The sequence below is a fragment of the Caballeronia sp. SL2Y3 genome (assembly GCF_022879575.1).
Lineage (GTDB): Bacteria > Pseudomonadota > Gammaproteobacteria > Burkholderiales > Burkholderiaceae > Caballeronia.
The window spans coordinates 2,111,990-2,167,821 of the sequence record NZ_CP084260.1 but is presented as its reverse complement, the minus strand read 5'-3'; the positions used below and the strand labels follow the sequence as shown (position 1 = coordinate 2,167,821).

The 55,832-nt window shown below is 62.3% G+C and carries 55 protein-coding genes (2 of these 55 running past the window's edge); 32 read left to right on the top strand and 23 right to left on the bottom strand.

Translation table 11 applies throughout. The features are described from left to right. Positions 1–263, top strand: partial view of a xanthine dehydrogenase accessory protein XdhC gene (xdhC, locus tag LDZ26_RS10205; protein ID WP_244847141.1) — the 3' portion only. 244 nt of this gene lie to the left of the window's left edge; the window shows 263 of its 507 coding nt (coding positions 245–507); its start codon lies off the left edge, out of view; its stop codon occupies positions 261–263. Positions 264–270: 7 nt separating this feature from the next. On the opposite strand, the gene LDZ26_RS10200 is transcribed toward xdhC, so the two are convergent. From LDZ26_RS10200 to LDZ26_RS10185, 4 genes are all read right to left on the bottom strand, one after another. Then, positions 271–1,188 (bottom strand): AraC family transcriptional regulator, encoded by a 918-nt coding sequence (locus tag LDZ26_RS10200; RefSeq protein ID WP_244847140.1) that lies wholly within the window; start codon positions 1,186–1,188, stop codon positions 271–273. A 12-nt stretch (positions 1,189–1,200) separates the two neighbouring features. After that, the gene (locus tag LDZ26_RS10195) at positions 1,201–2,169 is read right to left on the bottom strand and encodes a LysR family transcriptional regulator (protein WP_244847139.1); all 969 of its coding nucleotides are present in this window, start codon (positions 2,167–2,169) and stop codon (positions 1,201–1,203) included. Positions 2,170–2,352: 183 nt separating this feature from the next. Further along, a complete protein-coding gene (locus LDZ26_RS10190; protein ID WP_244847138.1) occupies positions 2,353–3,033 on the bottom strand; it encodes a 2-hydroxychromene-2-carboxylate isomerase in 681 nt (226 codons plus the stop codon). Positions 3,034–3,210: 177 nt separating this feature from the next. Continuing rightward, positions 3,211–4,647, bottom strand: coding sequence for a TAXI family TRAP transporter solute-binding subunit (locus tag LDZ26_RS10185; RefSeq protein WP_244847137.1), 1,437 nt, complete (start codon positions 4,645–4,647; stop codon positions 3,211–3,213). A gap of 558 nt (positions 4,648–5,205) precedes the next feature. Here LDZ26_RS10185 and LDZ26_RS10180 point away from each other — a divergent pair. Continuing rightward, positions 5,206–5,580: a BON domain-containing protein gene (locus LDZ26_RS10180; RefSeq protein WP_244847136.1), complete on the top strand. Its 375-nt coding sequence runs from the start codon at positions 5,206–5,208 to the stop codon at positions 5,578–5,580. Between the two features lie 235 nt (positions 5,581–5,815). Here the strand turns inward: LDZ26_RS10180 and LDZ26_RS10175 are convergent, their stop codons facing one another. The 5 genes from LDZ26_RS10175 to LDZ26_RS10155 form a co-directional block, all read right to left on the bottom strand. Beyond that, positions 5,816–6,595, bottom strand: a complete 780-nt coding sequence (locus LDZ26_RS10175) for a DUF2242 domain-containing protein (RefSeq protein ID WP_244847135.1) — start codon at positions 6,593–6,595, stop codon at positions 5,816–5,818. Between the two features lie 220 nt (positions 6,596–6,815). After that, entirely contained in the window at positions 6,816–7,133 is a 318-nt protein-coding gene (locus LDZ26_RS10170; RefSeq protein WP_244847134.1) for a DUF4148 domain-containing protein, read from the bottom strand. A gap of 372 nt (positions 7,134–7,505) precedes the next feature. Then, on the bottom strand, positions 7,506–8,549 hold the full coding sequence (locus LDZ26_RS10165) for a PHB depolymerase family esterase (protein ID WP_244847133.1): 1,044 nt from the start codon (positions 8,547–8,549) through the stop codon (positions 7,506–7,508). A 39-nt stretch (positions 8,550–8,588) separates the two neighbouring features. Next, positions 8,589–9,011 carry a CopG family transcriptional regulator gene (locus LDZ26_RS10160; protein ID WP_244847132.1) on the bottom strand — a complete coding sequence of 141 codons (423 nt, stop codon included), beginning with the start codon at positions 9,009–9,011 and terminating at the stop codon, positions 8,589–8,591. Positions 9,012–9,342: 331 nt separating this feature from the next. Continuing rightward, positions 9,343–10,524 (bottom strand): glycosyltransferase, encoded by a 1,182-nt coding sequence (locus LDZ26_RS10155; RefSeq protein ID WP_370650609.1) that lies wholly within the window; start codon positions 10,522–10,524, stop codon positions 9,343–9,345. Between the two features lie 420 nt (positions 10,525–10,944). On the opposite strand from LDZ26_RS10155, the gene LDZ26_RS10150 reads away from it, so the two are divergent. The 5 genes from LDZ26_RS10150 (at position 10,945) to LDZ26_RS10130 (ending at position 15,224) form a co-directional block, all read left to right on the top strand. After that, a complete protein-coding gene (locus LDZ26_RS10150) occupies positions 10,945–11,535 on the top strand; it encodes a hypothetical protein (RefSeq protein WP_244847131.1) in 591 nt (196 codons plus the stop codon). A gap of 40 nt (positions 11,536–11,575) precedes the next feature. Next, complete coding sequence (locus LDZ26_RS10145) at positions 11,576–12,163, top strand: hypothetical protein (RefSeq protein WP_244847130.1); 588 nt, start codon at positions 11,576–11,578, stop codon at positions 12,161–12,163. 31 nt (positions 12,164–12,194) lie between these two features. Further along, positions 12,195–12,764 carry a hypothetical protein gene (locus LDZ26_RS10140; RefSeq protein WP_244847129.1) on the top strand — a complete coding sequence of 190 codons (570 nt, stop codon included), beginning with the start codon at positions 12,195–12,197 and terminating at the stop codon, positions 12,762–12,764. Positions 12,765–13,093: 329 nt separating this feature from the next. Next, positions 13,094–14,392, top strand: coding sequence for an MFS transporter (locus LDZ26_RS10135; protein ID WP_244847128.1), 1,299 nt, complete (start codon positions 13,094–13,096; stop codon positions 14,390–14,392). Between the two features lie 49 nt (positions 14,393–14,441). Next, the gene (locus LDZ26_RS10130; protein WP_244847127.1) at positions 14,442–15,224 is read left to right on the top strand and encodes a substrate-binding domain-containing protein; all 783 of its coding nucleotides are present in this window, start codon (positions 14,442–14,444) and stop codon (positions 15,222–15,224) included. Positions 15,225–15,237: 13 nt separating this feature from the next. On the opposite strand, the gene dctA is transcribed toward LDZ26_RS10130, so the two are convergent. From dctA to LDZ26_RS10115, 3 genes are all read right to left on the bottom strand, one after another. Further along, complete coding sequence (dctA, locus tag LDZ26_RS10125) at positions 15,238–16,548, bottom strand: C4-dicarboxylate transporter DctA (RefSeq protein WP_244847126.1); 1,311 nt, start codon at positions 16,546–16,548, stop codon at positions 15,238–15,240. Next, complete coding sequence (locus tag LDZ26_RS10120; RefSeq protein WP_244847125.1) at positions 16,545–17,510, bottom strand: LysR family transcriptional regulator; 966 nt, start codon at positions 17,508–17,510, stop codon at positions 16,545–16,547. Before LDZ26_RS10120 ends, dctA begins: the two co-directional genes overlap by 4 nt. Before the next feature lie 187 nt (positions 17,511–17,697). Next, positions 17,698–18,483: an IclR family transcriptional regulator gene (locus tag LDZ26_RS10115; protein WP_244847124.1), complete on the bottom strand. Its 786-nt coding sequence runs from the start codon at positions 18,481–18,483 to the stop codon at positions 17,698–17,700. A 188-nt stretch (positions 18,484–18,671) separates the two neighbouring features. On the opposite strand from LDZ26_RS10115, the gene LDZ26_RS10110 reads away from it, so the two are divergent. From LDZ26_RS10110 to groL, 4 genes are all read left to right on the top strand, one after another. Further along, complete coding sequence (locus LDZ26_RS10110; RefSeq protein ID WP_244849151.1) at positions 18,672–19,955, top strand: MFS transporter; 1,284 nt, start codon at positions 18,672–18,674, stop codon at positions 19,953–19,955. A gap of 4 nt (positions 19,956–19,959) precedes the next feature. Further along, entirely contained in the window at positions 19,960–20,406 is a 447-nt protein-coding gene (locus LDZ26_RS10105; protein ID WP_244847123.1) for a type II 3-dehydroquinate dehydratase, read from the top strand. Between the two features lie 373 nt (positions 20,407–20,779). Further along, positions 20,780–21,073 carry a co-chaperone GroES gene (gene groES, locus LDZ26_RS10100; RefSeq protein ID WP_159836846.1) on the top strand — a complete coding sequence of 98 codons (294 nt, stop codon included), beginning with the start codon at positions 20,780–20,782 and terminating at the stop codon, positions 21,071–21,073. 77 nt (positions 21,074–21,150) lie between these two features. Next, positions 21,151–22,791, top strand: a complete 1,641-nt coding sequence (gene groL, locus LDZ26_RS10095) for a chaperonin GroEL (RefSeq protein WP_244847121.1) — start codon at positions 21,151–21,153, stop codon at positions 22,789–22,791. Between the two features lie 103 nt (positions 22,792–22,894). Here groL and LDZ26_RS10090 read toward each other — a convergent pair whose 3' ends face one another. The 3 genes from LDZ26_RS10090 to LDZ26_RS10080 all read right to left on the bottom strand — a co-directional run bounded on the left by LDZ26_RS10090 (position 22,895) and on the right by LDZ26_RS10080 (position 25,104). Further along, positions 22,895–23,320, bottom strand: coding sequence for a hypothetical protein (locus LDZ26_RS10090; RefSeq protein ID WP_370650608.1), 426 nt, complete (start codon positions 23,318–23,320; stop codon positions 22,895–22,897). 43 nt (positions 23,321–23,363) lie between these two features. Further along, complete coding sequence (locus LDZ26_RS10085) at positions 23,364–24,146, bottom strand: DUF72 domain-containing protein (RefSeq protein ID WP_244847120.1); 783 nt, start codon at positions 24,144–24,146, stop codon at positions 23,364–23,366. Positions 24,147–24,228: 82 nt separating this feature from the next. Next, positions 24,229–25,104: a hydroxymethylpyrimidine/phosphomethylpyrimidine kinase gene (locus tag LDZ26_RS10080; protein WP_244849149.1), complete on the bottom strand. Its 876-nt coding sequence runs from the start codon at positions 25,102–25,104 to the stop codon at positions 24,229–24,231. A 269-nt stretch (positions 25,105–25,373) separates the two neighbouring features. Here LDZ26_RS10080 and LDZ26_RS10075 point away from each other — a divergent pair, with 269 nt between their 5' ends. Together LDZ26_RS10075 and LDZ26_RS10070 are read left to right on the top strand one after the other, a co-directional pair. After that, entirely contained in the window at positions 25,374–25,544 is a 171-nt protein-coding gene (locus LDZ26_RS10075; protein WP_025527884.1) for a rubredoxin, read from the top strand. A gap of 268 nt (positions 25,545–25,812) precedes the next feature. Beyond that, positions 25,813–27,207: a hypothetical protein gene (locus tag LDZ26_RS10070; protein ID WP_244847118.1), complete on the top strand. Its 1,395-nt coding sequence runs from the start codon at positions 25,813–25,815 to the stop codon at positions 27,205–27,207. Here LDZ26_RS10070 and LDZ26_RS10065 read toward each other — a convergent pair. Next, a complete protein-coding gene (locus LDZ26_RS10065; protein ID WP_244847117.1) occupies positions 27,197–28,702 on the bottom strand; it encodes a deoxyribodipyrimidine photo-lyase in 1,506 nt (501 codons plus the stop codon). The genes LDZ26_RS10070 and LDZ26_RS10065 overlap by 11 nt on opposite strands. A gap of 30 nt (positions 28,703–28,732) precedes the next feature. Here LDZ26_RS10065 and LDZ26_RS10060 point away from each other — a divergent pair, with 30 nt between their 5' ends. From LDZ26_RS10060 to LDZ26_RS10035, 6 genes are all read left to right on the top strand, one after another. Then, positions 28,733–29,311, top strand: coding sequence for a YqgE/AlgH family protein (locus LDZ26_RS10060; RefSeq protein ID WP_175944792.1), 579 nt, complete (start codon positions 28,733–28,735; stop codon positions 29,309–29,311). Then, on the top strand, positions 29,308–29,754 hold the full coding sequence (ruvX, locus tag LDZ26_RS10055; protein WP_175944790.1) for a Holliday junction resolvase RuvX: 447 nt from the start codon (positions 29,308–29,310) through the stop codon (positions 29,752–29,754). Before LDZ26_RS10060 ends, ruvX begins: the two co-directional genes overlap by 4 nt. Further along, the gene (gene pyrR / locus LDZ26_RS10050; protein WP_244847116.1) at positions 29,741–30,256 is read left to right on the top strand and encodes a bifunctional pyr operon transcriptional regulator/uracil phosphoribosyltransferase PyrR; all 516 of its coding nucleotides are present in this window, start codon (positions 29,741–29,743) and stop codon (positions 30,254–30,256) included. The genes ruvX and pyrR overlap by 14 nt, the downstream gene beginning before the upstream one ends. A gap of 66 nt (positions 30,257–30,322) precedes the next feature. After that, a complete protein-coding gene (locus tag LDZ26_RS10045) occupies positions 30,323–31,360 on the top strand; it encodes an aspartate carbamoyltransferase catalytic subunit (protein WP_244847115.1) in 1,038 nt (345 codons plus the stop codon). Positions 31,361–31,370: 10 nt separating this feature from the next. Further along, positions 31,371–32,648, top strand: coding sequence for a dihydroorotase (locus tag LDZ26_RS10040; protein ID WP_244847114.1), 1,278 nt, complete (start codon positions 31,371–31,373; stop codon positions 32,646–32,648). Positions 32,649–32,651: 3 nt separating this feature from the next. Then, positions 32,652–33,455: a 1-acyl-sn-glycerol-3-phosphate acyltransferase gene (locus LDZ26_RS10035; protein WP_244847113.1), complete on the top strand. Its 804-nt coding sequence runs from the start codon at positions 32,652–32,654 to the stop codon at positions 33,453–33,455. On the opposite strand, the gene LDZ26_RS10030 is transcribed toward LDZ26_RS10035, so the two are convergent. After that, positions 33,424–34,287, bottom strand: coding sequence for a symmetrical bis(5'-nucleosyl)-tetraphosphatase (locus LDZ26_RS10030; protein ID WP_244847112.1), 864 nt, complete (start codon positions 34,285–34,287; stop codon positions 33,424–33,426). The genes LDZ26_RS10035 and LDZ26_RS10030 overlap by 32 nt on opposite strands. A 218-nt stretch (positions 34,288–34,505) precedes the next feature. Continuing rightward, positions 34,506–34,763 carry a hypothetical protein gene (locus LDZ26_RS10025; protein WP_244849184.1) on the bottom strand — a complete coding sequence of 86 codons (258 nt, stop codon included), beginning with the start codon at positions 34,761–34,763 and terminating at the stop codon, positions 34,506–34,508. Between LDZ26_RS10025 and rfbB the strand changes: the two genes are divergently transcribed. The 9 genes from rfbB to LDZ26_RS09980 all read left to right on the top strand — a co-directional run bounded on the left by rfbB (position 34,659) and on the right by LDZ26_RS09980 (position 44,064). Next, on the top strand, positions 34,659–35,672 hold the full coding sequence (gene rfbB / locus LDZ26_RS10020; protein ID WP_244849148.1) for a dTDP-glucose 4,6-dehydratase: 1,014 nt from the start codon (positions 34,659–34,661) through the stop codon (positions 35,670–35,672). The genes LDZ26_RS10025 and rfbB overlap by 105 nt on opposite strands. Positions 35,673–35,681: 9 nt before the next feature. After that, a complete protein-coding gene (rfbA, locus tag LDZ26_RS10015) occupies positions 35,682–36,563 on the top strand; it encodes a glucose-1-phosphate thymidylyltransferase RfbA (protein WP_244847110.1) in 882 nt (293 codons plus the stop codon). After that, on the top strand, positions 36,560–37,111 hold the full coding sequence (gene rfbC / locus LDZ26_RS10010; protein WP_244794191.1) for a dTDP-4-dehydrorhamnose 3,5-epimerase: 552 nt from the start codon (positions 36,560–36,562) through the stop codon (positions 37,109–37,111). The genes rfbA and rfbC overlap by 4 nt, the downstream gene beginning before the upstream one ends. A gap of 170 nt (positions 37,112–37,281) precedes the next feature. Continuing rightward, positions 37,282–38,223: an NAD-dependent epimerase/dehydratase family protein gene (locus LDZ26_RS10005; RefSeq protein WP_244847107.1), complete on the top strand. Its 942-nt coding sequence runs from the start codon at positions 37,282–37,284 to the stop codon at positions 38,221–38,223. Positions 38,224–38,290: 67 nt separating this feature from the next. Then, positions 38,291–40,147, top strand: a complete 1,857-nt coding sequence (locus LDZ26_RS10000) for a DUF4422 domain-containing protein (RefSeq protein WP_244847105.1) — start codon at positions 38,291–38,293, stop codon at positions 40,145–40,147. A gap of 16 nt (positions 40,148–40,163) precedes the next feature. Next, positions 40,164–41,315 carry a UDP-galactopyranose mutase gene (gene glf, locus LDZ26_RS09995; RefSeq protein ID WP_244847103.1) on the top strand — a complete coding sequence of 384 codons (1,152 nt, stop codon included), beginning with the start codon at positions 40,164–40,166 and terminating at the stop codon, positions 41,313–41,315. An 88-nt stretch (positions 41,316–41,403) separates the two neighbouring features. Next, the gene (rfbD, locus tag LDZ26_RS09990) at positions 41,404–42,285 is read left to right on the top strand and encodes a dTDP-4-dehydrorhamnose reductase (protein ID WP_244847101.1); all 882 of its coding nucleotides are present in this window, start codon (positions 41,404–41,406) and stop codon (positions 42,283–42,285) included. Continuing rightward, positions 42,282–43,205: a glycosyltransferase family 2 protein gene (locus tag LDZ26_RS09985; protein ID WP_244847099.1), complete on the top strand. Its 924-nt coding sequence runs from the start codon at positions 42,282–42,284 to the stop codon at positions 43,203–43,205. Before rfbD ends, LDZ26_RS09985 begins: the two co-directional genes overlap by 4 nt. Before the next feature lie 34 nt (positions 43,206–43,239). Next, the gene (locus LDZ26_RS09980; RefSeq protein ID WP_244847098.1) at positions 43,240–44,064 is read left to right on the top strand and encodes a sulfotransferase family 2 domain-containing protein; all 825 of its coding nucleotides are present in this window, start codon (positions 43,240–43,242) and stop codon (positions 44,062–44,064) included. 7 nt (positions 44,065–44,071) lie between these two features. Here the strand turns inward: LDZ26_RS09980 and cysC are convergent, their stop codons facing one another. Together cysC and LDZ26_RS09970 are read right to left on the bottom strand one after the other, a co-directional pair. Continuing rightward, positions 44,072–44,614: an adenylyl-sulfate kinase gene (cysC, locus tag LDZ26_RS09975; RefSeq protein WP_244847096.1), complete on the bottom strand. Its 543-nt coding sequence runs from the start codon at positions 44,612–44,614 to the stop codon at positions 44,072–44,074. A gap of 114 nt (positions 44,615–44,728) precedes the next feature. Continuing rightward, positions 44,729–46,672, bottom strand: coding sequence for a glycosyltransferase (locus LDZ26_RS09970; protein ID WP_370650673.1), 1,944 nt, complete (start codon positions 46,670–46,672; stop codon positions 44,729–44,731). Positions 46,673–47,186: 514 nt separating this feature from the next. Here LDZ26_RS09970 and LDZ26_RS09965 point away from each other — a divergent pair. Next, positions 47,187–48,002 carry an ABC transporter permease gene (locus tag LDZ26_RS09965; RefSeq protein ID WP_244847093.1) on the top strand — a complete coding sequence of 272 codons (816 nt, stop codon included), beginning with the start codon at positions 47,187–47,189 and terminating at the stop codon, positions 48,000–48,002. Between the two features lie 3 nt (positions 48,003–48,005). Continuing rightward, positions 48,006–48,719, top strand: a complete 714-nt coding sequence (locus LDZ26_RS09960; protein ID WP_244847092.1) for an ABC transporter ATP-binding protein — start codon at positions 48,006–48,008, stop codon at positions 48,717–48,719. Positions 48,720–48,875: 156 nt separating this feature from the next. On the opposite strand, the gene LDZ26_RS09955 is transcribed toward LDZ26_RS09960, so the two are convergent. From LDZ26_RS09955 to LDZ26_RS09945, 3 genes are all read right to left on the bottom strand, one after another. Continuing rightward, entirely contained in the window at positions 48,876–50,501 is a 1,626-nt protein-coding gene (locus LDZ26_RS09955) for a hypothetical protein (protein WP_244847091.1), read from the bottom strand. 69 nt (positions 50,502–50,570) lie between these two features. Next, the gene (locus tag LDZ26_RS09950; protein WP_244847090.1) at positions 50,571–50,963 is read right to left on the bottom strand and encodes a GtrA family protein; all 393 of its coding nucleotides are present in this window, start codon (positions 50,961–50,963) and stop codon (positions 50,571–50,573) included. After that, positions 50,956–51,909, bottom strand: coding sequence for a glycosyltransferase family 2 protein (locus tag LDZ26_RS09945; protein ID WP_244849147.1), 954 nt, complete (start codon positions 51,907–51,909; stop codon positions 50,956–50,958). Before LDZ26_RS09945 ends, LDZ26_RS09950 begins: the two co-directional genes overlap by 8 nt. Before the next feature lie 104 nt (positions 51,910–52,013). Here LDZ26_RS09945 and LDZ26_RS09940 point away from each other — a divergent pair, with 104 nt between their 5' ends. Continuing rightward, a complete protein-coding gene (locus tag LDZ26_RS09940) occupies positions 52,014–53,609 on the top strand; it encodes a DUF2142 domain-containing protein (protein ID WP_244847089.1) in 1,596 nt (531 codons plus the stop codon). A 1,535-nt stretch (positions 53,610–55,144) separates the two neighbouring features. After that, on the top strand, positions 55,145–55,832 hold the 5' portion of the coding sequence (locus tag LDZ26_RS09935) for an integrase domain-containing protein (RefSeq protein WP_244847088.1). 593 nt of this gene lie beyond the right edge of the window; only the first 688 of its 1,281 coding nucleotides appear in the window; its start codon is at positions 55,145–55,147; its stop codon lies off the right edge, out of view.

Genomic DNA, 55,832 nt, shown 5'->3' with positions numbered 1-55,832 from the left:
GCATCATGCGGCGCGACGACTTCGCTTATTTCGGGCTGATCGGTTCGAAGACGAAGCGCGTGAAGTTCGAGCGGCGATTGATGGAGCGCGGGTTGCCGCAGGCGCGGCTCGTCGAGATGACGTGCCCGATCGGCGTTGAAGGAATCGCGGATAAAGCGCCGGCGTCGATCGCGCTGGCGGTCGCGGCGCAGGTGTTGCGGGTGCGGGAAGAACGGGCGCGGTCGAATGCTTCGGTGCCGGGCGCGAAACGCGCAATGGCCTAAGCGCCCCTCACGCCCCGAACCCCCGCTCCGCCCGAAACTTCCCCGGCGCGACGCCGTACACTTCCTTGAACCGCTTGCTGAACGCCGCTTCCGACTGATAGCCGACGTTCGCCGCGACATCCGCGATGCTCTTCTTGGTGTGCGTGAGCATGGTGCTCGCGAGTTGCATGCGCACATGGCCCAACAGCGCGAGCGGCGAGCTTTCCGAATGCGCCGAGAACGCGCGCATGAACGTGGCGCGCGACATCGCTGCTTCCTTCGCGAGCATTTCGAGCGTCCACGGATCGGCGGGGCGTTCGAGCATCGCGATCACGGACGCGCCCAGCCGCCGGTGCGCCAACAGCGCGAGCACGCCCGAAAGCGACGGCTGCTCGGCGAGCCACGCGCGCAGCACCATCGCAAAGAGAGCGGTGGAAAGCGCCGCAACAATCGATGGCGCGCCGAGTTGCGCTTCCTCCGCTTCGCGACGCATCGCCGCAACGAGCGGGCCGAGATACGGCGCGGACGCGCGCGTGAACGACACGTGCACCGCGTCCGGCAACACGTCGATCAGAAGCGCGCGCGGCGCATAGGTGAAGCGTCCGCACAGCAAATCCACCGCCGGCTGCGCTTCGCCGCAATTGCTGCGCACCGTGACCGCGCCGTTGTCGCGCGCCTGCATTTCGCCGGCGCGTGTGTCGCCATCCGTGACGTGAAGCACGTGCGCGTCGCCGCGCGGCAGAAAGACAATATCGCCCGCTTTCAGGCCGATCGGCGCATGGCCCTTGCGCGACACCGTGCACGCGCCGTCCAGGACGACGTGATACGCCGCCTCGCCGGCCGGCGCGGGCGCGTGATCCACTTCGAGCGGACCGCGCAGGAGACAACGCAAATCGAGCGCGCCGGAAAGCTGCGCGAGTTGAATCAAGCGGTCGAGAGCGTCCATGTCGTGAGCACGTTATTTGGCGACGGCCGAAGCGAAGTCATGCACCGGCGCGGTCTTTCGGCCGATGAGCGAGTCCGACACGCGCGACATCAGCGCGCAGAGCCACGCCACATCGGTCGATTGATCGGACTGCGGCTGCGACAGCCGATAGCACTTGATGCGCGGAAACGGCACCGGCGAATCCAGTACCGCGAGCGGCAGCATCGCGGCATAGTGTTGCGCGAAACGGCGCGGCGCGGTGAAGATCAGGTCCGATTGCAGCAGCACCTGCGGCACGAGACCAAAATACGGAATCGTCGTGACGATTCTCCGGCGAATGCCGGCCCGCGCTAGCCCGATGTCGATCGGATGACGCTTCGCGCCGCTGTACGGCGTCGGCGCGAGGTGCGCGGCGCGCGCATAGCGTTCCACCGTCAGCGGCTCGCGCGCGAGCGGATGGTTCGCGCGCATCAGGCAGACGAACACGTCGGAGAAGAGGTCCTGTCGCTCGAAGCGCGGCTCGGGCTTCGTCCAGTTGGCGACCATCAGGTCGATCTCGCCTTCGTCGAGCGCGCGCTCGTGATCGCGCATCGGGTTCAGCGATTCGATTTCGAGGCGCGCATTGGGCGCGGCGTCGCGAAACGCGGCGACGAGCGTCGGCATGAAGAAATCGTTCAGATAATCCGGCGCGGCGAGCCGGAAGGTGCGGCGCGAATGGGCGGGATCGAAATCGCCGTGCGGCGTCGCGACGAATTCCACCTCGCGCAGCGCGCGCTGCGCGGGCGCGAGCAGCGTCTCGCCGTATTCGGTCGGCACCATGCCCTGCTTGCCGCGCACGAGAATCGGATCGTTCAGGATTTCGCGCAGGCGGCGCAGCGCCGTGCTGATGGCCGGCTGCGTCTGGTTCAGGCGCTGCGCGGTCTGCGTGACGCTGCGTTCCAGAAGCAGCGTGCGCAGCACGCGGATCAGCCAGATGTCGAGGGAATCGGCGGGTTCGTTCATGGGCTTTGCGTAAGACCGGAGGCCGAAGCGCCGTGTCGGTGCGGCAACGGTTAAAAACGGACGGCGCGGCGCACGGCCGCAACCGAAGTTAACCCTGTTCCGATTTTTGACGCCATAGCGCATGCCCTATGCGCGGCATAGGCGCGGCATAGGCGAAGATCGCCAACGCGTTCGCCGTCAGATTCAGCCGCCGACTTCCGCCGTGTCGCCCGGATCGGCTTCCGGGCGGGCCATCGGCAACGTGCTGATGCGTTTGACCTCGGCCGCGTCCAGCCAGTTGGGCGAGCGGGCGACGTAGAGCACCATCGGCAGCGTGTCCTCGCCCCAGAAGATCTGATCGTTCACGACGAAGGTCGGCACGCCGAACACGCCCATCGCGACGGCGCGGTCATTGTTGTCGCGCAGCTTCGCCTTCACGTCTTCGTCGTCGATGCGCGATTCCGCCTCCGGCATGCCCACGTATTCGCACAGCGCGCGAAAGCCGTCCGGCGAAGAAGGATCGCGCCCCTCGCGCCAGATGAAGCGAAAAATGTCGCGCACGCGCGTCATGTCGCCGTTTGCGATCACGGCGAGCCGCAGCGCCTTCACCGGATCGAACGGATGCGCCGGCGGCATGCGAAACGGAATGCCGAGCTGTTCGGCCCGAAAGAGCGCGTGGCGGTACGTGAACACGCGCTTGGACGGAATGGTGGCCGCGTGCGGCTGCTTCCAGCGGTCGAGCAGCTTGAGCAGTTGCACGGGCACGAATTCGAACGGCATGTCGGGCCATTTGTCGTGCTGCTCGAGAAGCAGATACGAGAACGGCGAGATGAAGTCGAAAAAAAAGTACGGGCGACCGTCGGCGGTCGAATGCGGGGCACTCATGTCGTTTCTCCTTGCTTTTGGCGCGCTCGCGCTGGCCTCGTCGTTCGCTCAGTTCCTGTTCGGTTGCTGCGGCGCTCGCGCATCGGCATTCGTCGGATCGCGCCGTGTCCTGCATCCGGTGCGGCGAACGCGCGCCGCGTATCTCCCGACCGCTTATCGCGATCGAATCATTCGATATTACGTGCTGCGCTGCTCCGTGTCTTCACGCGACGCGACTTGCCGGCGCGAAGGCGCCTGCGCGTTCGCGCCGGCCTCGGCGGCGAGCCGCTCGCGCACGAAACCGATGTGCTCGCGCAACACATAGAACTGGTCCGCGAACGCGAGCGGCATCTTCATCCGGTTGACCGCCGATTCGATCGCGTCGATGCGGTCGAGGAGGGCGTCGCGCTGCGCGGTGTCGGGGCCGCTGATCGCCTCCCGTTCGATTGCAATCAACGCGCCATACCAGCGATAGATGCGCGACTTCACGCGCCAGCGATACAGCCCCGGCACGAGCCGCAGCGCCGGAATGAGCACGACGACGAGCGGCACGAGGACGACGAGCACGCGATCGGCGAGACTCGCGATCCAGAACGGCAGCACGCGGTACAGAAAACTCTTGCCCGACTTGTAATAACGCTCGGCGTCGTCGCTGATGCGGAATTCGTGCGCGAGCGGCGCGGGAAATTCGTTCGCGCGCTGCATCAGGTTGGCGCGGCTGTGGACTTCGCGCGCCGCCTCGATGAGCAGGTCCGAGAGCGCGGGATGCAGGCTGTCGCGGGCGACGAGCTCGGCGGTCGGCGCGATCATGTGGACCGGGCGCGGCGGCAGATTGTTGGCGAAATCGAACGCGCCCATCGGCAATTCGATCTCGGTGAGGTAAGGGAAGCGGCGCGCGTAGGCGTCCGCCTGCGCGAAGTCCATGAAGCGCACGCCCGGCGTGCGCAACAGCTTCGCCATGGTCGGCGGCTGCGCGGAATCGCCCGTCAGAAGCGCGGCGTCGATCTGGCCGCCTTCGAGCGCCTTGGCCGCGGCGTCCCCGGACAGCGGCAGCAACTGCGTGTCCCCGCCGGGCTCGATGCCGTTCGCCTTCAGGAGCGTCAGCGCAAGCGCGCGCGTGCCGCTGCCCTCCGCGCCGATGCCGAGCCGCTTTCCACGGAATTCCGACAGCCGCGAAACCACCGGTCCGCGATAGAACACGGCGAGCGGCACATACGCGACGCTGCCGAGCGATTCGAGGTCGTCGTGCACCGCGCCCGGCGGCATCATGCCGCCCTGCACGAAACCGACATCGACGCCCGAATCCGGCTTTTCCAGCCGCGTGAGATTGTCGAGCGAGCCTTGCGTCTCCAGCACGTTGAGCGTCACGCGGTTGCGCGCGAGGATCGCCTTGTACTTTTGCGCGCTGTTCCAGAACGAACTGCCCTTCGGCCCCGCCGCAATGGTGAGCGTGTTCGGCGGCGCGGGCTGAATGAGCCGCACAGCGAGGTAAAGCGCGGCGACGGCCACGACGAGAATCGGGCCGAACGTCAGCGCGAGGTCGCGCCACGACACCGCGACGAAACGCGCGACGATTTTCGGTTGCGGCCTGCGTCGCGGGCGTTCCTTTTGGGGGTTGCCGTCTGATTGAATCATCTTGGTGCCAAATCTCGGTGCCAAAGCACGTGCCTACTGTCGACTTCGTGCCCGAGAGCTTACCCGAACGCGCGACGCGAACGCCCCCGCGACCCGGCTGTCGTCGCGGCGGCGGCATGCGTGTGACAAGCGTGTGTCGCGTGCGGGCGCCTCGCGTCGTTAAATGTTTTGCGCTAATGGCCGCGCTGGGCTAAATTGACGTTCGCCGCCGCACGGCAAGGACTTCCGCCCGAAAACCCGTTATTTGGGTCGGGCGGGCGCGCGCCGCAGCATCGGGCGCCTGCAGCGCCGTGCGTCAGGACAACACATAGACGAGCCGACGGGCCATTCGCCCGAATAACGGCCGAGTTCGTTTCTTCGCCAGCCTCTCGCAGCATTGCATGACAGCATCCGCGGCACGTCGCCGCCGGTTCGCCGGTCCACCTGGACCGCCGGCCGCGCGGCCACGGGCATGCGCGGTGCCGTACGCCTTAGGCCGGTCCACGCTGTCCGGCTTGAAGTGCAAACGAGCGAAGCAGCAACTGTGCGAAGTCAACAAGCGAAACAAAAGGAGAAACCATGAAAGTTGTCGATATGTTGAAGGCGCTGGGCGTCGTAGTGTGCGTGGCGGTCGCGTCGAGCGCCTATGCCCAATCCAGCGATGCGGCGGCCACCACCGGCACCGAATCCGCCGCGCCGACCAAGGCGCAGAAGGCCGCGACCAAGAAGACGGATCGCAAGCTCGGCTACGACGTGCGCCGCGCGCTGTCGAAGGCGCAGGGCTTCGATGTGTCGAACGTGTTCGTCCGCGCACGCGGCGGCGCGGTTACGCTGACCGGCACCGTGCCGGAAGGCGCGCAGATCTCTCAGGCCGAAGAAGTGGCGAAGGGCGTGACGGGCGTGCAGTCGGTCTCGAACAAGCTCACGCTGAGCCCGCAAAACGGCGGCAAATAAGCGGCGAGCCTCAGCCGTTCAAGGCGAGGCGCGCGAACGGGCTCCGGCTTCGGCCGGAGCCCGTTTTTGTTTTGTGCGACGGAAACGTCACGGACCGGCTCCGCTTGTTCGCGTGGCCGTGGGGTGCGCATCGGGACCAAGCGCATCGCGCGGGCGTGGGCCGCGACCGCGACTCTGCGGCGAGCGCACCACTGCCGGAGCAGTCCGCCGTCGGTTACGCGCGAACCGGCAATCTTCAACGGGCCGCTGCGGGCATCGCGGACGCCGCAACCGGCGCCGATGCCGTCACCGTACTGGCGGCAGCCTGCGCTTCCTGCTTAGTGACCGCCGCGGCCTCCGGCGTCTGAATCGCGGTCGCGGCTGCGGCGGGCGCCTGCACGACGATCGGCGTCGGCGTCAGCTCCGGCGAACTGACGATCAGCGAGGGCGCGAGCGGCTTGCTCTCGACTTCATCGGACGCAATGGGCGAACTGCGCGGCACCGTCGTCAGATAGTGGCCCATCAAGCCGAAGAAGCGGTCATAGAACTTGCCCGCCGGCACGGTTTCGCTGGAAATCTTGACCATTGCGTCGCTGTTCGAGCGGATCGGCAGCGAAAGCGAGCCGAGCACGCTCAGGCCGACGCTCGCGGACGTGTCGCTCTTTTTAAGCGCGTAGCCGTCCTGCACGGCGTTCACATAGGCGATGCTCTGGTTCGTCGCGTTCTCGCCGGGCGTGCAGACGACATGGAACGACACGACGACATGCGTCTCGGCAGACGGCTGGAAGTTCTTCGTGGCGTCGACGCTGTCGGCCTGCGCCATCGTCGTGAGAAAGCCTTGCGAGAGCAACGCGCGGCGCGCGGCCTCGCAGGTTTCCTTTACGGTGGCGTCGAAGTTATGCGCGTAGGGACTCGCGCCGGTGTTGAACAACTCCTGCTGATAGCTGGGCGTGGTGGCGGTGCGGCCACCGCAGGCAGCGAGCGCGAGAAAACCGAGTGAAACGAAAACGAGGCGCAACGACGACGGGATAGGCATGGCAGGCGGCAGAAACGAAACGTGTGACAAGCAGACACACATTTTAGTGCGGTCTGAGCCTCCGATGAAAAAACCGAATCGAAAAACGTCGAAAAATCCGAGGCTTACAGTGAGATGACCGTCGTAAGGCGCTTGTCTAGGCGCTTACGAGATGCGGACGCGAACGCGAAAAAGCCCGGCGCGGGGCCGGGCTTCGCATCGGTCAATAGGTCAATACGGCTTACGGACGATTGAAGTCGACCGCGTTGACATCGCCAGCCGGGCGATTCGCGCGGCCGGACACCGACGCGCCGTCCGCCGAGCCGCCGAACGACGTCGCTGCGACGCCTTGCGCCGACTGGATGCGGGCTTCCGCCGCCTGGATGGCGGCCGGGTAGGTCGTGCGGTCGCTGGAAGGGTTGTAGCCCGCGCGCTGCAGTTCGACCAGTTGCGCCTTCACTTCCGCGCGGGTCAGGGCGCCGTTTTCGCCTGCGTGCGCGAAAGCAGGAGCAGCCAGCGCGGACGCGATGACGATGGCGGGAACGATTGACTTGAACATGATGAACCTCCGTGTCTCGTTGAGCGGGACCCCGCAGGAGCTTGGGGCTCGCACTGCGTTGTCGTTGAGAAGCAGTGTACGTCTGTCGCTTATAGGTATAAACCCTAATTAAGCGAAGTCTGAATTGACGAAACGGCATTAATCCGCTCAATCGGTAGTGGCAGGGCGATTGACGGTCCTTACAGCGATGAACGACTCGGCGGGGACGGCCATGCTGTGCTGGCCGACATCCGAGCACGCTGCGAGAGCCACTGAATGCAGCGCGGCGGCATGCCGGGCCTCACGACCCGCACAACCGAGCGCGCTTCGTCCGCGTGAGTTGCGATCTCGCGTACAGGCTCTCGGTGATAACTCGCCGCGATCCACAAGCGGCTAGTCCCTCGGATGTGCGAAAAAGAAGCGCAGCATCTCTGCGCTGGCATCGGGGCCGCTGGGGTCGGTGTTGGTGCCGCGCGCGCTGCCGCCGGACCACGCGTGCGGCGCCCCGTGAAGCGTCCACAGTTCCGCGGAGACGCCATCGGGCGATACGAACTGCTGCACCGAATGCTCGCGGGTTCCCGGCGCGCCGGATACGCGGCGCACCGGCCCGCTTGTGCGAAAGCCTTCGACGACTCTGCGCGCGTTGACGTGGTTCACGGTGGCGTCCGCATCGCCGTGAAAGACGATCAGCGGACAACGCACGGCGCTCGACGACGCGCGCTTACCTTCGCCGCCGCGCATGAGCGCGAGTGCCGACGGCAGATCGTGCGCGCGTCCGGCGGGCAGTCCCGAGTGAACGCCGGCCGCCGCATACAGGTCGGGGTAGCGTTGCGCCATGACCGCCGCCATCGCGCCGCCCGCCGACAGTCCGGCGATGTAGACGCGCTTCGCGTCCACGTTGTGACTGGCGATGATCTCGCGCGTGATGCCGGCTATGAGCGCCGGCTCGCCGGCGTCGCGCTGCTGATCCGACGGCTTGAACCAGTTCCAGCACTTGGATGCGTTCGCGGTCTGCGGCTGAATCGGGTACGCAACGATGCACGGCTGCCGTTCCGCGAGCGCGTTCATTTGCGTGCCGGCCGCGAAGTCGTCGGCGTTTTGCGTGCAGCCGTGCAGCATCACGACAAGCGGCAACGGCTCGTCGCCATAAGCGCTCGGCACATACAGCTTGTACTCGCGCTGGCCGGCGGCATTGGCGTAGCGGCGCGTGCTGAAGTGCCCGCGATCTTCGACGTCCTGCTGCGGATCGGCGCGCGTGGGCGTCTTGAAGAGTTCGGCGAGGCGCGAGGGCCGTGATTCGTGCGCGGCGGGGTCTGCGTGCGCAGTGTCCCCGCGCATCGCGCGCTTGACGATGTCGGTGGCAGCGTCGCTGTTGCCGTCCTGAAAGCGCTGAAAAGCCTCTTTCATCGAGTCGAGAAAACCTTCGTTCAGTTTCATGTCTTATCCGGTTTCGGATGCGCGGCGGTCGAGCCGCAATCAGCGGATCCGGTCTGCAAGCGCGGCCTTGACGGCCGGCGATGCGTGGAGGGCGCCTCGAACCAGAATCGATTCGATGGTGGCGAGAGCAAGTTCGGGTGAAACGTCGGCGGCGATGCTCGCGAGGCCGAGCACCTGAATCTTGAGCCGCTCATTGGCTGCGCGCACCGCTTCCAGGTCCTGTCTGGAGAAATGTTGAAGCCCGAGCACGAGCGCACGCCGGGTCGCCGTTTCGCTGACGACGGACGCGTGCACCGCGAGCTGGTTGCGGATCGCCGTGCGGATCAGGTCCGTGCGGTTTGAGTAAAAGCCTTCTTCCACGAGCAGGTCGATCTGGCCGAGGTCGACGGGCCCGAGGTTGATCGTGATTTTTTCGGTGTCGCCGCCTTTGGAGCGGGCGAGGTCGGTGGGCTGCGCTGGCATGTGGTCTCATTCCTTTTCCATCCTATCGCCATCTATGTGGATGGTGAAGGGCGGGTTTCAAGGGAGGCGACCGTTTTTTTGTATGGAATCGCCACGCGCCAGTGCGCACGACGGGCGCGCGGTCGCCCTGCGCCAACGAAGGAGGAGTACCACCAAACTGAGTGTGATTTGAGCCAGGAAGGTCGGCGACGGTCCCCCGAGCGCCTGTCGTGTGGCAAAGGCTATACATGTGAAGCCCGCATTGCGGGCGGCGGAGTACTTCTTTCCGGAGTTGGGCATCGCGGCCGCAAAGAAGTCACGCAACCGCGAAGAAAAAAAGCCGAACGGCCGTTTAGCGTCTGGCCTTCTTCAGCTCGGACACGCATCTTGCAAAACGCTCGTTGCTGGCTGCAATGCCGTATTCCTCAGCGCGCTCTAGCGCGCGTGAGCGCATGTCATGCCTCAACGCGTCGTCGGTAATCAGGCGGCGCATGGCCTCGGCGAGTTCCTCGTCCGCTCCGACCGTGAACAGAATGCCGAAGCGGCCATCGCCAAGGATCTCGCGCGGGCCGGTCGGGCAATCGCTCGCAATCACGGGCATGCCCACTGCGAGCGCCTCCAGCAGGACCATCGGCATACCTTCGTAACGCGAACTCAGCACCTGAAGCCGTGCGCCGGCGACCAGCGCATGCGGGTTATTGCGATAGCCCGCGAAGTGCACGCGCCCAGCGATGCCGAGTTCTTTCGCGAGCGCTTCCAGTTCGCCGCGAAACGCGCCATCGCCGACAATCACGAGATGCTCCGCCACGTCGCCGGCACTCACGAGCCGCGCGTAAGCCCGCAGCAATGTCCGATGGTCCTTCTGAATCTCATCGAGCCGCGCCACGGATACGATGTACGGGGCATCGCAAATTGGCGCTTCGGTCACCAGCGCGTCACGCCGAATGCGTTCGATATCGATGGCGTTCGGCAGCACGAACAGTCGCTGCAAGCCGTCGCCGAACATGCGGCGCGCTTCATCGGCCATATGCTGATTGAGCGCGGCTACGCCGTCGTAACGTGCGAACTGCGCCGCGAGCCGGCGCTTCTTGCGCGGTCGCGCGCCAAGCCGGGCATCGAAGCTGAAGTGATTGACCCCGAGCCACGCCGTGCCGAACTGGCCGGCGAGGCGGCGCAGTGACATATCGAAATCGACGATCAGCGCGTGCCGGCGTGCGAGCGCTTCGACGCGTCGCTTCACGTACGGCCGGACGGCGAGCGTGTTGAAGACATCGCGCCCGACGCGCCCGAGCTTGCTCAGCTTTTGTGCGTAACGGCGGGTCTGGAAGTAATTGAGCCACTGCTTATCAGCGAGGATCTCGATGCTGACATCCGGCGGCACGAGCGCCCGAAAGCGACTTTCGAACGCGGGCGAGGAATGCATCACCGAGAGGGTGACGCGGAAGCGTTCGCGATCGAAGACGCGCAGCCACTGGATGAGTGACGATTCGATCCCGCCGTCGTTGAAGTCGACGATATGGAAAAGCACCGACACGCGTTCGTTCGCCGGGGGCGTTGCGTATGTTTCGGAGTCGGCTCGGCTTGCGATTGGGCTTGTGGAAAGAGCGGCAGTCGGCACTGTGGGAACGCGTTCGTTAAGAACAGCATAGAAGAGGCAAGGTGCCTATGCTACCGCAGTTGTCGGGAGGGCAAAGACGGGAGCGAGCGTGCCGCGCGAACGCATGTCCCCCTCCAGGCTCTTTCATCAGGCGGATGGGCCCTTTTATCGATATCGCGTGCACAGAGCCGGGCGTTGATATCTCGCCGGCTTGATCCACATCAATGAGTGCGCTCCCAACCACGCGATGCCGACTCAGCGCACGTCAACAGCTTGGAGATTTATCTAGTTGTGCATATCATGAGAGCGCGGGCTAGCCGCCCAGAAGCCAGAGGGGACAATGTGGATAAACGCCTATTGAAATGGCTGTTCGCCGCGTTCTTGCTGGGAGCTTCCGCAACAGTGGGAATCTCGCTTAGCTACGGCGAGAACGAACCAATCGCGCCACGCGCGCTGGGCGAGCGCGAGACACGCCACAGCGAACACCACCTCATCCCCAAGCTTTACGATGCGCGAGGAAATCTTGTCGGCGAGGTCGTCATTGGCCGCACAATCAACGACACCGGCGCGGTCGTTGTCGATGTCAACGGCGCATTGATCTACGTGAAGTTCAGTCGCGTGTCTCAAGGGATCGGCTTCCCGCGCTCGGCGAGCCGGATGGTTTGGAATGACGATTCGTCGGGGCCTGTCTTCGATGGCCGCAATTGCACGGGCACCGCGTACGTTTTCGCCAACTCGGTTCTGCGGCCAGCCGCGCTCGTCAGGGAAGGCGCCAAGGCGACTCTTTTCGTCGGAGCGGAAGGGCGCGCCGAGGACCATACCATCCGGTCCAGCTTTATCGACGGACAGTGCGTCGGCCGCGATCCCTATGTTTTTGCGGTGTGGCGAGTGGAGACTACCCTCGACTTGACCGGTAAATATCCGGAACCTTTGCGCGTCGGCTTCTAGTGAAAAACGTGAAGCGTTTCTTACGCAGTGAGGTGGCTACGTGACCCGTTCAAATCTGCGCGTCTTCATAGGGGCGCTCCTTCTTGTTCTAGTTGCTCTGGACGCATCGGCGGACGATGGACGCCGCGGCGAGGGCCACCACCACGCTCAGCAAAGCGGCCGGGCGCGCCTCTACGATGCACGAGGTGACGTCGTCGGCGACGTGGTGTACATCTCGGGCTCCGACTACGCGGCCGGGGTAGTCCTTAACGTGAAGGGCGTGTTCGTATTCGCGGGCTTCTCTAGCAGTGAAACTTCCCCAACGGGTGGACGCGCAGTTTCGAACGAGTGGATCTGGCAGTATCCACGCCTTGCCTACTCGGGCAAGAACTGCAGCGGGACGCCGTACGTCTTCTATGAACAGGGTGCCTTTCGCCCGAGCGCGATCGAGCGCAGAGGAACAACGGCAACGTTATTTATTGCTCGGGACACGACTTCCGAAGCCGTGCCGGTCGGCTCCTATGAAAGCGGGGATGCCCCCCCGCGCTGTTTCGATGGAACGCCGCGGAGATACGACGGGGCATGGCCGGTCGAGAGCACGATCGACTTGACTCAGCTCTATCCCGAACCACTGCGGACAGGCCGGTGACCGTGATGCCTGTGCCAGCGACGAGGTGAGTATGTTCAATTCTCGCAGTGCGATCGTCATCGCGATGTTTGCCGCGAGCGCCTCAGTGGCGCTTGCCGAGGGTCCGGGCTACAGGGGAAGGCACGACCATACCGCGAGGTTGTACGACGCGCGAGGCAGGCTCGTCGGAACAGTCGTGGATGCTTCGATGCAATCCAGTTCTTCGGACTTCGTATCCGATGGCGGGGTCATCATGGATGTCAAGGGCGCGCCTGTTTTCGTCGGCTTCAGCCGCCGCCAGAAGGCGGACGGCGTTCGGTCTGCAAACGCGTGGATCTGGAGCGCAAACCGGCCGGCTTATTCCAGCCCACGCTGCACAGGTACGCCATACATAGCCTTCACACTTGGCCCCTTGCGACCGGCGGCCATAGAACGCAAGGGCGGCAAGGCGGTGCTGTATGTCGCGAAGGATCAACCGGAGCAGTACGAGAACGTCGGCTCGCAAGCCCACCCGGATGGCTGCGAAGATTTCTTCGCCGGCCCCGCCCGCCCTGTGTGGCTCATTGGGGACTCTATCAACCTGTCCGACGAGTACCCCGAGCCGCTGACCATCGGGCCCTGAACGCTCCTTTTGCGCTGAACTGCGGATCAGCGCGCCTGCCGAGCGCGAACGCCATTCGATTCCACCGCCCCGCGTAGCGCCCGCAAATTCATTCGGACAACGAAACGGTTATCGTTGACGGCCCGCGTAAAGACGCTTCATACGCCGCAAATGGCGAAAACAGCGTTCGTCGTTCATTGGCGGCGCTGCTCGCGGCCATCCCGATTGATAACCACCGAACATCAATCGTTGAGAAGATTGCACTTATCGTTTTGATGGCGACGGTCCATCATCCCCGAAAGACAAAAAGCGGATAGACCGCAACATTCGGGACTTCAGGAGACACATCGATGCATCCCTCACCTTCAGCCCTCTCGCCGGGACATTCAAAGGCTGCGGCGGTTTTCCGCGTAACGGCCGGCAATTTCCTGGAGCAGTTCGACTTCTTTCTGTTCGGCTTCTACGCGACGCAAATCGCCGGCGTGTTCTTTCCGGCATCGAGTGAATTCGCTTCGCTGATGATGACGTTCGCCGTCTTCGGCGCCGGCTTTTTGATGCGTCCGCTGGGCGCGATCGTGCTTGGCGCATACATCGACGATGTCGGCCGACGCAAGGGCCTGATCGTCACGCTTTCCATCATGGCGAGCGGCACCATCCTGATCGCATTCGTGCCGGGCTACGCGACGATCGGTCTTCTGGCACCCGCGCTCGTGCTCGTCGGACGTTTGCTGCAGGGGTTCTCCGCAGGCGCTGAACTCGGTGGCGTGTCGGTCTATCTCGCCGAGATGGCCACGCCTGGCCGCAAGGGCTTCTTCACGAGCTGGCAGTCGGCGAGCCAGCAGGTTGCGATCGTCGTTGCCGCGGCGCTTGGCTTCATGCTCAACCAGTCGCTCGACACCGCGGCCATCGCGAGCTGGGGATGGCGCGTGCCGTTCTTCGTCGGCTGCATGATCGTGCCGTTCATCTTCATGCTGCGTCGCAATCTGGAAGAAACGCGAGAGTTCAAGGCACGCCAGCATCGCCCGACCATGAAGGAAGTGTTTCGCACGCTCGCCCAGAACTGGGCCGTCGTGATCGCCGGCATGATGCTGGTGGCAATGACCACCTCGAGCTTCTATCTCATCACGGTCTATGCGCCGACGTTCGGCAAGACGGTTCTGCACCTGAGCACTGCGGACAGTCTGCTCGTGACTTTGTGTGTAGCCGTGTCGAACTTCGTGTGGCTGCCGATCGGCGGGGCGCTCTCGGACAAGATCGGCCGCAGGCCGCTGCTCGTCGGCATGACGGTGCTCGCTATCGCAACTGCATACCCGGCACTGTCGATACTCGCTCACGCGCCGAGCTTCATCAACATGCTGCTCGTGCTGCTGTGGCTCTCGTTCATGTACGGCATGTATAACGGCGCGATGGTCGTCGCGCTGACCGAGGTGATGCCGGTCGAAGTGCGCGTGGCGGGTTTCTCGCTCGCATACAGCCTTGCGACGGCGGTGTTCGGCGGCTTCACGCCCGCCATCTCGACGGCGCTCATTCACATGACCGGCGACAAGGCGGCACCCGGATACTGGATGAGCTTCGCCGCCGGCTGCGCGCTTCTCGCGACGTTCGCGCTCTATCGCCGGCGCGCAGCAACGCTGACTCCGGCGCACTGATGCGACGCTCGTTGCGACAAGCGCCTATCGAACCCTACACGACGTCATCATGAAGAATGTGCTTTCGAAACTCTACGCGGCGGCGCTCATCGCCGCCTCGGCCGTTGCGTCCAGCGTACAGGCCGCCGACCTGCACGTCATGAGTTCGGGTGGCTTCACCGCGGCATACAAGGTGCTCGGTCCCAGGTTCGCTTCCGAGACGGGCAACACGCTCGACACCGCGCTGGGTCCGTCGATGGGTAAATCGCCCGAAGCCATTCCCAACCGCCTCGAACGGGGCGAGCCGGCCGACGCCGTCATCATGGTCGGTTATGCGCTCGACGAGCTGATCAAGCAAGGCAAGGTCGTGCCCGGATCGCGCGTGGAACTGGCGGACTCGCGCATCGGCATGGTCGTGCGCGACGGGGCGGCGAAGCCCGACATCAGCTCGGCGGAAGGCCTGCGGCAGACTCTGCTGCATGCCAAGTCGATCGCCTACTCCGACAGCGCGAGCGGTGTCTATATCGAGCGCGAACTGTTCACGAAGCTCGGCATCGAGGATCAGGTCAAGCCCAAGGCGAAGATGATTCCGCGCATACCGGTGGCCTCCGTCGTCGCGAACGGCGACTACGAGATCGGCTTTCAGCAGGTGAGCGAGTTGCTGCCGGTCAAAGGCGCGACGTTCGTCGGAAAGATTCCGGAGTCTTTGCAGTCCGTCACGCGTTTTGCCGCCGGCATTCCGGTGAGCGCGCAGCATCCGAAGGAAGCGAAGGCGCTTCTCGATTATCTGGCATCGCCCGGCGTGCAGGCCGATGTGAAATCGACCGGGCTCGATAGCGTCACCGCGCATTGATCTAGCTGCGCGGTCAACGTCCCGAGGTACTGCTCGCGTGGTCCTTTGCGCCGTCGGCGTCGCCCGGCGCCGGCGCGCGCAGCATTTGCGCAAGACGCGCGCGATCGCAGGCGCCATCCCACATCGAAACGAAGATCACCGCGCACGCGTTGCTGATTACGCTCGTGAGCGCCCGCGCTTCGGACATGAAGCGGTCGATACCCACCAGTAGCGCCACGCCCGCGAAAGGGAGATCCGGAATCACGGTCAGCGTCGCGACGAGCGCGACCAGGCCGCTCCCGGCCACGCCCGCCGCTCCTTTGGACGTCAGCAGCATGACCGCGAGCATCATCGCGATCTGCGACGCGGATAGCGAGACGTCGCACGCCTGCGCGATGAACATCGAAGCAAGCGTGAGATAGATCGCGGTGCCGTCGAGATTGAACGAATAGCCTGCGGGCAGCACGAGTCCGACGACGCCCTTGTCGCAGCCGAGCATCTCCAGCTTCGTGATGAGGCGCGGCAACACCGGTTCCGTCGACGAAGTCGCCAGGACGATGAGCAATTCCTCGCGCAGATAACGCAAGAGCCGCCACAGCGCGAAGCCGTGCAGGCGCGCAAGCGGAGCGAGGACGAGCGCGACGAACAGCACGCACGCCACGTAGAACGACACCATCAACATGCCGAGGGAGCCGACCGAGTGAATCCCGAAGCGGCCCACTGTGAAAGCCATCGCGCCGAATGCGCCGAGCGGCGCGAGCCGCATGATCATCGCGAGGATGCGAAACAGCGCTTGCGCGATGCCATCGATGAGCGCGAGCACAGGCCGGCCCGCACCCGGATGCAGATTCAGCGCGAAGCCGAATAGCAGCGAAAGCAGCAGCACCGGCAGCACCTCGCCCTTGTCGAACGCGCCAAGCATCGTTTCGGGGATGACGTTCAGCGCGAAGGCGACGAAGCCATCCGGATGCGCCTGCTTCACATACTGCGCGAGGATCGTCGTATCGAGACTTCGGGCGTCGATATGCATGCCCGCGCCGGGCCGTATCAGAAAGGCCGTGACGAGTCCCAGCGCGAGCGCCACGGCAGTCAGGAAATAAAAGAGTCCCAGCGCCCGGAAGATCACGCGACCGATTGCCTTTCCGCTCGCGACAGACGTGATCCCGGAGACGATCGTGCAGAAGACGATGGGCGAAATCATCATCCTGACGAGGCCGACGAAGCCGTCGCTGACAGGCTTGAGATGCGAGCCGGCTTGCGGCCAGAAGTGCCCGAGCGCCATGCCGAGCACCATGCCCAGCACGACCTGCACATAGAGCAGACGAAGCGTTCTTGCCACCCTCACGACGCGGGCTTCCTGCTCGGGCGCGCTTGTCGGGCGACGTCGTCGGTTGATGCGCCGCTGTTCCTGGCATCGCCTCTCATATCCAGAATCGTTTGATGAAACTCCTGCGCGGCCGGCGTGAGCGTACGTCCGCGGCGCCTCACGATGCCTACGCGTCGCTTCACGACAGGGTCCACCAGCGGCACACTCGTGAGGATGTGATGATTGCGTCCCGGCATGGCCATCGACGGTACGGCGGCCACGCCGAGGCCCGCTTCCACCAGACCCAGCATGGTCGTGACGTGACGCGTTTCGCATACGCTGGGCGCGCGCGGCGACACGGCCGAAAGAGCCTGATCGAGCAACAGACGATTGCCCGACGTCTTGTCCACGGAAACGTAGTCGTGCTCGTACAGTTCGTTCCAGGTCACGTTTTTCTTGCGCGCGAGCGGGTGGTCACGACGGCACGCCGCAACGAACTGCTCCTCCAGCAGCACGTTGAAGTCGACCTCGGACTCCTGGCTTCCCATGAAGCTGACGCCGAAATCAGCCTCGCCGCTGATAACGGCGGAGAGCACCTCGTTCGCGCTCGCGTCGAGCAGTTTGACCCTGATGCGCGGGAAACGGCGATGGAAGCTCGCAACCGCGCTCGGGAGAAAGTAGTAGGCCACGGATGGCACGCAGGCAATGGTGACATGACCCAATCGGCTCGATGAGACATCGCGGATGCCGAGCAGGGCGACATCGAGATCGTCCAGCAACTGCTCCGCGCTCGGCGCGAATGCCCGGCCGACAGTCGTGAGCGTCACGCTGCGCGTGGTGCGTTCGAAAAGACGTACGCCGAGCGCTTCCTCCAGCTTGTCGATCCGGCGGCTCAGCGCTGGCTGGGAAATGTTCACCGCCTCGGCTGCTTTTCGAAAGCTGCCCAGTTCCACCACAGCTCTGAATGCCTGCAAGTCGTTGAGGTCGAAGTTGACGCCCACGGGCCATTCTCCGCGTTCTTAGGCGCGGATATTGTGCATGACGAAGACGGCGTGTCCATTTTGCGTGGATAGGGCCGTGCTCTCGATCGGAAAGGGCGAGGGTGGCCCGGCCGTCCGCGCCGACACATTGAAAGAGTTCCTTCGAAGCACCGATTCGCCGGCCGGAGCTCGGTCGACTCGTTCCTGCTCATCCTTTGCCGAGCGGCGGTCGAGTAGGGAATCCAGCCATATTGCTCAATTGCGCGAGTTCATTGGCCGCTTCGCGCAACAGCACCGAATACTGGTGAATCCTTTCGGCCGTCAGCCGCACGCGCGGACCCGCCAGGCTGATGACGCCGACGCAACGCGAGCCGCTCACGACAGGCGCCGCGACCGCCGACATTTTCGGCGCGAACACTTCGTCGATCATCGCGTAACCGCGCACCCGCGCAGCGTGCAGAAACCCGAGCAGCGCCTTTAGCGTGGTCGGCGCATGAGGGCCGAACTCGTTCGGCTGACCGAAGCCCTGCTTGAGAACGAGCGCAGCCGCTTGTTCATCGGACATCGTCATGAGCCATGCGTGACCGGTCGATGTGCACGAAAGCTGCGCCGTCTGTCCCATGTCGGGATCGTAACGAAAGCCGGACCGCTGACCGTCGGCCTTGCCGACCCAGATGATCGCATCGCCGTCCACGAGCGATAGCCGCGCGAGTTCGCCGGTTTGCGCCGCGACGCGTTCGATGATCGGCTGCGCGATATCGGCGATACCCGTCAGGCTCAGGAATTCCAGGCCATTCGACGTCATGCGCATAGTCAGGATATAGCGGCTGTGCTCGGTCAGTTGCCGCACATAGCCGCTCTCGACGAGTTCGGTCAGCACGCGATGACACGAGCTGCGCGGCATGCCGAGCGCATCGGCGATCTCGACGAGTCCCGCGCCCTCGCCTTGCGACGCGAGGAAATCCAGCACTCTCAGGCCGTTTTTCAGCGACATCGCTCGTCGGTTTTGTGATGTGAAATGCAGTTCCGGTGCGGAACGCCGGGCTTTCGCAGCGCAAACAATAACACCTGTTCGTCGCGAGAAGCGCACGGCATAGACACGAAAATATTCAGGAGACACCCATGGCAGTTACCGCTGACCCGAACTCGGCTGCGAGCGAGCGCTCGCCGCAGGCTCATCTGATGGCGCGTCGCGCAGTGGCGGGCGCCACTGTCGGCACGGCGCTGGAATGGTTCGACTTCGCGCTGTACGGCGTGGTCGCGGCCACGATCTTCCCGAAGCTCTTCTTCCCGTCGCTCGACCCGACCGCTTCGCTTTTGGCCTCGCTGGCGAGTTTCTGGGCGGGACTCGCCGCCCGTCCGCTCGGCGCGGTGATCTGCGGCATGCTCGGCGACCGCTGGGGACGCCGTAACCTGATGCTCGTTACGGTTTCGGTGATGGGCGCGTCGTCGTTCCTGATGGGTTTGCTGCCCACGTATCAGCAGGTCGGCATTCTCGCGCCGACCTTGCTGGTTTCGCTGCGCATCGTTCAGGGTTTTGCGCTCGGCGGCGAATCGACCGGCGCGCAACTGATGGCGGTCGAACACGCGTCCGCGAACAAGCGCGGGCTGTATTCGGGCCTGCTCGGCATCTGTTCGCCGCTCAGCCAGATCCTCGCGAATTTCGCGCTGTTCGCACTTTCCGCGCTCCTTTCGGCCGATGACTTCGAATCGTTCGGATGGAGGATTCCTTTTCTTGCCAGCTTCGTGCTCGTGCTGCTCGGCATCTATATCCGCATGAAGGTGAGCGAAACGCCGGCCTTCGAGGCGCTCAAAAAGAAGGGCGAAGGCGCGCGTTCGGCCAACCCGCTCGGCATCGTCTTCAAGTTTCACTGGCGGACCGCGCTTCGCCTGACGCTGTTCTTCTGCGGCCCGGCGGCGCTTTTCTATCTGATCGTGGTGTTCTCGCTCAGCTATCTCACGAAGAACCTCGGCGTGCCGAAGCAGACCGGCTTCATGCTGCTGATGGTGGCGAACGTCTGTGCCATTGGGGGCGCGCTGGCCGGTGGCTATCTGAGCGACCGGATCGGACGCAAGCGCGCGCTGATGATCGGCTCGTTCTGCACGCTGGTCTGCTGCCTCATCTACTTTCCGATCCTCAACCAGCACTCGGTCGCGTTGACGATGGCCGTGATGGGCGCCTTCCTGGGCTTCACGCAGTTTCAAAGCGGCATTCAGCCGGTGTGGTTCGCCGAATCGTTCCCGACCGAAGCGCGCTACACGGGCTCCGCTCTGTCTTACTCGGGGGCCAATCTGCTCACCGGTGGACCGATGCCGATCGTCGCCGTCGCGCTGCTCAATGCCTTTCATGGTTCGCCTTGGGCGATCGTCGCGGTCTGCGGCTCGTTGAATCTGCTCTCCTTCCTCATGATCGCGACGTCGCGGGAAACCAAAGACACCGCCCTCGAACGTAGCGCCACACACTGAAACCATGACTCGCAAACTCTACATTCTCAACGGCTCGAACCTGAACATGCTGGGCGCGCGCGAGCCGCACCTTTACGGACATACGACGCTGAAGGACATCGAAAAGAACTGTCTTACGCTCGCTGAAGAACTGAAGCTGGATTGCGTGTTCCGTCAGACCAACAGCGAGAGCCAGTTGATCGACTGGATTCAGGAAGCCTTCCTGCAGGACGCGGCGCTCGTCATCAACCCGGCCGGCTTCTCGTTCGGGCGAATTCCGGTGCTCGACGCGGTCAAGCTGATTAGCCGCCCGGTCGTGGAAGTGCACATAACGAACATTCACCGGCGCTCGGAGGAATACCGTCACTCGACAATCTCGGTGGCGGCTACTGCGGTGTTCTGCGGGGCGGGCGCGAACGGCTACTTGCTGGCGATCCGCGCGGTTGACGATCTTTGGGGCAATCCGAGCTGAACGTGTCGCTCGGTCTGGCGAGCAAGCTGTCTCGGCGCGGACTTCGCTTCCGCCGGGATGCGCGGCAGGCAAGTGGACGGTGCTTATCAATACCCGCGTTTACCCTCCCGTCGATCGTGACGCGACGTTTGCGCGGACCGCCGCCTAAACCGCGGCATCGGCTCGTCCGTGCGTTCGCCGCACTGATCGCAAGTTAATCCCCAAAACCACGCCAATCTCGACCCCACTTTCGCTCCCTCCTTGAAATTGTCAAATGCGGTCCATATAATTGGCACTCACTGCACGAGAGTGCTAACAAGATTTCCGTCCGGCGGGCGCAGCCCAAAAGACGGGCTTTCCCGCGTTTTCAGTCTCATTCAAGAGAGGAGTGTGTATGAACCTTCGTCCTTTGCACGATCGCGTCATCGTCAAACGTCTGGACCAGGAAACCAAGACCGCATCGGGCATCGTGATCCCGGAAGCAGCGGCAGAAAAGCCGGATCAAGGCGAAGTCCTGGCCGTCGGCCCGGGCAAGCGCGATGACAAGGGCACGCAAAACGCCCTCGACGTGAAGGTGGGCGACCGCGTGCTCTTCGGCAAATACGCCGGCCAGACCGTCAAGGTCGACGGGCAGGAACTGCTCGTCATGCGCGAAGAAGACATCATGGCCGTTCTGGTCAACAAGTAAGCATTCTTCCTGTACGCCGGGCTTCGCGCCGAAAGGGCAGCGAGCCGGCACACTGAATCGAATCAAGGAGTCTGGATATGGCAGCTAAAGAAGTCACTTTCGGCGATTCCGCACGCGCCAAGATGGTCGAAGGCGTGAACATTCTGGCCAACGCGGTCAAGGTCACGCTGGGTCCGAAGGGCCGCAATGTCGTGCTCGAGCGTTCGTTCGGCGGCCCGACGGTCACCAAGGACGGTGTCTCGGTCGCGAAGGAAATCGAACTGAAGGACAAGCTCCAGAACATGGGCGCGCAAATGGTCAAGGAAGTCGCTTCCAAGACCAGCGACAACGCAGGTGACGGCACCACGACCGCTACCGTGCTCGCACAGTCCATCGTTCGCGAAGGCATGAAGTACGTCGCATCGGGCATGAACCCGATGGACCTGAAGCGCGGCATCGACAAGGCCGTCGCCGCAGCAATCGAAGAACTGCGCAAGATCAGCAAGCCCTGCACGACGAACAAGGAAATCGCGCAAGTCGGCTCGATCTCGGCGAACAGCGACACGTCCATCGGCGAGCGCATCGCTGAAGCCATGGACAAGGTCGGCAAGGAAGGCGTGATCACCGTCGAAGACGGCAAGTCGCTGCAAGACGAGCTGGACGTCGTGGAAGGCATGCAGTTCGACCGCGGCTACCTGTCGCCGTACTTCATCAACAACCCGGACAAGCAAGTCGCCGTTCTGGAAAACCCGTTCGTGCTGTTGCACGACAAGAAGGTTTCCAACATCCGCGATCTGCTGCCGGTGCTGGAACAAGTCGCGAAGGCCGGCCGTCCGCTGCTCATCATCGCTGAAGACGTCGAAGGCGAAGCTCTGGCAACGCTCGTCGTTAACAACATCCGCGGCATCCTGAAGACGGTTGCCGTGAAGGCTCCGGGCTTCGGCGACCGTCGCAAGGCCATGCTGGAAGACATCGCGATCCTGACCGGCGGTCAAGTCATCGCGGAAGAAACCGGCCTGACGCTGGAAAAGGCGACGCTGCAAGAGCTGGGTCAAGCCAAGCGCATCGAAGTGGGCAAGGAAAACACGACGATCATCGACGGCGCTGGCGAAGCCGTGAACATCGAAGCTCGCGTGAAGCAAGTGCGCAAGCAGATCGAAGAAGCGACGTCGGACTACGACCGTGAAAAGCTGCAAGAGCGCGTGGCCAAGCTGGCCGGCGGCGTGGCAGTGATCAAGGTCGGCGCTGCAACCGAAGTCGAAATGAAGGAAAAGAAGGCACGTGTCGAAGACGCTCTGCACGCAACGCGCGCAGCAGTGGAAGAAGGCATCGTGGCTGGCGGCGGCGTCGCGCTGATCCGTGCACGCCGTGCAATCGACGGCCTGAAGGGCGCTAACGCCGACCAGGACGCAGGTATCAAGATCGTTCTGCGTGCAATGGAAGAGCCGCTGCGCCAGATCGTCACGAACGGCGGCGAAGAAGCCTCGGTCGTGGTGGCTGCTGTTGCTCAAGGTTCGGGCAACTACGGCTACAACGCGGCAACCGGCGAGTACGGTGACCTGGTGGAAGCCGGTGTCGTCGACCCGACCAAGGTGACGCGCACGGCGCTGCAAAACGCGGCATCGGTGGCAGGCCTGCTGCTGACGACCGACGCAGCCGTCGCCGAACTGCCGAAGGAAGATGCTCCGATGCCTGGCGGCATGCCCGGCGGCATGGGCGGCATGGGCATGGACATGTAAGACGGCTTCGGCCCGATTACATCGGTGCGAGTCTCGCAAGGGGCTCGCGCCATGCCAGAAAAAAACCTGCAGCGATGCAGGTTTTTTTTCGTGCATCGACACGCTATTTATTCATCTCGTCGCGTAACTTCTGCGCGGCGGCCTTGTAGTCGTAGGTCGGGTAGAACTCCGTGTGATATCCGCCCCACGCGGTCGTCTCGATGGCGCGATTCACTTCCCGCAGCCTGTCCGCCGGCACGCGCAAGGTCACTACTTGCCCGATGCCCATCATCACGTACCACGAGACCACTTCCACGCCCGGCGGCGGAAACGTCTTGAAGTAGCCTTGTTCCTTCAATTGCTGGTTGATCTTCGGCAACGGCTTGGACTCGTCGTGCTTGAGGAAGATGGTCAGCAGGAACGTGCCGTCGCCCGCAGGCGTGGCCGGCGGCGATGCGTCCTGCGCATGGGCGGGCAGCGCCGCCGAGACAATCGTGGCGAGCATCGTGGCTCGAATGAGGCGAGCGATGCGTCGTGCCGGCTTGTGCATCAGCGAATCTCCTTCGGAAGCAATGAGCAGAAGCGGAAGGGCACTACGCCTTCCGATGATGAAGATGCAGACGCTCCATCACATGCAGCGCGTTGGGCTGCGCGTGGCCGAGCGTGGTGTTGTCGAAGATGCACCACACCTCGGGCGTCTTTTTCGCGCGGGCTTGCAGCGTGCGCGCGAGATCGTCGAGATACGGAAAGTCGTACGAAGACTTGTAGAGATCCGGCGAGCCGTGCAGCCGCACGTAGACGAGAGATGTGTCCGCCCGATGCTTGATTTCGCAGTCGTCGGGAATCGGGTCGGCGTCCACATATGCGATGTGATGCGCTTTCAAAAGCGCCGCCGCCTCTTTGGTGAACCAGCTCGGATGGCGCGCCTCGCACGCGACCGGCAGCTTCGTGCGCTCGCGCAGCGCCTTGAAGAAGGCATCCGCCAGATCGTGTTCGAAGGCGAGGCTCGGCGGCAGTTGCGCGAGCCAGCAGCCGAGCTTGTCGCCCAGCTTGCCGGCGGCAGCCAGAAATTCGTCGATGAGGGCGTTCGTGTCGGCGAGCCGCGCGTCGTGCGTGATCGCCTTGGGCAGCTTCACCGAAAAGCGAAACGAGTCGGGCACGCTTTGCGCCCACTTCTCGTAAGTCTGCTCGCGATGCGGCTTATAGAAGCTCGAGTTGATTTCGACGCACGTCAGCACGCGTGCGTAGCGTTCGAGATGCGTGCCTTCGTCGGGAAAGCTCGACTGGACCGAGCTCGAAAGCGCCCAGCCCGCGCAGCCGACGCGGATAGCGCCTTGCGGGCCGGGCTTGTGCAAATGGGGCAGTCGATACGGCATGCGCTCGCAAAGCCTCCCTTCGTTGGTCTCCGAACTCCGTTCGTGTCGCTTCGTTCACTGCATCGTCGGCGCGCGATTTCGTCTAGTGCCGGGCTTCTCCGGGCAATCCGGCCGAATCGTCCGGCACCGAAGCGGCGTCGGTTTCGTCGTCCGCATCGTTCGAACGCGCCCAGAAAAAGCGATCCGGCAGATACGCGCCCATGCCCGGACGAAACGCGGCGCGCGCCGCCTGAAACACGTACTCCTGCGCCTCGCGCGCGGCCTCGGCGGGCTCCTGGCCGTTCGCGAGCAGCGCGGCAACGGCGGCGCCGAGCGTGTCGGTGAGCCCCATCACGCGATGCAGCCCGCGATCCCACAAATCCTGCCGCACCTGTCCTTCCTCGCTGTACAGCGTGTTCACATGCCGATGCGTGCCCGTTTCCATCGCCAGCACGTACTCGCAGCCCTGCGCGAGAATGTGCGAAATCGCGGAATCGAGCGTCGGCGCTTCGGCGTCGCTGTCCGGCTGCGCAAGCTGCAGAAGCGTCGCGTGATCGGCGATCAGCATGGTCGTCTGCGGCACGAGCAGGTCGGCGAGCGATTCGCGCAGCTCGTCGGCGGACAGCACGTGTTCGTCGTCGAGCGTGAAGTCGGGCGCGAGGATCAGCGGAACGTCGTCGTAGTCGGACACCACTTCCGCGATCGCGGAGACCACTTCCGCCCGCGTGGCCGCGCCGATCTTGAACGCGGCGATCGGCATGTCTTCCAGCAACATGCGCGCCTGAGCGGCGACCGCGTCCGGGTCGATGCCGTTGACTTCATCGCATGTTGCGGAATCGCGCACGGCGTAGCCGGTAAGAACCGTTGCGCCGTGGCAGCCCATGCTGGCGAGCGTGAGCAAATCGGCTTGCAAGCCGGAGCCGCCCGTGGGGTCCGAGAGCCCGAAAGTCAGAACGATCGGTGGAGAGTCGCCGGTCATGGCAAGAGCGGACATTTTTGGTTTGGATTGCACGAGTGAGACGATTCAGTTGCAGCGAACGCGAAAAAGACGCGCACGCGCCCGGACACGGTTCGATTATGCGTCCTATTGCCGCCCGTCTGCGGTCTTTGCGCACCTTTTTGCGAAGCGGGGCGCGCGCGTCCCGCTATGTGGGGATGCACGTCGGGCCAGCGCCTTGCTAGGCATCCACCCGGCAACACGGTACCATCATGGCCTAATTTCAATCGACCAATCGACGCGGCATAAGTATGGAATACAGAAGCTGGATGTGCCTGATCTGCGGCTGGATCTACGACGAAGAGGCGGGATTGCCGGAAGAGGGCATCGCGCCGGGTACCCGCTGGGAGGACGTTCCGATCAACTGGACCTGTCCCGAATGCGGAGCCCGCAAGGAAGATTTCGAGATGGTCCAGATCTGATCCGCATGCTCTACCGCGCCGCATGGCTCACGCCATGCGGCGCGTGTTTTTTGCGACCCGCGTTTCGTGCAGGCGTCGCAGACGAGCTTCGTTGTGCGCCTGCGCGACGATCCGGCTGGAACATTCGTTCCCGTCTGCACTCGTAAAGGCATACGCTTGGAGCACGACAGGCTCGGCGGCGCTTCACCGCCGCGCTCGTCGATAATGCAGTTCAACCGCGCGTCGAGGCGGCGTCGCCACGCGCGTTTCTGGCTTGTGAGCGCCCGTTATGACATCTCGTCCCGACCTTCCCGTTCCGATCGAAGCCTTGCCGAACCCGCGCGGCGGCTCAGTCCGGCTCGCCGAAATGGCGCTCACGGACGCCATGCACGCGTTCCAGCGGCAGGGCGAGATCGCGCCTGCGCTCAAGCGCGCGATTGCTGCGCTGCATTCGGCCGGATGGCTGCCCGCGCAACGTTTCGCCGAGGCGCTGGCGCTCGTCGCGCCGCTCGGCGACGAATCGGAGGGCACGCACGACCGCATCGCGCTCGCCATGTCCGCGTTCCGCGCGGCCGTCGAGCGCCATAACCTGCGCGAACTGTCGTGTTCGACGGAACTTTTCGATCACTATCGCGGGCTGCACGCGCTTCTGGCCGTGCATACGCGCATCGCGCCGGTTTCCTACGATGACCTCGCGCTCGCCGGGCGCGCCATTGCGCCGTCGACGCTGCGCGGCGTCGCGCCGGAAAGGCTCGCGCGGGTCCGGGCGCACTACGAGGCGGCGCTGCTCGCGTTGCTGCGCGCGGGCGCCGACCAGCCGCAAGCTGACATCGACGACACCTTCTCGCGGCTCGATGCCTGTCTCGCCGAGCTCACCGGGCCCGATCCGTACGACTTCTGGCGGCTCGCGTCCTCTACGGTGCGGGCGCTGCGCGAGCGGGCTGGCCGTCATGCCGACTTGTCCAGCTACGCGGACGCCAAGCGCCTCTACGCCCGTTTCAACCTCGTGCTGGCGGATCAGGCGCACGCGTCGAGCTTCGCGCCGCGTTCGCTGGTGCGCGCGACGCTCGCGCTGCTGTGGCGCGACTTCGCGCTCTACGGCGCGACGCCTGAAGACGCCGAACACGTCGACGTTTTGCGCGACTACGGCCTCACCGTGGCGTGGCACGTGGCGGCGACGCCCGCGTCCGAAGCCGCGTGGGAACAGGGCGCGGCGCAGGCGAGCGAAGAAAGCACGCGCGAGGCCGTCACGCGGGATCTCGGCGTACTGCGCGTGAACGCAGCGGCCTACGAAGACTTTCTGCAAAGCGCGGAGGCGTCGATCGAAGGGCTCGTCGAGCGCGGCACGCAGGCAAGCGAGACCGGCACCGTCGATTCCGCCGCCGCGCTGCACGCGGCGAACGCGTCGCATCGGCTGGGCGCGGCGGCATGCGCGCTCGGGCTCGGGCACGTCTCGCTGCTCGCCGATACGCTCGGTCTCGCGTGGCGGCGCGTCGCGCATCAGGGCGAAGGCGCGGCCGAGAGCGATGCCCGCGGCCTCGACGCCTCCATCCCCGAGCGCGCCGCGCAGACGCTGCGTTCGATGCTGCATCAGGCGGCGGCGGGAATCGCGCCGTCGGAAGGACGCGCGTCGATTGCCGCGCTGACCGCAATGATCGAGCGTCCTCCGGCCGTCACGCGATAGCGTCGTCGTCGTTCTCGTCGGGGGGCGCCGCCCGTTTGGCCGGCCCGCGCACGACGTCGTAACGCAGCAGTGTCCGCTTGCGCGCGGCGTCGTGATCGACGATCGGCGGCGGATAATCCGCGCCCAACGCGATTTTCGCGGCCTTCAGCGCGTCGGGCTTCGCGAGCCACGGCGCATGAATGTCGCGGTCGGAGAGCGCCGCCAGTTCCGGCACATAGTGGCGGATGAACTTGCCAGCGGCATCGAACTTCTGCGACTGCGTGAACGGATTGAAGATGCGGAAGTACGGCTGCGCGTCGCATCCGCTGGACGCGGCCCACTGCCAGCCGCCGCTATTCGACGAAAGCTCGAAGTCGTTCAGCTGCGCCTCGAAATACGCCTCGCCGCGCCGCCAGTCGATGCCGAGATCCTTCGTCAGGAAACTCGCCGTCACCATGCGCAGCCGGTTGTGCATGTAGCCGGAGGTGTTGAGTTGCCGCATGGCGGCATCCACGAGCGGATAGCCGGTCTGCCCGGCGCACCACGCGGCGAAGTCCGCATCGGCCGCCTCGCCCGTTTCCCATTGAATGCGGTCGTATTCCGGCTTGAACGCGCGATGGTCGCCCGGCATGCCCACGCGCGGGAAGTGGTGCAGCACCGCAAAGTAGAAGTCCCGCCAGATGAGCTCCGAAAGCCACGTCTGCGCGCCGCGGTCGCCGTGGCGCTGCGCGTCGTGCGCGACGCGGGCGAGCGCGCGGATCGACACCGTGCCGTGCCGCAGATGCACGCCCATGTAGCTCGGGCCTTTGACCGCCGGGAAATCGCGCGTGCGGTCGTAATCGCCCATGCGGTTGCGGAAGTCGTCGAAAAGCGCGTACGCGCCGACCGTGCCGGCCGGGAACTTGGGGCCTTCTGCATCGGCGAAACCGAGCGCGGCGAGCGACGGAATGCCCTGATCCGCCTGCGCGGGCGGCTTGCCGAGCGCGTGAAGATTGTCTTCGGACGCATAAGGCTGCAACGCGTCGGGCGTGAGCGTTTCGAGCCACTTGCGCTTGTACGGCGTGAACACGGTGTACGGCTTGGCGCTGCCCGTCAGCACGTCGTCGCGGTCGAAGATCGCCTGATCCTTGAACTCGAAAAACGCGACGCCCGCGCCCGCGAGTTTTTGCGCGACCGCTTCGTCGCGCGCCTTCGCGGACGGCTCGTAGTCGCGGTTCACGAACACGGCGTTCGCGCCGCACTCGCGGGCGAGCGCGGGAATCGCGTCGAGCGGCATGGCGTGCCGCACCAGTAGCGCGCCGCCGGCCGCCCGCAGCGTGCGATCGAGCTCGACCACGCTCGCATGAATAAAGGGCACGCGACGATCGTTTTTAGCCAGCGGAGCGAGGATTTCGCGGTCGAAAACGAACGCGCACAGCACGCGACGGCACCGTGTAAGCGCATGATAGAGTGCAGCATTGTCTGCCGCGCGCAGGTCCCGCCGAAACCAGACCAGCCCCACATCGAAGTCGGCCATCTCGCAGCGCCTTTGTTAAAATCCTGAATTATGTCCAAGACTTCCGATCGCATCAATTTGACGAACCAGTTCCTGATCGCCATGCCCTCCATGGTCGATCCGACGTTTTCCGGAACGGTGGTCTACCTTTGCGATCACACCGATCGCGGTGCGCTGGGTCTCGTCATCAACAGGCCGACCGACATCGACCTGCAATCGCTTTTCAACCGCATCGACCTCAAGCTCGAAATCGAGCCGCTCGTTCACTTGCCCGTGTATTACGGCGGTCCGGTGCAGACGGAGCGCGGCTTTGTCCTGCACGAAGCGGGCGAGGGCGAACCGTATAGCTCGTCCATGAGCGTGCCCGGCGGCCTTGCCATGACCACGTCGAAAGACGTGCTGGAAGCGGTCGCGAGCGGCAAGGGCCCCGAGCGTTTCCTGCTGACGCTCGGCCACGCGGGCTGGGGCGCGGGGCAGCTCGAAGAAGAAATCTCGAAGAACGGCTGGCTCACGGTCGAAGCAGATTCGCGCATCATTTTCGACGTGCCCGCCGAGGATCGGCTTGAGGCGGCGCTGTCGCTGCTCGGCGTGTCGCGCTCCATGCTTTCCGGCGAAGCAGGGCACGCATGAGCCGCGAAGCCACGCTGCTGGCATTCGATTATGGCGAAAAGCGCATCGGTGTCGCCGTCGGCAATACGTTGACGCGCAACGCTCGCGCGCTCGCCGTGCTCGAAAACCGCGACCGTGACTATCGCTTTCAGGAAGTGGGCAAGCTCTTGCAGGAGTGGAAGCCGGACGCCGTGGTGGTCGGCATGCCGATGCATCCGGACGGCACGCCGCACGAAATGAGCGCGCTTGCGAAACGCTTCGGCAATCAGGTGAACGGCCGTTTCAACGTGCCGGTGCAGTGGGTGGACGAGCGATATTCGTCCGTCGACGCGAAAGCCGACTTGCGCGAGCGCGGCGTGCGCCCGAATGCGCGCGGCCGCTTCGACGGCATCGACGCCGAAGCCGCCCGCGTCATCCTCCAACAATATCTCGACGGACTTCCCGACGATCATGAGTTCCATTGACGCAGAGGCGCTGTATCGCGCGCTCGTCGAACAGATCCGCACGGCTTACGGCGCGTCGCTCGCGGCAGCAGACGGCGTGGCGCTCGCGGGCATCTACAGCGGCGGCGCGTGGCTGGCCGAGCGGCTCGCGAAAGACCTGGGCGCGCCGCATTTCGGCGTGGTGAACGTGGCGCTGCATCGCGACGACTACGCGAAAAAGGGCCTGCATAGTCAGGCGAGCCCGACTTCCTTGCCGTTCGCCGTCGAGGGCCGCCGCATTCTGCTGATCGACGACGTGCTCTCCACCGGCCGCACGGTGCGCGCGGCGATCAACGAACTCTACGATTACGGCCGTCCCGCTTCGATTGATTTCGCCGTGCTCGCCGACCGCGGCGGACGCGAAATGCCGATTGCGGCGCGCTTCACCGGCGGCATGGTGGACGTCGCGGCGAACGAAGACCTCGTGCTCGCGCGCCGCGACGACGGCACCTTCGGCTTCACGACCGAGCCGCGCACGCACTGACGCTTAAGCGGCACGCGTCTCACGCCCAAGCAGCAAGCCTCTTTTCAAAGCAACGCCTGGATCACCATGAACACCGCCACGCAGAGCGCAGCCGAACCGGGCGCGCAGCAAGCTGACACGACCAGCGACACCTTCCGCTACGGCTTTCTCAAAGGCAACCCGCAGCTCACGAAAAACGGCGAGCTGAAGCACTTGCTGACCATCGAGGGCCTGCCGCGCAGCATCGTCGCGCATATTCTCGATACCGCCGAGCAGTTCGTGAGCGTCACGGATCGCGAAGTCAAGAAGGTGCCGCTTCTACGCGGCAAGTCTGTGTTCAACCTGTTCTTCGAGAACTCGACGCGCACGCGCACCACGTTCGAGATCGCGGCCAAGCGCCTGTCGGCGGACGTGCTGAATCTGAACATCAACGCGTCGTCGACGAGCAAGGGCGAGTCGCTGCTCGACACCATCAACAATCTCTCCGCGATGCACGCCGACATGTTCGTCGTACGTCATGCGTCGAGTGGCGCGCCGTATCTGATCGCCGAGCATTGCGCGCCGCACGTGCACGTGATCAACGCGGGCGATGGCCGTCATGCGCATCCGACGCAGGGCCTGCTCGACATGTACACCATTCGCCACTACAAGCGCGACTTCACGAAGCTGCGCGTGGCGATTGTCGGCGACATCCTGCATTCACGCGTCGCGCGCTCGGACATTCATGCGCTTACGACGTTGGGCGTGCCGGAAGTGCGCGCCATCGGCCCGCGCACGCTGTTGCCGAGCAACCTCGATCAGATGGGCGTGCACGTCTACCACAACCTGGACGAAGGTCTGAAGGGCGTGGACGTCATCATCATGCTGCGGCTGCAGAACGAGCGCATGAGCGGCGCGCTTCTGCCGTCCGCGCAGGAGTACTTCAAGAGCTGGGGCCTCACGCCCGAGCGTCTTGCGCTCGCCGCGCCGGATGCCATCGTGATGCACCCCGGCCCGATGAACCGTGGCGTGGAAATCGATTCGCAAGTGGCCGACGGGCCGCAGTCGGTGATCCTGAATCAGGTGACCTTCGGCATCGCCGTGCGCATGGCGGTGATGGGCATTGTGGCCGGCAAGAGCGACTAATTAAAACGACATGAAGATCCAGATTCAAGGCGGCACCATCATCGATCCGGCGGCAGGCACCGAAACGCGCAACGACGTATTCATCGCGGCCGGACGCATCGTCGCGATTGGCGAAGCACCCGCCGATTTCAGCGCGGCCAAGATCATCGACGCGAACGGCTTGCATATCGCGCCGGGCTTCGTCGACCTGTCGGCGCGTCTGCGCGAGCCGGGCTTCGAACACAAGGCGACGCTCGAATCCGAAATGGCCGCCGCGATGGCGGGCGGCGTGACGAGCCTCGTCTGCCCGCCCGACACTGATCCGACGCTCGACGAGCCGGGCCTCGTCGAAATGCTCAAGTTTCGCGCGCAGAAGCTGCATCAGGCGCATATGTATCCGCTCGGCGCGCTGACCGTCGGGCTGAAGGGCGAGAGCATCACCGAGATGGTGGAACTGACGGAGGCCGGCTGCATCGGCTTCTCGCAGGCGGACAACCCGATTGTCGATACCCGCACGCTGCTGCGCGCGCTGCAATACGCGACGACTTACGGCTATACGGTGTGGCTGCGCCCGCAGGACGCATTCATGGCGAAGGGCGGCGTGGCGGCAAGCGGCGCGGTGGCGTCGCGGCTCGGCTTGTCAGGCGTGCCGGTGTCGGCGGAAACCATCGCGCTGCATACCATTTTCGAACTGATGCGCGTGACGGGCGCGCGCGTGCATCTGTCGCACGTGTCGTCGGCGGCGGGCGTGGCGCTCGTGCGCGCGGCCAAAGCCGAAGGCCTCGCCGTCACGTGCGACGTCACGATCAACCACGTCCATTTGACGGATGTCGACATCGGCTATTTCGATTCGCAGTTCCGGCTCGATCCGCCGCTGCGCCAGCAACGCGACCGCGAAGCGATTCGCGCGGGTCTCGACGACGGCACGATCGACGCGATCTGCTCAGATCACACGCCGCTCGACGACGACGAGAAGCTGCTGCCGTTCGCCGAAGCGACGCCGGGCGCGACCGGTCTCGAACTGCTGCTCTCGCTGACGGTGAAGTGGGCGCGCGAAGCAAACCTGCCGCTCGCGAAGGCGCTCGCGCGCATCACGTCCGCGCCGGCAGATGTGCTGAAGCTGCCGGCGGGGCGCATCGCCGTGGGCGCGCTCGCGGACATTTGCGTGTTCGATGCGGGTGCTTCATGGCGTGTCGATCCGCGCAAGCTGAAGAGCCAGGGCCGCAATTCACCGTTCTTGGGTTATGAACTGCCGGCTCGCGTGCGCGCGACCATCGTCGGCGGACACCTCGCTTACGAAAGCCGCTGATTCATGAAGTTGATGTTGCGCAAGCTGCGCCTCGCTGCTCATCTGCTGCACGGCGCATGGATCGTGGCGCGGCGCTTTCCCGGCGCGACCGCAAGCGAACGCATGGCGATGAACCGCGCGTGGTCGCTCAAGATGCTGCGGCTCGCGGGCATGAAGCTCGTCGTGCATAACGACGAAGCGCGGCTCGATGCAGGCGTGCTCGTCGTCGGCAACCATGTGTCGTGGATCGATATTTACGTGATCAACGCATGGCGGCCGACGCCGTTCGTATCGAAAGCCGAGATTCGCCAGTGGCCGGTGGTCGGCTGGCTCGCGCAACAGCTGGGCACCGTGTTCGTGCAGCGCGAGAAGCGCAGCGACGCGAAGCGCATCATGCATGAGCTGGCGGACCGGCTCGTCGCGGGCGAGATGATGTGTGTGTTTCCCGAAGGCACGACGAGCGACGGCGTTTCGCTGCTGCCGTTCCACGCGAACATGTTTCAGGCGGCGGTGTCGGCGTCGAGTTCCGTGCAGCCCATCTGCCTGATGTACGAGGACGCGCGCGGCATGCAGACGACCGCGCCCGCGTATATCGGCGATATGTCGCTCAGCGATTCGCTCGATGCGCTCTTGCGCGGCGGGCCGATCACCGCGCATCTCTACGTGTGCGATGCGCTCGCGCCGGGCGCGGATCGGCGGCTGCTCGCGAGCGAAGCGCAAGCGGCGGTTCAGGCGGCGCTGGACCGGATGCGGAGCGCGCCGGCCGTTGTCATGGAAGCGCCGCCGGTCCCGCCGATCACTTCTTCATCGCGCAACTCACCTGCGTGACGACGCGCTGTGCGGGGTCTTTCGTCAGCCGCACCGCCGAGAGCTTGTTGCCCCACACGCAGCCCGAGTCCAGGCAGAGGACGTCGTCGCGGATCATGAGGCCGAGCGCGGCCCAGTGTCCGAAGACGATGGTCACGTCCTGCGTTCGGCGGCCAGGGACGTCGAACCAGGGCATGTAGCCGGGCGGCGCGGTGTCCGGGCCGCCGTTGCCGGCGAACTCCATCGCGCCTTCGGCCGTGCAGAAGCGGATGCGCGTGAGCGCGTTGTAGATCACGCGCAGCCGGTCCATGCCCGTCAGGGAATCTTCCCAGCGATGCGGCTCGTTGCCGTAGAGTTCGGCCAGTGTCTCTTTCCAGTTCGGCGCGCGCAATGCGGTTTCAAGCTCGTGCGCGAGTTCTAGCGTCATCGTGACGTCCCACTGCGGCAACACGCCCGCGTGAACCATCAGCGCGCCGTCCTCGAAATGCCCGACCGGCTTGTGCCGCACCCATTCGATGAGGTCGGCGCAATCCGGCGCGGCGAGAATGTCCTCGAGCGTGTCGCCTTTTTTCGGCTTGCGCAGGCCGGCGGCGACGGACAGCAGATTCAGATCGTGATTGCCGAGCACGACGGTCGCGCGCGAACCCAGCGCGATGACTTCGCGCAACGTTTCGAGCGACTTCGGGCCGCGGTTGATGAGATCGCCCGCGAACCAGAGCGGGGTGTCGGGCTCGGGCGCGGCTTTCTTCAGCAGGCGCTGGAACGGGTCGCAGCAGCCTTGGAGGTCGCCGAAGACGAGGGGGGCGGAATACGGAAGGCGATGAGTCGCGGGCAGTGTCGGTGTATCGGTCATCAGTAGGGTGGCATCGCAGGAACGACGCGCAAAGAACAGTCTGTGTGCTGGTAGTCCTGGACATTATGAAGCGCGCGTTGAACCCTGTCGCCGCACCGCTGTTTTGACGCGTTCCGGAGGCGAATCCTAGCTGTATCAAGTTGTTAGCCATGTAGTTTTTGCATTCGCTGGCCTTATAATGGCGGCTTGCCAGACGTCTGCCTTGCCTTGTGAGTCGGTCACACATGCCGGTAAGGCGCGTCGCGTTTGCGCCTCATGCGCATTTTTTTCACATATTCGCGTGTGCTGTCAGTCAACAAACTGAAAGCAGCCAAAGGGTATTTATGATTCTTACGACGGGCGGCGCCGGTTTCATCGGCGCCAATTTTGTCCTGGATTGGCTCGAAGGCTCTGACGAACCGGTACTCAACGTCGACAAGTTGACGTACGCCGGGAATCTCGGCACCTTGAAATCGCTGAAAGACGACGCCCGTCACGTGTTCGTGCGTGCCGACATCTGCGACCGCACCGCAATGGACGAACTACTCGCGAAGCACAAGCCGCGCGCCATCGTTCACTTCGCGGCCGAAAGTCATGTGGATCGTTCCATCCACGGGCCGGCAGACTTCGTGCAGACGAACGTCGTCGGCACTTTCACGCTGCTCGAAGCTGTGCGCATGTATTGGAACGCGCTCCCCGAATCGGAGAAAGAGGCGTTTCGCTTCCTGCACGTTTCGACGGACGAGGTCTTCGGTTCGCTGTCAGCAACGGATCCGCAGTTCTCCGAAACCACGCCTTACGCGCCGAACAGTCCGTATTCCGCGACCAAAGCGGGTTCCGACCATCTGGTGCGGGCGTATCACCACACGTACGGCTTGCCGGTTCTCACGACCAATTGCTCGAACAACTACGGCCCGTATCAGTTCCCTGAAAAGCTGATCCCGTTGATGATTGCAAATGCGCTCGCGGGCAAGCCGCTGCCGGTGTACGGCGACGGGCAGAACGTACGCGACTGGCTTTATGTCGGCGACCACTGCGCGGCCATCCGCGAGGTGTTGGCCAAAGGCAAGCCGGGCGAGACGTATAACGTCGGCGGCTGGAACGAGAAGAAGAATCTCCAAGTCGTGCACACCCTTTGCGATCTGCTCGACGAGAAGAAACCCAAGGCAAGCGGTTCGTATCGCGATCAGATCACGTATGTGACGGATCGCCCGGGACACGACCGCCGTTACGCGATCGACGCGCGCAAGCTCGAACGCGAACTCGGCTGGAAGCCGGCAGAAACGTTCGAAACGGGTCTCGCGAAGACCGTTCAGTGGTATCTCGACAACCAGGCGTGGGCCGACGAAGTCGCTTCCGGCGAATACCGGAAGTGGGTCGAGACGAATTACGCGCAGCGGGCATAAGGAGCAGGCATGGCGCGCAAAGGCATTATTCTCGCCGGCGGTTCCGGCACGCGGCTCTATCCGATCACGCATGCGGTATCGAAGCAACTGCTGCCCGTGTACGACAAGCCGATGATTTATTACCCGCTGTCGACGTTGATGATTGCGGGCATTCGGGACGTGCTCGTCATCTCGACTCCGCAGGATACGCCCCGCTTCGAGTCGATGCTCGGCGATGGCAGCCAGTGGGGCATGAATATCCAGTATGCCGTGCAGCCTTCGCCTGACGGGCTGGCGCAGGCGTTTATCATCGGCAAGGAATTCGTGGGCAACGATCCTTCCGCGCTCATTTTGGGCGACAACATTTTCTATGGTCACGATCTCGCCAAGCAGCTGGCGAGCGCCGATGCGCGGACAGACGGTGCAACGGTATTTGCATATCACGTGCATGATCCGGAACGCTACGGCGTCGTCGAATTCGACGAGCAGTTTCGCGCGCTTTCGATCGAAGAGAAGCCGGCGAAGCCGCGCTCGAATTACGCAGTAACGGGCTTGTATTTCTACGACAACAAGGTTTGCGACATTGCGTCGGATATCAAACCCTCGCCGCGAGGCGAACTCGAAATAACAGACGTCAATCTGCGCTATCTGGAAGAGCAGAAACTAGACGTCGAGATCATGGGACGTGGCTATGCGTGGCTCGATACGGGCACGCATGATTCACTGATCGAAGCGGCAACCTTCATCGCGACGCTGCAAAAGCGTCAGGGACTCGTCGTCGCGTGTCCAGAAGAAATTGCTTATCGATCCAACTGGATCACTACGGAGCAGTTACTTGCGCTGGCGGCCCCGCTGGCGAAGAACGCTTACGGTCAATACCTTCGAAACCTCTCTACCGACAAAGTCGCATGACCATCACAGTAAGCGCCACGTCGCTGCCGGATGTCAAAATCGTCGAACCGGCAGTGTTCGGCGACGCGCGCGGCTTCTTTTACGAGAGCTTCAATGCCCGCGAGTTCGCGGAGCATGTCCAGCCCGGCGTGACGTTCGTGCAAGACAATCACTCGCGGTCGGCGCGTGGAGTGTTGCGCGGCATGCACTTCCAGATAAAGCATCCCCAAGGCAAACTAGTCCGGGTAGTCGAAGGAGAGGTATTCGACGTTGCTGTCGACATTCGCCGCAGTTCCCCAAGCTTTGGGAAATGGACAGGAGTACGACTCAGCGCCGAGAATCATCGTCAATTGTGGGTTCCGCCTGGCTTCGCACATGGGTTCGTCGTACTCACGGAAGCCGCGGAATTTCTCTACAAGACAACGGATTTCTGGTATCCCGAGCACGAGCGCTGCATTCGCTGGGACGATCCGACTATCGGCATCGAGTGGCCCATCGACTTCGAGCCGATGCTCGCGGCCAAGGATGCAGCCGGCAAAGCGTTCCTGGATGCCGAAGTCTTCGACTGACCTGTTTGGCTGAGGCATTTACCATGCTCACCGACCGCGCACAGAAGCGGCATGCGGAGCCACCCGGCCGTCTTTCGACGGGGATCCTGGTCTTCGATGAGAACAGGGAGCAGTGAACTTTGACAGCGTGCCGACGCGGCAGACCATAAGGCGCGCAAACGGAACTTGAGATGAACGCACTCATTACGGGCGGATTCGGCTTCATCGGCTCTCATCTGGCTAACTATCTGGTCTCTGAGGGCTGGCACGTCAAGATCGTCGATATCGAGGGAGCGGTGCCCTGTATTCCGCTTCCACCCGAGAACGTCACGACGATCTACGGCAAGTATTTCGATCCCGTCGTGATGCAGAACTCCCTCGTCGATGTCGATGTCTGTTTCCATCTGGCATCGAGTGTCGGCCCGGCGAACTCGAACGACAAGGTGACGTTCGACATCGAGACGAACCTCATCGGGACCATCCAATTGCTCGAAGCCATGCGCCAATCTGGCGTGGGGCGCATCGTGTACCTTTCCTCGGGCGGAACCGTCTACGGCGGCCCGCACTCCGTCCCGATCACCGAGGACATGCACGGCGCTCCCTCGTGCTCTTACGGTATCGTCAAAAAGACCGTCGAGCATTATCTGTCGCTGTATCAAAAGCTCCACGACCTCGAATACAACGTCATTCGCCTTGCGAATCCCTATGGCGTCGGGCAGCGCCTGCACGCCAATCAGGGCGTGATTGCGAATTTCATCGGCAAGATACTCTCGAACGCCCCGCTGGAGATATGGGGTGACGGTTCCGTGGTGCGGGATTATGTGTATATCGCCGATGTGATCAGAGCGATCGGGATAGCCGCCACGAGCGAAGCGCGCAACGACGTCTTCAACATCGGTTCCGGTGTTGGTCTTAGCCTCGCGCAAATCGTTGATCTGCTCAAGAACGAGTGTGGCCTCGACTTCCAGGTCAACTACACGCCGTCGCGCAAGGTCGATCAGCCCATCAATGTCCTGGATATTTCGAAAGCGAAGCAGCGCCTGGGATGGTCTCCGAAGGTTTCCATCACGGAGGGCATTGGCCGCACGCTGGAATGGGCCAGAAAGCAGACGCAAGTCTTGCAGAGTCGCTGAACCTAATAACTAGATCCTGCGGTGCCGGCGGCACGGCAGTCAGTGCCGACGTTCTTCTGAAGCAACAATGAAAATCTCGATCTATATCAACTATTTCAATTCGGCACATCTGCTGGAGACCGAATCCCTGGTGCCCATTCAGACGGGGCGCGCCATAGCGAAGCACCGTCTGCCCATGCTGGGGGATGACGCGGGCGACAACATGTCGGCCAAGAATCCGGCATATTGCGAACTGACCGGGCAGTATTGGGTCTGGAAGAACGACAAGACATCCGACTACGTCGGATTCATGCACTACCGCCGTCTGTTCGATTTTTATCCCGAATTGAAGAATCGCGTCGTGGATGCAGCCGGCGTGGTGGTTGAAGAGCGATTCACGAAGGAGATGCTTGATCGCTATGGTCTGAATGACGATGCGATCCGCGAATGCGTCGAAGGTTACGACATGATCTTGCCGGAGCCTTGGAACGTTTCGCCGTCCGGCAGCAGGACCATTTACGAGCATTACAAGTCGGCGCCGGCACACCATATCGAGGATCTCGAGCGCGCGGGCGAGATCATTAACGCGACGTGTCCGGAGTTTTACCCGGACTTCAAGACGGTGATGAATTCAGAAGCCGGATTCTTCACCAATATGTTCGTCTTCAGACGGGAGATATTCGAAGAGTATTCGCAGTGGCTCTTCAAGATTCTCTCGGAACTGGAAGGGAAAATCGATACGACGGGCTACGACGCGTCAGAGTGCCGGGCGATAGGCTACATTGCGGAACGCATGATGGGCGTTTTCGCCACGCATGTCTTGCGCACCCGTCCGACGCTGAAGGTGCGGTACCTGCGTCGCGTATTTGTGCGAGACACGAAGCCGTATGCGCTTTGTCCGCCAGTACCGCAGTCCGATTTGCCGCTTGTGTCGATTGTCGCGGCGACTGATCACAATTACGTGTCGCATATGGCGGCACTCATCGCGTCCGTCTTTTCGAATGCGAGCCGTTCCCGGTTCATCGATTTTCTTATTCTTGACGGCGGTATCACTGACGATGACCGGCACGGCCTGCGCATGCTGGAGCGGCTGCACCCGCACGCGCGGATCTCGTTCATCGATATGTCGATGCAGTTTCTCGACATCGAAGCGCACATGTACTTCACGCGCGCCACGTTCTACCGCCTCGCGCTGCCGGACATCGTGCTCGACCGGCCGCGATTGCTGTTTCTCGATACCGATGTCGTCGTGCTCGACGACGTGAGCAAGGTGTTCGATACCGACCTCGGAGGGAAATCCATCGCGGCGGTACGCGACCTCATCATGCGGGCGTTCGTGGTTCAGGGCGTTCCTTCCATCGCCACGCTCGGCGGCAAGCCGAGCATGAAGTACTTGTCGGACTATCTCGGGCTCGGCGATGATCACGGCAACTACTTCCAGGCAGGCGTCATCCTGTTCGACCTCGAAAAGCTGCGCGCTCTGAACATGAGCGAGAAGATGATCGCGGATCTTCGCAACAGGCGTTACTGGTTTCTGGACCAGGACGTGCTCAACAAACACCTTGCGCGTGACGTGAAGTACCTGAGTTCCAACTGGAATTGCGTCAGCCTGCCGGCCGAACTCGGCGGTGTATTGCCGGATGCCCTGAATCGAGAGTACGAACGCTCCATTCAGGCGCCCTCTATCATTCACTATGCGGGCGGACAGAAGCCGTGGGATAACTTCGACTCCTTCTTCGCGCATTACTACTGGTACTACCTTCGCCTGACGCCGTGGTATGAACGCGTATTGGCGCGCATGGTTAATGCTGGCCCGAAGACGGCGACTTCCGCAAGGAAGACCACGGCGACTCGCTGGATGGCATCGCGAATCTGGCGCTCCATGCCCGGATTCATGCGGCGCCGTCTGTGGAATACGGCCGTCGCGCTCGAGAAGCGTTTGTGATCGCAGGAGGCGAGAAATGACACGGAATATTCTAATTGTAGGTGCGGGCTTTTCGGGCGCCGTCATAGCGCGCGAGTTGGCGGAGCAGGGTTTCCGCGTGACCGTGCTCGAATCGCGCGATCACGTTGCAGGCAATTGCCACACTGAGCGAGACGAAGAGACTGGCGTTAACGTGCACATGCATGGGCCGCACATTTTTCACACCGACAACGAGCGTGTGTGGGCGTACATCCAGCGGTACGACGAGATGATGCCGTACATCACGCGGGTGAAGGCGACGACGGGGGGCGCGGTGTATGGCCTGCCAATTAACCTTCACACGATCAACCAGTTCTTTTCGAAGACGCTGAGTCCTCGCGAAGCTGAAGCGTTTATCGCCGAGAAAGCGGACAAGTCGATCGACGTTGCGGTCAGCTTCGAGCAACAGGCGCTCAAATTTCTCGGCGAGGAACTCTATCACGCCTTCTTCCGCGGCTACCCTATCAAGCAATGGGGCCTGCCGCCGAGCGAGCTGCCCGCATCGGTGCTCAAGCGGCTGCCTGTGCGCTTCAATTACGACGACAACTACTTCAATCACAAATACCAGGGCATTCCAAAGAACGGTTATACGCACATCGTCGAAGGCATTCTGAAGCACGACAACATAACCGTTCAATTGAACACGAAGTTCTCCCGCAGTGATGCGGCCGCCAGTGACCACGTTTTCTTCAGCGGCCCGCTGGATAGCTGGTTCGAACACAAGTTCGGGCGCTTGGGCTACCGCACGCTGAAGTTTGAACCGATTCGGGATGTAGGCGACTATCAAGGCTGTGCGGTGATGAGCTACCCGGAAGAGAGCGTTCCTTACACTCGAATCTCGGAGCACAAACATTTCGCGCCCTGGGAACAGCACGACAAGACAATCGCGTTCAAGGAGTACAGCAGCCTCTGCCAGCCGGACGAAACACCGTACTACCCGATCCGTCTCGTCGAAGAGCAGAAGATTCTGGGTCAATACGTCGAGCTGGCCGCTTCGGAGAGAAATGTCACTTTCATCGGGCGGCTGGGTACTTACCGTTACCTCGACATGGACGTAACTATCCGCGAGGCGCTGGAAACCGCTGACCTCTTCCTCAAGCTGGCGCGCGAAGGCGGAGAAATGCCGCCTTTCGTCGTGTCACCGCTCTGAGACCAAGCGGTCAAGGCGGCTGTAGCGTTCTGCTACCGCGTGTCCAGTGAATGCGAACTGTGAAAGACTAGATTGTGGGATCGAGAGAATGGCGTCTTCGGATAGGGTGATTCTGGTGACCGGCGTGCGCGGCCAGCTCGGCTTCGAGCTGCTGCGTTCGCTGCAAGGATTGGGGCGGATTGTCGCTGCCGACCGATCGGTAATGGATCTGTCCGACCCTGACAGCATTCGTCAAGTTGTGAGCGAGTTCCGCCCGGCGGTGATCGTCAATCCGGCAGCGTATACAGCCGTCGACAAAGCCGAACTGGAAACGGCGACGGCGGCCGACGTCAATGCACACGCGCCGGCGGTCATGGCCGAAGAGGCAAAAAAACTCGGCGCGCTGCTGGTTCAGTTTTCGACCGATTATGTCTTCGACGGCCGGAAGGCAGGCGCCTATACGGAAGAGGATGAGCCCAATCCGCAGAACGTCTACGGACGCACCAAGCTGGAAGGGGAGCAGGCAGTCGCGGCGAGCGGGTGTCGCCATCTGATCTTCCGTACGAGCTGGGTATACAGCAATCGCGGCCAGAACTTCCTCACAACGATGCTGCGCCTCGCGACCGAACGCGACGAGCTCTCGATCGTATCCGATCAGATTGGCGCGCCGACATGCGCGTCGACGATTGCTGCAATGACAAGCCAGGTGTTGGCTCAAGCACTCTCGCGTCCCGAATGGGGCGACGAACACGCCGGCTTATACCATTTCGCTGCGGCGGGCGAGACGTCGTGGTTCGGCTTCGCGCAGGCAATCTTCGAGTTGGCGAACCTCGATAAGGCGCGCCTGCGCCCCATCACAAGCGCGGAATATCCCGCTCGCGCGGTGCGTCCTGCTAACTCCCGGCTAGATACCTCGAAGCTGCGCGCGACCTTCGGCACGGTGCCACAGGACTGGCGGGAGGCCCTCACGCTCTGCATAAGCCAGCGATGATCGCCCACTGCGGCGCGGTCGTCGTCTTCTATCACCCCGACTCCGAATGCATCGCACGCGCCAATGCTATCGCGCAATGGTGCGAGTGCGTCGTCGTCGACAACACGCCCTTGTCCGATCTGAACGGCGACGTGGCAGCCAAGCTGCACTCCGGCGTCGTCTATGTGGCCAACGGTGCAAACGTCGGCATTGCGACGGCGATCAATCAGGGCGTCGCGGAATTACAAAAGCGTGGTCACGACGCGGCGATTCTGTTTGACCAGGACAGTTCCGTCACCGAGTCACTGATCGACGAGTTGTACCGCGCGCTGGATGCATCGCGTCGTCTCGACGCCAAAGTGGCGCTTGTCGGCCCAGCTTACGAAGATCCACGCCTGCGCGGAGTTGCGCCCTTCGTTCGCTTTGGTTATTTCAGGCTCCAGCGCGTAGAGCCGGCCGGTAATTCGCCAATCGATGTCGATTTTTTAATAAGCTCCGGATCGTGCATTAATCTGCGGCTGTGGGATGAGATCGGTCCAATGGACGACGGTCTCTTTATTGATTTCGTCGACACGGAATGGTGCATGCGCGCCCGTACGCGAGGGTACCGGTTATTGGGGCTGCCCTGGGTGAGAATGGTTCATGAATTGGGGGAGGCGCCGGTTCGTGTCCTCGGGCGAAACTATCCAATGCATTCTCCGCTTCGCCATTACTATTTGTTTCGTAACGCAATCTACCTCCTTCGCCGTCGAGACGTACCTTTGACATGGAAGACGACCGAAGCGGTCAAACTTCCTTTCAGATTGCTCATTTACGCATTTTTTATCCCGGACGGTTCTCGCCACGTGCGAATGTCCGCGCGCGGCATCCGCGACGGATGGGCCAAGCGAATGGGCCCTTTCGTAATATCTGATAAAGCAGGAAAGCCGCCGATTATGTAGACTCGCATTAGTAAAAACGCGAAGGCTATCGGCAATGACTATCCTCTACTTTCCCGAGCACAAGCTCAGGTTCATCCGCATCCCCAAAAACGCGTGTTCGACGGTTATGAATAGCCTCGGGCATTCAGTCATTAATGGGGCGCATCCGCATCAGTTCGGTGCCCGCTTCGAAGCCGCACAAGAAGGGGCGAAAGACTGGCCGTGCATCGCAGTGTTGCGCGATCCTTTCGAGCGCGCGGTTTCCGCGTATCTGAACAAACTGACGGACATACTTGCGGAAGAGTTGTTCGTTCACGAACTGCTCGATTACGTATGGCGCGCGCAAAGAAAGCGCCAACGTCCGGATTGGCGCACTTCCATCACTTTCCGCGAATTCGTGGTGCACCTCGCGTCCTTTCCGGACGAACAACTGGATATGCACTGGCGCAGCCAGTCGTCGTTCCTTGGCGGTGAGCAACCCACCGTCGTCCTCGAGATGCGCCGACTCGAAGACCAATGGAAGATGCATCCTTTGCTTCGATCCATCGAGCTGCGGAACTTCGCGCCGCATGCGACGCATTCACAACTCAACATTGGGGAAGACGTATTCGACGTGCCTGGGGAAGCCTTCGTCGGCTTCAAGATGGTTTGCGGTCAATATCCGTCGCCCGAGAGCTTCCGCGACCCGTACCTCGTGGATCTGATCCAGAAGCGATTCGCAGACGACTATCGATTGCTCGCGACGGCAAACTTCTACGGGACGACCGGCGAAACGTCAGTCTCACAAGACGACGCCGCCGGTTTGCATGACGTCGTCGCGGATACGCAGGCAAGAGTCGAGGAGAACCGCCAAGCGGATCCGGTGAATCAGACCGCTTGATTCAGCGCTAGTTTTTGCGGGTGCGGCGAGCCAGGTGGTTCATGATCGCTTGAACGCACTGATCGGGGCTGGAGCCCTCAGTCGACAGATGTACGTCTGGGGATTCCGGCGCTTCGTAGGGGCTGCTGATTCCGGTGAATTCCTTGATGGCGCCTTTGCGCGCCTGCACGTACAGACCCTTCGGATCGCGTGCCTCACATAATGTCAACGGCGTGTCGACGAAAATTTCGATAAAGCGACTGTCGCCGACGATGTCCTTTGCGCGTGCGCGTTCAGACCGCAACGGCGAAATAAGCGCAACCACCGGAACGATCCCGGCATCGGCCGCGAGGCGCGCAATCTCTGCGGCGCGCCGTACGTTCTCGGCGCGATCCTGCACAGAAAAAGACAGGTCGCGGCTCAGCCCGTTACGCAATACGTCTCCATCGAGCAGAAGCGCCGCCTGGCCGCTTTCTCGCAAGACAGCGATCAGTCCATTGGCGATCGTCGACTTGCCGGCGCCCGAAAGGCCTGTGAGCCACACACACGGAAAATCATTAGCTTGAAACATCGTTATTTCGTCACCGATTTCATGTTGACCAACGTAGAGTTCCTTTTGCCACGCGGTCGTTATACCTAGCAGCGACTGAGTACACCAATCATCGCATGCTGGAAATCGAGTGACTTAGCATTCGAATTGCCCGATCCGCGGCTCTCTTGCCAATTCGAACGGCTGCCCGGAAGTTTCCAGCGTGAGATTCGGGTTGTAGAACGGATCGCGCAGTAGCAATTCTCCCCAACGGCTTTCCATCCACCCGATTTCGCTCATGAAACGCTTGGCTTTCTCGGGCGCCATGTCGGAGCCGCGCGTAGCGGACTCGTGATGGTACAGCGATGCATGCGGCGTCCATACGTTCCGATGGCCCGCTTCGCGTACTCGAATGCAAAAGTCTACATCGTTGAATGCGACCGCCAGTTCCTCGTCCAATCCACCCACGGCCTCGTATATCGATTTGCGGATGACAAGGCAGGCTGCGGTGACCGCTGAAAGATTCTGAGTCGACACGGCGCGGCCGAAATATCCGAAGGCATGGCGCGGGGCTTTGTAATGCATATGCCCGGCGATTCCCCCGAGGCCGAGAATGATTCCGCCATGTTGCAATGTGTCGTTGGGATACCAGAGGCAAGCACCGACTGCACCGTTCCCCGGCTGAGCGGCGAGCGATACCATCTCTTCGATCCAGTCGGGCGAAAGAACTTCGATGTCGTTGTTCAGCAGGCAGATGAACTCGCCATTCGCCTGCGCGACCGCTCCGTTGTTCAATGCCGAAAAATTGAAGGGCCGGTCGTCTCTGAGCACTCGCACGTTAGGCCGGACGCGGAGGCTATCGAAGTATTGAAAGGTCTCTGTCTTGACGCTGCCGTTGTCGACTACGATCACCTCGAAGCGCGGATAGGTGCTCTTGGCGAAGATGCTCTCGATGCATTGGCGAAGTAACTCCACGCCGTCCCGCGTGGGGATGATGATCGAAAGCAACGGTGCCGGCGTCGGCACGCCATAGCGAACACGAATCAGATCGATGTCCGGCCCTTGACGCTCCGCCTTGCCGTCGATACCGATGCGCGCCAGGTGTTCGTTGACCGCCCGAATCCCCGCCTCCAGCGCATACGGCTTGGCGCCTCCCTTGCTTGCTGTGCTTTCGGGCGTCACTCTCCAGTGATAAAGCACATGGGGAATGTGGTGAACCGCCTCGCTTCCGGCGGCCTCGATACAACGCAACGCGAGGTCGTGATCCTGGCTACCCTCGAACCCTCGCCGGAATCCGCCGACCTGCCTGATCAGTGCCGCTTCATACACGCCGAGATGCGAGAAAAGGTTCTGCGCGAGGAAAAGCTCCTGGTTGAAGTCGCTTTTGAAGTAAGGCGCTTTCCGCGTGCCGTCGAGTTCGATCTTGTCTTCGTCGCTATAGAAGAGTCGCGCCTTGGGATGCTCGTTGATCGCCTTCACGACCATGAACAGGGCGTGCTCGGGCAAGATATCGTCATGGTCGAGCAGGGCGATGAAAGCTCCGGTCGCAATGCCGAGTGCGCTGTTGCTTGCCTCGGAGATATGACCATTGCGCTCGCGAAACACGACTTTGATGCGCGCATCCTCGGACGCGAGTCGCTCCAGATACGGGCGAATCTCCGGTTTCGTCGAAGCGTCGTCGGCAAGGCAAAGCTCCCAGTGCGGGTAGATCTGCGAGCGGACTGACTGAATCATCTCGGTCAGGAGTTGCAAGTCGCTGTTATAGACCGGCACGAGGACGGAGATGAGCGGCTGGGACTTCAACTGGCCGACGGCTGCCGTTAGTTCCGCTCGTTTCGCCGCATCGATGCTGTCATGGCGACGGATCCATGCCGCGTACGCCTCGGGAGACGTGTCCCCAGCAGTAGGTTGCAAGATGCGGACAGCACGGCGGCGCACGCCGTCGAAGCCCTCCCTTCGAAGAATCGCGTGATAGTGTGTCAGCGCGGGCCCGACGCCTCCACGCATGCGCAGATGCTGTGAGACGGAGTTCAGTGCCCGCTGCAAGCGCCGCATGCGAGTCACGCCGATCCTGAGCGGCGCCGTCACTCGCCACGACATCGAATCGCGCATGGCCTGTAGATCGGCCTGGAGCCGCGCGATGGTGCGCTCTTGGGCCGCAATCACATTCTGCGGGTCGTGACGACTCGCGGCCTTTTGTTCGCCAGCAATGTATTCGCCTTCGGCCGTGACTCGTTCCGGGCTGGCGACCTGCTCTGCCGATGTTGCTGCGATGTCGCCGCTAGGTTGCGACCGCGACGTGTTGTCATTGTCCTTCGGCATAAGGGACGCTCCGGGAAGAATTCGGCTCAAACCTTGTAGTATAGCTTCAGAGGTTTTGGCGGACGGCCGAGCGGATGACTGAGGTAGAATTTTGGTTTCAGCAAACCTGCGCAACCATAGGACGGTCGCTCAGTCGCCTTGAGTTGGCGGCGTCGTTGGAAACCGCCATCCCCCACTTACAATGTGTGGCCTTATCCGCGAAACGTCGCTACTGGAGGCAGGTGACCCCGTGTTCACGCGCGGTTCGTCGCAGCTCGCGGACTTTTAAGCATTCAGGAGGAAACAGGCTCACATGCAAGACACTTCCAACATGCCGGTAGAGGGTCGAGCCTCACGCGCCCTGCGCGACCTCGTCGACGGCATCAAGGCCTTTCCCATCTGGTCGACCTTGGCTTGGCAGGACATCAGGCAACGCTATCGCCGCTCGGTCCTGGGACCATTGTGGATTACCTTGACGATGGCCGTGACGATTGCGGCAATGGGCCCGCTTTATGGTGCGCTGCTCAACTTCAGCACTGAAGATTTCGTGCCGTACCTCGCGCTCGGCATTATTACGTGGGGGCTCGTTTCCACGTTGATTCTGGAGGGTTGCATCGTCTTCACGGGCGCGGACAGCATTGTGCGGTCGGTGCGTTTGCCGCTGACGTTGCATATCTTCCGCAGTGTCTACCGCAACTTTCTGTTCTTCGCTCATAACATATTGGCGTACATCCCGGTGATGCTGTATCTCAGCATCTCTCCGAAGGTCGAATGGCTCATGGCCATCCCCGGCCTGCTCCTTATCGCCATCGCCGCAGTTCCGCTTTCGCTCATTCTGGGAATCTTCTGCGCACGTTTCAGGGATATGCAGCCGATCGTGGGGAGCGTGGTTCAACTGGCCTTCTTCCTCACGCCAATCTTTTGGAAGCCGAACGCGCTCGGGCACCGCGCCTATTTCGCCGAGTGGAACCCACTGTACATTTTTATCCAACTCGTGCGCGGACCGCTTTATGGCCCTGTGCCGGACGCGTCGTTGTACGAGGGGGCAGCGGCGTGCATCGCGGTTCTGTTCGCGATCGCCATCCCGCTGTTCATCCGTTTCCGCTCGCGCATCGCTTTCTGGATCTAAAGCATGGCCTTTCTTAGCTTAAGTAACTGCAGCCTTAACCTGCCGGTCTATGGAGCCAGCAACCGATCGCTGAAACAAATGGTTCTGTCCGCCGCCACTGGCGGACGCATCGCGGCGAATAGCCGGAAGCTCACAGTTGTCGAGGCGCTGCGGGATGTAACGCTGGAAATCAAGGCGGGCGATAGGGTCGGCCTCGTTGGCCATAATGGCGCGGGCAAGACGACGCTATTGCGCATGCTGGCGGGCATCTACGAGCCGACGACGGGCCGGTTTTGCTCGAAGGGCCGAGTGACCAGCCTGCTCGACCTCACGCTGGGGCTGGACTACGAAGCTACCGGCTACGAGAACATCGTGCTTCGCGGCCTCATTCTCGGCGCGTCGAAGGCGGAGATGGTGCGACTGACGCCGCAGATCGCGGAGTTCTCGGAACTCGGAGATTATCTGCAGATGCCCGTTCGCACGTATTCGAGCGGGATGGTGCTGCGACTGGCTTTCGCCATCGTGACGAGCATGCATGCGGATGTGCTGCTCATGGACGAATGGCTGAGCGTCGGCGATGCATCGTTCGTGAAGAAGGCGGAAGCACATATGACCAAGTTCGTCGGTAATGCGGACATTCTGGTGCTTGCGTCCCATAACAAGGACATCATCGACGACCTCTGCAATATGATCGTCGAGATGGAGCATGGGCGGGTGAAGGACGTTCGCCGAATCTGATATGGGTGAACGCCGGGCGTCGTCCACTTTCGTGAGCGAGGCCCGGGCCGAGCTGCTGCATCTGATCTTCGACGGCGGCCCAGCGAAGCGCAAAAGCCATGCGCTATTGGCGCGCCCACTCGCGATACGAAGCGTTTTATCTTCGCGAGCGGTCAACTACCGCGCACTCGCGACGCGGCACCACTGATACGGATAGACGCCCGCTCCAATCCGGGCGTCGTACAGCTTGCAAGAACCGACGTCGAGCACGAAGCCATAGTCTGCGAGAGCAGTCTTCGAGTCCGCTATCTCGCGCGCGTTTCGCGCGGAATCGTAATCGCCTTTGTCCAGATAAGCCGGGATCAGCGCATACACCGGTCCGCCGCGCGAACGCGCCATCGCGTGAAGCCGTTCGTCGTATGCAGGCCGCGCTTGGGGAAAAGCTGATCGGATGGTGGCGAATGCGACCGATTCGGGGAACAGGGGCACGAGCCACCCCAGCGGCGGGTCGCCGGCGGTCAGGATGACCGTCGTCCTTTCGGCAGCGGAGAGGGGAGGCAGATCGATAGAAAACATTCTGCCCGACCAACGTTCATGCCCCCACGAATGCGCGCCGCCAGCCACGACCAGGACGGAGCAGGCGATAAATGCTCGCTTGGCTAGCCTGGTCGCTCGCTCATAGGTCGTCGTCTGGCGAAGCATCAGATAGATAACGAGAGGCAGACAGAGCTCGATCGAGACAAGGTAGCGCTGAATGCTGAAGACCTTCATCCACACGACATAGCCGATTGCGACATACGCGATGACGTATCGGCCACGGGACGGCAACGGCGGACTCTCTTTGTGTCTAATCCGCCCAAGTGCGCGCGCGCCCACCCACCACCAGAAGCAAACGTAAGCCAAAGCCCATATCACTTGATGCAATCGGGCTTGTCCGACACGGCGCGGATCAAATGAAAATATGAATGGCCACGCGAGGGATTCCCACACGTTCTTAGGAAACCAGACGGTATCCACGATCGCCACCGATGAGGTGAGCGGACTCGGAAAGATGGAACTGAACTGCGGATAGAGCGGATTGCCGTACCGATGCCACATCTCCACGAACCAGAATCCCCCAGTGAGCGCGAGTCCCGCCAGGACGCCCACGCCGAACAGGAACGCGGTCAACACTCGCCTAGGCAACGAGACGGGAGCGACGAGCAGTCCGACGCAGAGCGCGACTGAGAACACGGCTGTCGTCAGCTTGAGGCCGGCGCCTGCTCCGGAGACGAATCCTGCGATCACCACCATCGCCATGACGCGCATGCTGGACTGCGGCAGTCGCGGCCACACCTTCAGCAGCATGTACAGCGCGCCGAGGCTGAAAAGCGCCGTCGTGTCGTCGCCCATGCTGTTGCCGATGCCAGACAGGAAGTTGGCCGTCAGACAGCCGGCGATCGCGAGCCAGAAAGGCGTTCGATACTTCGCAGTCTCGGGCAGATCGTCCAGCGTGAGACGGCAGATTCCGAGCAGCAGGACGAAGTTCAGACCATGCATGACCCCCATGATGAAGCCGACCAGCATCGCCGGCAGATGCATCGTCATCAGGTAATACGGCACGTCCAGCAGCGGATTGAAATAGCTCTGCATACCAGCAGGAGCCAGGTCGACCGACAGCCTTCCGTGAAGAAAGGCAAAAGCGTTGTACAGGTGATAGTTGCGCAAGTCCCAGTTGGCGTCCGCGCCCTGAGCCACGGAGAACAGGCCGAAAACCAGCGGAACGATCCAGGACGCGCGCATGAGCGACCGCGGGCTGTTCATGTCGATGCGTCGGAATCTATGCGTCCGATCGCTTGCCGTTGTCGTATCCATCGAGATGTGCAGTGCTTCTTAGGTTCTGAAGGCCCAGAACTTGGCTGCCGCGAAATTCACACACATGCCTGCAAGCGAACCGATGGCGACTGCCGTTCCTGGGCGATAAGCGCCGTCATGCAAAAAGTGCAGGGCGATCGCGTATGCGACGTAATTGACCGCGCCGCCCGCCGACATCGCGAGCAGATATTCGATCCATTCGCGCCAGGCCGAGCGTCCTGTGTCCGCCGTGAACGTAAAGCGCCGGTTGATTCGCCAGGTGACGAAGGCAGCGCAAAGGAACGAGATGACGCGTCCGAGGTGCGGCCCGGCGCCAAGGCCCAACGCCGCATAGAGCACGCCAGCGTCGACGAGAAAGCCAATGGCTCCCGCAACCCCGAAGCGAACGAACTGAGACTGCCAGTCAGTCATTGTCGATTTCACTCGGAAGCGGGGGGACGGACAGATAAGCGAGGTGCTTCATCTCATTGCGCCCCCGTGTGACGGTATCCAGCACGATGCCGCAAATAAGCAGGATGGCGCCCAGCAGCATGAGGCCGCTGCTCAGGATCACGGTAGGAATCCTCGGTACCAGCCCCGTCTCGACGAAGGTTTCGAACACCGGAATCGCGAAGCCGACCGACATCAGCGTGCAGACGACGAAGCCGGCCGTGAAGAAAGCCCGTGGCTTTTCCGACTTGAACAACCTGCCGATCATGAGCAAGATCCGCAGTCCGTCGCGATAGGTGTTGAGCTTGCTCGTCGAGCCTTCCGGGCGCGACTTGTAGTTCGTCACGATCTCTGCAACCGGCATGCGCAGGCCCAACGCATGGACCGTCAACTCGGTCTCGATCTCGAAACCCGCCGAGTGGGCAGGAAAGCTCCGGGCGAACCGCCGCGAGAAGACCCGGTAGCCCGACAGCATGTCCTTGAATGTCCGGCCGAAGATGGCAGCCGCGCATTGCGTCAGCAACACGTTGCCGAACCGGTGCCCGAGGCGATAGGCGGTTTGCTCGTCGGACAAGCGAGAGCCGACCACCATGTCGAGCCGGTTGCGAAGAAGCGTCTCGATCAGCGCGGGTGCCGCCGACGCATCGTAGGTTGCATCGCCGTCTACCATGACGTAAATGTCCGCATCGACGTCTGCGAACATCCTGCGCACGACGTTGCCCTTTCCCTGCAGCGAGACGGATATGACGCTTGCGCCCGCATTCCGTGCGACGCCGGCGGTGTCATCGCTCGAATTGTTGTCGAACACGACGATGTCCGCGTACGGCAGACTTGTTCGAAAGTCGCTCACGACGGTCGCAATCGCAGCGGCCTCGTTGTAGCAAGGAATGACGACAGCGGTGCGAAGCGGTTTTGTGGATTGAAGCATAGACACTCGACATTGAGTACAAGGCTGCGGCTGGCGAACGAGGGCTGCGCCGGCGTGCGTATTGTAGTCGTTGTGGTCGGCCGCTCGACAAGGCGTGCCTGGGTATGCGGCTGACGACGGCTGGCAATGCGCTGCGCTTCGCTCGACCGGGACCGCCGGCGAAGGACAGCAGCGCGCTAGAATGCCGGCCACCGGCCCTGATAGGCGGGCATGCGCGGACTCGAAGCCGCTGTGGATCCCGAACTCAATCGAACTCAACTCTCATGCCGACGGAATCCGCTTCAACGTTTCACCAGATTGCGCGGCTAGCACTTGCCGTAAAGCTCTGCGCGCTATTACTGGTCTATTCGCTGGCATCCGGGCTCTTTCTTCTGCTGGCTACTCCACCGTTTCAGACGCCGGACGCGCTCGCGCATTTCTTTCGCTCCGCGCAGATCGCGGAGGGTCATTGGTTCGGACAGAGATACGACGATACATCGGGCGGGGACGTCGACGCTTCGGCTATTGCCTTTGCGAACGCGTATTCGAAGATTCCGTTTCACGCGGACGTCAAGGCGACGAATGCTTTGCGAAAGGCCACTGACGACCTCGTCTGGTCCGGGCGCATGGAAAGAGTCGGCTTTCCGAATACCGCGATCTATCCCGCGTTCGCCTACGTGCCGCAGGCTCTTGCCATCGTTGCGGGGCGCGTGGCCGGCATGCGCGTCCACAGCACATATGCGCTCGCCTGCGCAGCGGGGCTCCTGTTCAGCATCGCATTGACGGCTCTGGCTGTCGCCATTTCTCGCCGCACTTCCATTCTCCTTTTCGCGACCGCGTCATTGCCGACCACGATGATGATCTATTCGTCGGTGAGCCAGGAGGTCACTGTGCTGCCGCTGTGTTTCCTCATCATCGCTGCGATGGACAGACTGATTCACGATCAGCGCCCGTTCGCCGGCAAGTACGCTGCGCTGGTTGTCGCGGCGCTCGTGATCTGCATATCGGCGCGGCCGCCTCTTGCAGGTTTGCTCGTCATGGTGCTGCATCCGGGACTGAACATGTCCGGCCGGCCGGACAAGTATGAGTGGAGTCGCCGCCTCACCTTCATTGCGATGACGGTCGCGTTGTCGGCCTTGGCGGTGATTGCGTTCGGATACCACGCGTGGTCCGACTTCGGGCCTTCTCATTCGGTGTCGGGGCAACTCCTCTATCTTTTCCATCATCCCGGCCAAGTGTTTGCAATCGCCGCCACGACATTGAAGCTGAACGGAGTCTTCTATTTCCAGAGCTTCGTCGGCGCGCTCGGTTGGCTGGATACCTACTTTCACCGCGGTTATTACGTCGTCGCATTCGTGATGCTTTGTTTTGCGTTGGCCGTCAGTGGTCTGATTTACGGTGACGCTCCGACCGGCAAGCGGGCGCTATCAGCGGTTCCGCTTCTAGCGGTGCTCGCAACGATCGTCATGATCTTCGCATCGCTTTACCTCGCGTGGACGGCGGTGGGCGGCACAGTCGTGGACGGCGTGCAAGGCCGTTATTTCCTCGCGGTGTTTCCGCTGGTTGCCCTGGCCTTGCCGTCACTGCGTTCGCATTCGCCCGCGCAGTCACGAGTTCTTGTTATGTGCCGCTCGCTCATCGTGTTCTTAGTCGCGATATTTCCGCTGTTCAGCTTTGCTTCGCTTGTTCCGCTGGTCATTCAGCGTTTCTACCTTCAGTGAACTCGACGTACTTATTAGAACGACGCAGCGCAACCGCGCACGAGTCGATGACCGTCTGATGATCGTCTATCGCCGCACCGTCGGCTCGTTGCACGCACGTCGAACGCTCGACTCGCGGTGAGGGGTGCCGAGCCAGCGAGACCGAGCACCGGGCACAGTCGGGAAGAAGCTCCGCAATGGTTATTGAAGGCTTGCCGTTGCGAAAGGGGTGTTCCAAAACCCGGCAAGATGAGAATGGGAACTCGCATCGTCGTTCTACCGCCGACGGTGCAATTCCCCGCTCATGCCGACCCAGTGAGATAGGATGGGCGCGCCCAGGATCGCCTACCACGAATCGGGTGCGTCGTGCAGCGGAAAGGGAACGTTTTTGCGCTTCTTTTCGCCGATCGGCCTATATCATGATAATTCCAATGTGCAAAAACTTGCCGCGTCAGGGAGTGCATTTACCGCGTGCTGCTCGCGCTAACCTACGGGAATGTGCAGAAGCTGAAGGCTGCACTTGAAAGCGTGCAGTTGCCTTCTGCTCTTGCCAAGGTCGACCGCTTGGACTGATCCTCCATAACCACTGTCGTACGACGGGAACGACCATGCGGGAACGAGCTAGCTTTCGAACAGACCGCCGGAAGCTGCGAGCACCGAAGCTTTGGGATCATGCCCGGGAGCGTATCGACGTAGCACCGTTGACAACCAAGCGGCGCTGAAGGCCGATGTACCGATGTCTGCAGGATATGGCTGACCAGGCAGGTCCCAGTCAGCGCCGGTCGCGACGAAGGCTGAACGGAAGGGCGTTTACTGGCGATGCATCGGTTCCGAATTATAGCGGCAGCCCTCCTCGTACTTGAGGATGCGCGCCGGCGCATAGGCCGAAAGGGGTATCGAAATCGTGAGCTTTCCACCGCCAAATCGGCGCTAGAAAGCGCATCATCCAATTCACCTATCCGCGTTCCAACGCATCGACCTTAGTGCAACGCACTACATTTCTGTTCGAATAGCGTCCGACGGACGCTACCTTCTTCGCCCGCGCAGTGACCCTGCGATCTGGCCATGTGCGCCGTGCCGAAAACTGAGTGCTCGGAGAACGGCGTCAGCACTGGCTTTGCAAGCGAAACGCAGTTTCGCATCGTCTGAGAACAACTTCGCACGGACAGTGCGAACGTCACTTATGCCTTTCGTCGAAGGCGACTCTCGCCAAGCTTGATTCGCGCGGTTCCAAATCGAGGCGGCCGTGATGAACAAGCTCGCAAGACGGGAAATCACTTGCACCTCGTGTGCGGATTTCTGGATCCCATTCTGTCGGCTCGCGCTGCCGATACCAAAAAGCGCAAAAGGAATTGCTTGGCTCGACAGGCTAACGCCTGCGGTCAAGTAGCCGTGCTTCGGTCTATCCGACGCATGGATCATCAGGCGGCAGTGCTTCCCTGCGCCGGGCGAATCGAAATTTGATCTCTAAGATCCCGGAAAGCAAAGCGTGCAGTATTTCTACAACCCGGGACGTTCTTCTGATAGGTGAGAACGTCGCCTTTGATGCGACGGTCATGAAGATCCAACTCAGTTTCTCACCCCTGTTGGACAACGCGGGGCTCCCTCAGCGGCTCACCAAAGAGCTCGCCGAACTTTTCAATCGCCACCTTTCAAAACCCCATAGCACGACGCGCGTCACGTCGAACGCAATCTCCATCAAGACGCAGACCTATCGCGTGCGGCATCTGATTGCCGGCTTCCGCGAACTGCGAAAGGGCGGCTTCGCATTACAGTCGCCTTGGAATCTTTGCGAAAAGCACATCGCCTTTCTTGTCAAGCTTTGGGTCGCGGAGAAAGACCAGGCGCCGGGCACGGTCGAAAACAAACTGACCTACTGGCGCACGCTCGCCGCCTGGATGAAAAAGCACCAGCTCGTGGGCACCGTCGATGACTACATCAAGCGGCCCGACGGTTATCGCCGCTATTACGTGGCGCAGGAAGATAAGTCGTGGGAAGCTGCTAACGTCGACGTCAACGAAGTGATCTCGCGGCTTTGCGAGCATGATCGGTGGGTCGCCATCCAAGTCGAATTACAAGCGACGTTCGGCTTGCGAGCCCAAGAAAGCATGCTTCTGCGTCCACTGCAGTGCCTGCGCGTCTCGGGCCACCTGCACGTGATCGATGGTACGAAGGGCGGCAGGCCCCGGCTGGTGCCGATCGATGCTGAATGGCAGTACGAAGTCCTCATCCGTGCAGCGAGGC

Excerpts from the sequence above, each read along its gene's own strand:
- LDZ26_RS10200 (WP_244847140.1), bottom strand. The coding sequence starts at position 1,188 with ATGGACGCTCTCGACCGCTTGATTCAACTCGCGCAGCTTTCCGGCGCG.
- LDZ26_RS10195 (WP_244847139.1), bottom strand. The coding sequence starts at position 2,169 with ATGAACGAACCCGCCGATTCCCTCGACATCTGGCTGATCCGCGTGCTG.
- LDZ26_RS10190 (WP_244847138.1), bottom strand. The coding sequence starts at position 3,033 with ATGAGTGCCCCGCATTCGACCGCCGACGGTCGCCCGTACTTTTTTTTC.
- LDZ26_RS10185 (WP_244847137.1), bottom strand. The coding sequence starts at position 4,647 with ATGATTCAATCAGACGGCAACCCCCAAAAGGAACGCCCGCGACGCAGG.
- LDZ26_RS10180 (WP_244847136.1), top strand. The coding sequence starts at position 5,206 with ATGAAAGTTGTCGATATGTTGAAGGCGCTGGGCGTCGTAGTGTGCGTG.
- LDZ26_RS10175 (WP_244847135.1), bottom strand. The coding sequence starts at position 6,595 with ATGCCTATCCCGTCGTCGTTGCGCCTCGTTTTCGTTTCACTCGGTTTT.
- LDZ26_RS10170 (WP_244847134.1), bottom strand. The coding sequence starts at position 7,133 with ATGTTCAAGTCAATCGTTCCCGCCATCGTCATCGCGTCCGCGCTGGCT.
- LDZ26_RS10165 (WP_244847133.1), bottom strand. The coding sequence starts at position 8,549 with ATGAAACTGAACGAAGGTTTTCTCGACTCGATGAAAGAGGCTTTTCAG.
- LDZ26_RS10160 (WP_244847132.1), bottom strand. The coding sequence starts at position 9,011 with ATGCCAGCGCAGCCCACCGACCTCGCCCGCTCCAAAGGCGGCGACACC.
- LDZ26_RS10140 (WP_244847129.1), top strand. The coding sequence starts at position 12,195 with ATGTTCAATTCTCGCAGTGCGATCGTCATCGCGATGTTTGCCGCGAGC.
- LDZ26_RS10135 (WP_244847128.1), top strand. The coding sequence starts at position 13,094 with ATGCATCCCTCACCTTCAGCCCTCTCGCCGGGACATTCAAAGGCTGCG.
- LDZ26_RS10130 (WP_244847127.1), top strand. The coding sequence starts at position 14,442 with ATGAAGAATGTGCTTTCGAAACTCTACGCGGCGGCGCTCATCGCCGCC.
- LDZ26_RS10115 (WP_244847124.1), bottom strand. The coding sequence starts at position 18,483 with ATGTCGCTGAAAAACGGCCTGAGAGTGCTGGATTTCCTCGCGTCGCAA.
- LDZ26_RS10110 (WP_244849151.1), top strand. The coding sequence starts at position 18,672 with ATGGCGCGTCGCGCAGTGGCGGGCGCCACTGTCGGCACGGCGCTGGAA.
- LDZ26_RS10105 (WP_244847123.1), top strand. The coding sequence starts at position 19,960 with ATGACTCGCAAACTCTACATTCTCAACGGCTCGAACCTGAACATGCTG.
- groES (WP_159836846.1), top strand. The coding sequence starts at position 20,780 with ATGAACCTTCGTCCTTTGCACGATCGCGTCATCGTCAAACGTCTGGAC.
- groL (WP_244847121.1), top strand. The coding sequence starts at position 21,151 with ATGGCAGCTAAAGAAGTCACTTTCGGCGATTCCGCACGCGCCAAGATG.
- LDZ26_RS10090 (WP_370650608.1), bottom strand. The coding sequence starts at position 23,320 with ATGCACAAGCCGGCACGACGCATCGCTCGCCTCATTCGAGCCACGATG.
- LDZ26_RS10085 (WP_244847120.1), bottom strand. The coding sequence starts at position 24,146 with ATGCCGTATCGACTGCCCCATTTGCACAAGCCCGGCCCGCAAGGCGCT.
- LDZ26_RS10080 (WP_244849149.1), bottom strand. The coding sequence starts at position 25,104 with ATGACCGGCGACTCTCCACCGATCGTTCTGACTTTCGGGCTCTCGGAC.
- LDZ26_RS10075 (WP_025527884.1), top strand. The coding sequence starts at position 25,374 with ATGGAATACAGAAGCTGGATGTGCCTGATCTGCGGCTGGATCTACGAC.
- LDZ26_RS10070 (WP_244847118.1), top strand. The coding sequence starts at position 25,813 with ATGACATCTCGTCCCGACCTTCCCGTTCCGATCGAAGCCTTGCCGAAC.
- LDZ26_RS10065 (WP_244847117.1), bottom strand. The coding sequence starts at position 28,702 with ATGGCCGACTTCGATGTGGGGCTGGTCTGGTTTCGGCGGGACCTGCGC.
- LDZ26_RS10060 (WP_175944792.1), top strand. The coding sequence starts at position 28,733 with ATGTCCAAGACTTCCGATCGCATCAATTTGACGAACCAGTTCCTGATC.
- ruvX (WP_175944790.1), top strand. The coding sequence starts at position 29,308 with ATGAGCCGCGAAGCCACGCTGCTGGCATTCGATTATGGCGAAAAGCGC.
- pyrR (WP_244847116.1), top strand. The coding sequence starts at position 29,741 with ATGAGTTCCATTGACGCAGAGGCGCTGTATCGCGCGCTCGTCGAACAG.
- LDZ26_RS10045 (WP_244847115.1), top strand. The coding sequence starts at position 30,323 with ATGAACACCGCCACGCAGAGCGCAGCCGAACCGGGCGCGCAGCAAGCT.
- LDZ26_RS10040 (WP_244847114.1), top strand. The coding sequence starts at position 31,371 with ATGAAGATCCAGATTCAAGGCGGCACCATCATCGATCCGGCGGCAGGC.
- LDZ26_RS10035 (WP_244847113.1), top strand. The coding sequence starts at position 32,652 with ATGAAGTTGATGTTGCGCAAGCTGCGCCTCGCTGCTCATCTGCTGCAC.
- LDZ26_RS10030 (WP_244847112.1), bottom strand. The coding sequence starts at position 34,287 with ATGACCGATACACCGACACTGCCCGCGACTCATCGCCTTCCGTATTCC.
- rfbA (WP_244847110.1), top strand. The coding sequence starts at position 35,682 with ATGGCGCGCAAAGGCATTATTCTCGCCGGCGGTTCCGGCACGCGGCTC.
- rfbC (WP_244794191.1), top strand. The coding sequence starts at position 36,560 with ATGACCATCACAGTAAGCGCCACGTCGCTGCCGGATGTCAAAATCGTC.
- LDZ26_RS10005 (WP_244847107.1), top strand. The coding sequence starts at position 37,282 with ATGAACGCACTCATTACGGGCGGATTCGGCTTCATCGGCTCTCATCTG.
- LDZ26_RS10000 (WP_244847105.1), top strand. The coding sequence starts at position 38,291 with ATGAAAATCTCGATCTATATCAACTATTTCAATTCGGCACATCTGCTG.
- glf (WP_244847103.1), top strand. The coding sequence starts at position 40,164 with ATGACACGGAATATTCTAATTGTAGGTGCGGGCTTTTCGGGCGCCGTC.
- rfbD (WP_244847101.1), top strand. The coding sequence starts at position 41,404 with ATGGCGTCTTCGGATAGGGTGATTCTGGTGACCGGCGTGCGCGGCCAG.
- LDZ26_RS09985 (WP_244847099.1), top strand. The coding sequence starts at position 42,282 with ATGATCGCCCACTGCGGCGCGGTCGTCGTCTTCTATCACCCCGACTCC.
- LDZ26_RS09980 (WP_244847098.1), top strand. The coding sequence starts at position 43,240 with ATGACTATCCTCTACTTTCCCGAGCACAAGCTCAGGTTCATCCGCATC.
- cysC (WP_244847096.1), bottom strand. The coding sequence starts at position 44,614 with ATGTTTCAAGCTAATGATTTTCCGTGTGTGTGGCTCACAGGCCTTTCG.
- LDZ26_RS09970 (WP_370650673.1), bottom strand. The coding sequence starts at position 46,672 with ATGTCGTGGCGAGTGACGGCGCCGCTCAGGATCGGCGTGACTCGCATG.
- LDZ26_RS09965 (WP_244847093.1), top strand. The coding sequence starts at position 47,187 with ATGCAAGACACTTCCAACATGCCGGTAGAGGGTCGAGCCTCACGCGCC.
- LDZ26_RS09960 (WP_244847092.1), top strand. The coding sequence starts at position 48,006 with ATGGCCTTTCTTAGCTTAAGTAACTGCAGCCTTAACCTGCCGGTCTAT.
- LDZ26_RS09955 (WP_244847091.1), bottom strand. The coding sequence starts at position 50,501 with ATGAACAGCCCGCGGTCGCTCATGCGCGCGTCCTGGATCGTTCCGCTG.
- LDZ26_RS09950 (WP_244847090.1), bottom strand. The coding sequence starts at position 50,963 with ATGACTGACTGGCAGTCTCAGTTCGTTCGCTTCGGGGTTGCGGGAGCC.
- LDZ26_RS09945 (WP_244849147.1), bottom strand. The coding sequence starts at position 51,909 with ATGCTTCAATCCACAAAACCGCTTCGCACCGCTGTCGTCATTCCTTGC.
- LDZ26_RS09940 (WP_244847089.1), top strand. The coding sequence starts at position 52,014 with ATGCGGCTGACGACGGCTGGCAATGCGCTGCGCTTCGCTCGACCGGGA.